This window comes from Vulcanococcus limneticus LL (genome assembly GCF_943369875.1).
Classification (GTDB): Bacteria; Cyanobacteriota; Cyanobacteriia; order PCC-6307; family Cyanobiaceae; genus Vulcanococcus; species Vulcanococcus limneticus_A.
In genome coordinates, this window is the sequence record NZ_CALROT020000001.1 from 496021 (window position 1) to 538620 (window position 42600).

Annotated in this window: 51 protein-coding genes (1 of these 51 only partly in view); 27 read left to right on the forward strand and 24 right to left on the reverse strand. The window is 68.7% G+C overall.

All coding sequences use genetic code 11. From position 1 onward, the window contains the following. Positions 1–411 carry the beginning of a CheR family methyltransferase gene (locus ACLV7J_RS02395; protein ID WP_411867513.1) on the reverse strand. Its footprint begins 2139 nt before the window's first position, so 411 of the gene's 2550 nt are visible here — the first part of the coding sequence; it begins with the start codon at positions 409–411; its stop codon lies beyond the left edge, outside the window. A gap of 203 nt (positions 412–614) precedes the next feature. Here ACLV7J_RS02395 and ACLV7J_RS02400 point away from each other — a divergent pair, with 203 nt between their 5' ends. Further along, positions 615–1676 (forward strand): helix-turn-helix transcriptional regulator, encoded by a 1062-nt coding sequence (locus tag ACLV7J_RS02400; protein WP_411867514.1) that lies wholly within the window; start codon positions 615–617, stop codon positions 1674–1676. A gap of 31 nt (positions 1677–1707) precedes the next feature. On the opposite strand, the gene ACLV7J_RS02405 is transcribed toward ACLV7J_RS02400, so the two are convergent. Then, positions 1708–2121, reverse strand: coding sequence for a hypothetical protein (locus tag ACLV7J_RS02405; protein WP_411867515.1), 414 nt, complete (start codon positions 2119–2121; stop codon positions 1708–1710). 26 nt (positions 2122–2147) lie between these two features. Beyond that, positions 2148–2624 carry a PilZ domain-containing protein gene (locus tag ACLV7J_RS02410; RefSeq protein ID WP_411867516.1) on the reverse strand — a complete coding sequence of 159 codons (477 nt, stop codon included), beginning with the start codon at positions 2622–2624 and terminating at the stop codon, positions 2148–2150. A gap of 202 nt (positions 2625–2826) precedes the next feature. Here ACLV7J_RS02410 and ACLV7J_RS02415 point away from each other — a divergent pair, with 202 nt between their 5' ends. Together ACLV7J_RS02415 and ACLV7J_RS02420 are read left to right on the forward strand one after the other, a co-directional pair. Continuing rightward, a complete protein-coding gene (locus ACLV7J_RS02415) occupies positions 2827–3063 on the forward strand; it encodes a hypothetical protein (RefSeq protein ID WP_411867517.1) in 237 nt (78 codons plus the stop codon). Between the two features lie 85 nt (positions 3064–3148). Next, entirely contained in the window at positions 3149–3856 is a 708-nt protein-coding gene (locus ACLV7J_RS02420; protein ID WP_411867518.1) for a DUF4079 domain-containing protein, read from the forward strand. A 6-nt stretch (positions 3857–3862) separates the two neighbouring features. Here ACLV7J_RS02420 and ACLV7J_RS02425 read toward each other — a convergent pair whose 3' ends face one another. Next, positions 3863–5029: a YeeE/YedE family protein gene (locus ACLV7J_RS02425; RefSeq protein WP_411867519.1), complete on the reverse strand. Its 1167-nt coding sequence runs from the start codon at positions 5027–5029 to the stop codon at positions 3863–3865. A gap of 320 nt (positions 5030–5349) precedes the next feature. Here ACLV7J_RS02425 and ACLV7J_RS02430 point away from each other — a divergent pair, with 320 nt between their 5' ends. Continuing rightward, positions 5350–5730, forward strand: coding sequence for a FluC/FEX family fluoride channel (locus tag ACLV7J_RS02430; protein ID WP_411867587.1), 381 nt, complete (start codon positions 5350–5352; stop codon positions 5728–5730). Beyond that, positions 5727–6152, forward strand: coding sequence for a FluC/FEX family fluoride channel (locus ACLV7J_RS02435; RefSeq protein WP_411867520.1), 426 nt, complete (start codon positions 5727–5729; stop codon positions 6150–6152). The genes ACLV7J_RS02430 and ACLV7J_RS02435 overlap by 4 nt, the downstream gene beginning before the upstream one ends. Here the strand turns inward: ACLV7J_RS02435 and ACLV7J_RS02440 are convergent. Next, the gene (locus ACLV7J_RS02440; protein WP_411867521.1) at positions 6129–7442 is read right to left on the reverse strand and encodes a glycoside hydrolase family 10 protein; all 1314 of its coding nucleotides are present in this window, start codon (positions 7440–7442) and stop codon (positions 6129–6131) included. The genes ACLV7J_RS02435 and ACLV7J_RS02440 overlap by 24 nt on opposite strands. 264 nt (positions 7443–7706) lie before the next feature. On the opposite strand from ACLV7J_RS02440, the gene ACLV7J_RS02445 reads away from it, so the two are divergent. Further along, positions 7707–9050, forward strand: a complete 1344-nt coding sequence (locus tag ACLV7J_RS02445; protein ID WP_411867588.1) for a TIGR04283 family arsenosugar biosynthesis glycosyltransferase — start codon at positions 7707–7709, stop codon at positions 9048–9050. 7 nt (positions 9051–9057) lie between these two features. Here the strand turns inward: ACLV7J_RS02445 and ACLV7J_RS02450 are convergent, their stop codons facing one another. Beyond that, a complete protein-coding gene (locus tag ACLV7J_RS02450; protein ID WP_411867522.1) occupies positions 9058–10110 on the reverse strand; it encodes a methyltransferase domain-containing protein in 1053 nt (350 codons plus the stop codon). Positions 10111–10179: 69 nt separating this feature from the next. Here ACLV7J_RS02450 and ACLV7J_RS02455 point away from each other — a divergent pair, with 69 nt between their 5' ends. After that, positions 10180–10845, forward strand: coding sequence for a TIGR04282 family arsenosugar biosynthesis glycosyltransferase (locus ACLV7J_RS02455; RefSeq protein WP_411867523.1), 666 nt, complete (start codon positions 10180–10182; stop codon positions 10843–10845). 60 nt (positions 10846–10905) lie between these two features. On the opposite strand, the gene arsS is transcribed toward ACLV7J_RS02455, so the two are convergent. From arsS to ACLV7J_RS02470, 3 genes are all read right to left on the reverse strand, one after another. Beyond that, positions 10906–11889 (reverse strand): arsenosugar biosynthesis radical SAM (seleno)protein ArsS, encoded by a 984-nt coding sequence (arsS, locus tag ACLV7J_RS02460; protein ID WP_411867524.1) that lies wholly within the window; start codon positions 11887–11889, stop codon positions 10906–10908. 90 nt (positions 11890–11979) lie between these two features. Further along, positions 11980–13275 (reverse strand): organoarsenical effux MFS transporter ArsJ, encoded by a 1296-nt coding sequence (arsJ, locus tag ACLV7J_RS02465; RefSeq protein ID WP_411867525.1) that lies wholly within the window; start codon positions 13273–13275, stop codon positions 11980–11982. Positions 13276–13278: 3 nt separating this feature from the next. Beyond that, a complete protein-coding gene (locus ACLV7J_RS02470) occupies positions 13279–14337 on the reverse strand; it encodes an ArsJ-associated glyceraldehyde-3-phosphate dehydrogenase (RefSeq protein ID WP_411867526.1) in 1059 nt (352 codons plus the stop codon). 87 nt (positions 14338–14424) lie between these two features. Between ACLV7J_RS02470 and ACLV7J_RS02475 the strand changes: the two genes are divergently transcribed. The 3 genes from ACLV7J_RS02475 (at position 14425) to ACLV7J_RS02485 (ending at position 16654) form a co-directional block, all read left to right on the forward strand. Further along, positions 14425–14745, forward strand: a complete 321-nt coding sequence (locus ACLV7J_RS02475) for an ArsR/SmtB family transcription factor (protein WP_411867527.1) — start codon at positions 14425–14427, stop codon at positions 14743–14745. Positions 14746–14833: 88 nt separating this feature from the next. Further along, a complete protein-coding gene (gene pstS / locus ACLV7J_RS02480) occupies positions 14834–15814 on the forward strand; it encodes a phosphate ABC transporter substrate-binding protein PstS (RefSeq protein WP_411867528.1) in 981 nt (326 codons plus the stop codon). A gap of 219 nt (positions 15815–16033) precedes the next feature. After that, positions 16034–16654 (forward strand): Crp/Fnr family transcriptional regulator, encoded by a 621-nt coding sequence (locus ACLV7J_RS02485; protein WP_411867529.1) that lies wholly within the window; start codon positions 16034–16036, stop codon positions 16652–16654. On the opposite strand, the gene ACLV7J_RS02490 is transcribed toward ACLV7J_RS02485, so the two are convergent. The 3 genes from ACLV7J_RS02490 to ACLV7J_RS02500 form a co-directional block, all read right to left on the reverse strand. Continuing rightward, the gene (locus tag ACLV7J_RS02490) at positions 16651–17805 is read right to left on the reverse strand and encodes an ATP-binding protein (RefSeq protein WP_411867530.1); all 1155 of its coding nucleotides are present in this window, start codon (positions 17803–17805) and stop codon (positions 16651–16653) included. The two genes, ACLV7J_RS02485 and ACLV7J_RS02490, sit on opposite strands and share 4 nt — an antisense overlap. A gap of 4 nt (positions 17806–17809) precedes the next feature. Then, on the reverse strand, positions 17810–18532 hold the full coding sequence (locus ACLV7J_RS02495; RefSeq protein ID WP_411867531.1) for a response regulator transcription factor: 723 nt from the start codon (positions 18530–18532) through the stop codon (positions 17810–17812). A 62-nt stretch (positions 18533–18594) separates the two neighbouring features. Further along, the gene (locus ACLV7J_RS02500) at positions 18595–18990 is read right to left on the reverse strand and encodes a MerR family transcriptional regulator (protein ID WP_411867532.1); all 396 of its coding nucleotides are present in this window, start codon (positions 18988–18990) and stop codon (positions 18595–18597) included. Between the two features lie 132 nt (positions 18991–19122). Between ACLV7J_RS02500 and ACLV7J_RS02505 the strand changes: the two genes are divergently transcribed. Further along, positions 19123–19830, forward strand: coding sequence for a MauE/DoxX family redox-associated membrane protein (locus ACLV7J_RS02505; protein WP_411867533.1), 708 nt, complete (start codon positions 19123–19125; stop codon positions 19828–19830). 32 nt (positions 19831–19862) lie between these two features. On the opposite strand, the gene ACLV7J_RS02510 is transcribed toward ACLV7J_RS02505, so the two are convergent. From ACLV7J_RS02510 to ACLV7J_RS02530, 5 genes are all read right to left on the reverse strand, one after another. Next, positions 19863–21080, reverse strand: coding sequence for an MFS transporter (locus tag ACLV7J_RS02510; RefSeq protein ID WP_411867534.1), 1218 nt, complete (start codon positions 21078–21080; stop codon positions 19863–19865). Next, entirely contained in the window at positions 21067–21822 is a 756-nt protein-coding gene (locus tag ACLV7J_RS02515) for a Coq4 family protein (protein WP_411867535.1), read from the reverse strand. Before ACLV7J_RS02515 ends, ACLV7J_RS02510 begins: the two co-directional genes overlap by 14 nt. 2 nt (positions 21823–21824) lie before the next feature. Continuing rightward, positions 21825–22424, reverse strand: a complete 600-nt coding sequence (locus ACLV7J_RS02520) for an EF-hand domain-containing protein (protein WP_411867536.1) — start codon at positions 22422–22424, stop codon at positions 21825–21827. Positions 22425–22613: 189 nt separating this feature from the next. Continuing rightward, positions 22614–23138: a PilZ domain-containing protein gene (locus ACLV7J_RS02525; RefSeq protein WP_411867537.1), complete on the reverse strand. Its 525-nt coding sequence runs from the start codon at positions 23136–23138 to the stop codon at positions 22614–22616. Between the two features lie 144 nt (positions 23139–23282). Then, positions 23283–23699: a cupin domain-containing protein gene (locus tag ACLV7J_RS02530; RefSeq protein WP_411867538.1), complete on the reverse strand. Its 417-nt coding sequence runs from the start codon at positions 23697–23699 to the stop codon at positions 23283–23285. Positions 23700–24006: 307 nt separating this feature from the next. Here ACLV7J_RS02530 and ACLV7J_RS02535 point away from each other — a divergent pair, with 307 nt between their 5' ends. After that, entirely contained in the window at positions 24007–24834 is an 828-nt protein-coding gene (locus ACLV7J_RS02535; protein WP_411867539.1) for a shikimate dehydrogenase family protein, read from the forward strand. A 46-nt stretch (positions 24835–24880) separates the two neighbouring features. On the opposite strand, the gene ACLV7J_RS02540 is transcribed toward ACLV7J_RS02535, so the two are convergent. Further along, entirely contained in the window at positions 24881–25360 is a 480-nt protein-coding gene (locus ACLV7J_RS02540) for a YbhB/YbcL family Raf kinase inhibitor-like protein (protein WP_411867540.1), read from the reverse strand. Between the two features lie 573 nt (positions 25361–25933). On the opposite strand from ACLV7J_RS02540, the gene ACLV7J_RS02545 reads away from it, so the two are divergent. The 3 genes from ACLV7J_RS02545 to ACLV7J_RS02555 all read left to right on the forward strand — a co-directional run bounded on the left by ACLV7J_RS02545 (position 25934) and on the right by ACLV7J_RS02555 (position 27451). Continuing rightward, complete coding sequence (locus tag ACLV7J_RS02545) at positions 25934–26407, forward strand: PilZ domain-containing protein (RefSeq protein ID WP_411867541.1); 474 nt, start codon at positions 25934–25936, stop codon at positions 26405–26407. 318 nt (positions 26408–26725) lie between these two features. After that, positions 26726–26932, forward strand: a complete 207-nt coding sequence (locus tag ACLV7J_RS02550; protein ID WP_411867542.1) for a YqaE/Pmp3 family membrane protein — start codon at positions 26726–26728, stop codon at positions 26930–26932. A gap of 174 nt (positions 26933–27106) precedes the next feature. Further along, entirely contained in the window at positions 27107–27451 is a 345-nt protein-coding gene (locus tag ACLV7J_RS02555) for a hypothetical protein (protein ID WP_411867543.1), read from the forward strand. A 151-nt stretch (positions 27452–27602) separates the two neighbouring features. Here ACLV7J_RS02555 and ACLV7J_RS02560 read toward each other — a convergent pair whose 3' ends face one another. Then, positions 27603–28166: a hypothetical protein gene (locus ACLV7J_RS02560; protein WP_411867544.1), complete on the reverse strand. Its 564-nt coding sequence runs from the start codon at positions 28164–28166 to the stop codon at positions 27603–27605. Positions 28167–28301: 135 nt separating this feature from the next. Here ACLV7J_RS02560 and ACLV7J_RS02565 point away from each other — a divergent pair, with 135 nt between their 5' ends. Next, entirely contained in the window at positions 28302–28658 is a 357-nt protein-coding gene (locus tag ACLV7J_RS02565; protein WP_411867545.1) for a hypothetical protein, read from the forward strand. Positions 28659–28975: 317 nt separating this feature from the next. After that, complete coding sequence (gene arsB, locus ACLV7J_RS02570; RefSeq protein ID WP_411867589.1) at positions 28976–30067, forward strand: ACR3 family arsenite efflux transporter; 1092 nt, start codon at positions 28976–28978, stop codon at positions 30065–30067. A 48-nt stretch (positions 30068–30115) separates the two neighbouring features. Here the strand turns inward: arsB and ACLV7J_RS02575 are convergent, their stop codons facing one another. Further along, a complete protein-coding gene (locus tag ACLV7J_RS02575) occupies positions 30116–30385 on the reverse strand; it encodes a hypothetical protein (protein ID WP_411867546.1) in 270 nt (89 codons plus the stop codon). Between the two features lie 21 nt (positions 30386–30406). Between ACLV7J_RS02575 and ACLV7J_RS02580 the strand changes: the two genes are divergently transcribed. The 3 genes from ACLV7J_RS02580 to ACLV7J_RS02590 all read left to right on the forward strand — a co-directional run bounded on the left by ACLV7J_RS02580 (position 30407) and on the right by ACLV7J_RS02590 (position 31291). Continuing rightward, positions 30407–30649, forward strand: coding sequence for a hypothetical protein (locus ACLV7J_RS02580; protein WP_411867547.1), 243 nt, complete (start codon positions 30407–30409; stop codon positions 30647–30649). Between the two features lie 69 nt (positions 30650–30718). Beyond that, positions 30719–30976 (forward strand): hypothetical protein, encoded by a 258-nt coding sequence (locus ACLV7J_RS02585; protein WP_411867548.1) that lies wholly within the window; start codon positions 30719–30721, stop codon positions 30974–30976. 141 nt (positions 30977–31117) lie between these two features. After that, entirely contained in the window at positions 31118–31291 is a 174-nt protein-coding gene (locus tag ACLV7J_RS02590) for a hypothetical protein (protein WP_411867549.1), read from the forward strand. Between the two features lie 23 nt (positions 31292–31314). Here the strand turns inward: ACLV7J_RS02590 and ACLV7J_RS02595 are convergent, their stop codons facing one another. The 3 genes from ACLV7J_RS02595 to ACLV7J_RS02605 form a co-directional block, all read right to left on the reverse strand. Further along, the gene (locus ACLV7J_RS02595) at positions 31315–32619 is read right to left on the reverse strand and encodes a diacylglycerol kinase family protein (protein ID WP_411867550.1); all 1305 of its coding nucleotides are present in this window, start codon (positions 32617–32619) and stop codon (positions 31315–31317) included. 143 nt (positions 32620–32762) lie between these two features. After that, on the reverse strand, positions 32763–33686 hold the full coding sequence (locus ACLV7J_RS02600; RefSeq protein WP_411867551.1) for a hypothetical protein: 924 nt from the start codon (positions 33684–33686) through the stop codon (positions 32763–32765). Positions 33687–33832: 146 nt separating this feature from the next. Then, the gene (locus ACLV7J_RS02605) at positions 33833–33955 is read right to left on the reverse strand and encodes a hypothetical protein (protein WP_411867552.1); all 123 of its coding nucleotides are present in this window, start codon (positions 33953–33955) and stop codon (positions 33833–33835) included. A 110-nt stretch (positions 33956–34065) separates the two neighbouring features. On the opposite strand from ACLV7J_RS02605, the gene ACLV7J_RS02610 reads away from it, so the two are divergent. From ACLV7J_RS02610 to ACLV7J_RS02640, 7 genes are all read left to right on the forward strand, one after another. After that, a complete protein-coding gene (locus ACLV7J_RS02610; protein ID WP_411867553.1) occupies positions 34066–34332 on the forward strand; it encodes a galactose oxidase in 267 nt (88 codons plus the stop codon). Continuing rightward, a complete protein-coding gene (locus ACLV7J_RS02615) occupies positions 34329–34604 on the forward strand; it encodes a DUF1651 domain-containing protein (protein WP_411867554.1) in 276 nt (91 codons plus the stop codon). The genes ACLV7J_RS02610 and ACLV7J_RS02615 overlap by 4 nt, the downstream gene beginning before the upstream one ends. A 219-nt stretch (positions 34605–34823) precedes the next feature. Continuing rightward, on the forward strand, positions 34824–35816 hold the full coding sequence (locus ACLV7J_RS02620; protein ID WP_411867555.1) for an FUSC family protein: 993 nt from the start codon (positions 34824–34826) through the stop codon (positions 35814–35816). Positions 35817–36099: 283 nt separating this feature from the next. Next, entirely contained in the window at positions 36100–37080 is a 981-nt protein-coding gene (locus tag ACLV7J_RS02625) for an SDR family NAD(P)-dependent oxidoreductase (RefSeq protein WP_411867556.1), read from the forward strand. 1400 nt (positions 37081–38480) lie between these two features. After that, the gene (locus ACLV7J_RS02630; RefSeq protein ID WP_411867557.1) at positions 38481–39410 is read left to right on the forward strand and encodes a GAF domain-containing protein; all 930 of its coding nucleotides are present in this window, start codon (positions 38481–38483) and stop codon (positions 39408–39410) included. 9 nt (positions 39411–39419) lie between these two features. Next, complete coding sequence (locus ACLV7J_RS02635) at positions 39420–41429, forward strand: diguanylate cyclase domain-containing protein (protein ID WP_411867558.1); 2010 nt, start codon at positions 39420–39422, stop codon at positions 41427–41429. A 105-nt stretch (positions 41430–41534) separates the two neighbouring features. Further along, complete coding sequence (locus ACLV7J_RS02640) at positions 41535–41822, forward strand: hypothetical protein (RefSeq protein WP_411867559.1); 288 nt, start codon at positions 41535–41537, stop codon at positions 41820–41822. Between the two features lie 164 nt (positions 41823–41986). Here ACLV7J_RS02640 and ACLV7J_RS02645 read toward each other — a convergent pair whose 3' ends face one another. After that, positions 41987–42427, reverse strand: coding sequence for a lysozyme inhibitor LprI family protein (locus tag ACLV7J_RS02645; RefSeq protein WP_411867560.1), 441 nt, complete (start codon positions 42425–42427; stop codon positions 41987–41989). Positions 42428–42600 lie beyond the last annotated feature (173 nt).

Sequence of the window (42600 nt, forward strand, 5' to 3'; positions counted from 1 at the left end):
GTCCTCCGCCAGGGCATGGCGCGCGAACACCACGCAGCGGCGCAGGGGATCGCCGATCACCAGCTGCTGCTCCTCCTCGCTGCCGTAGCGCCGTCGCCCCTCGGCCGGCAGCGCGGCGGCCTCGGCCGCTGGGTAGGTGGCGCGGCGGCAGCGCACCAGGTTGGCCTCCAGCGGATCGGTGGCGAAGATCCGCAGCCGCTCCACCAGATCGGTGGGATGGCCCAGCAGTTCGGCGAGCTGCATCGCCAGGCCATACACCGCCACGCCACCGCCACAGCCGGGCATCCACACCCGCAGGCGCGCGTCCGCCAGGCCCAGGTCCACCCCCGGGGAGAGGAGGTGCCGCAGGGCGGCGGCGATGGCCGGTGGCCCGTCGGCCGTCCCACGGCTCCGGGTCGATCGTCGTGTCACGCGCCCCTCGATCGCCGTCCCAAACCACGCTAGTGAGCTTGTGGGGCTCCTCTCCATCCCCGCTCCATCACCGCTTGGCCCCATGGGCCGTCATCGGCCCGCCTCTGCGGCGGCGCTGCCCCTGGGCCGTGGCTGCCACCGGCAGCTGTTCCTAGGGTTCCAGGGCCGGCGGCCGCATCCTGCCCTGCCCGCTCGCCCCGGTGATGCCAGAGGCCAGCTCCGCCGCTTTTGAGGCCCATCCCCAGGCGTCGGAGCTCGACAACCCCTTCCGCTGCCACCTGCAGCTGATCGAAGACCCGCAGCAGAGCACGGAGCTGATCAGCCAGGTGCTGCCGCTGCGCAGGCTGGTGCCCGCCTGTCACCAGGAACCCTGGTGGCACTACGGCCACCACAGCCGCCTGGGCAGCATCGCCGTGAGCGCCGGCATCCTGCCGCCCGCCCGCCTCTGGATCGCCGAGCACCATGCCCTCACCCTGATCCTCGGCTACGCCGGCGAGCAGACCTTCCGGCAGCCCGCCGGCGACGTGGCCTGTCTGGCCAATGGCTGCCTGATGCTCTCGGGGGATGCCGCCAGCAGCGAGAACACCCTGCTGAGCACGGTGGCGCTGCAGCTGGAGCCGGAGCGGTTGATGCACACGGCCCTGCAGATGGGCGGGCTGGTCCAGAGTCCGCCCGGCTGGGCCGACCGGGTGGAGCACAGCCAGGCCTGGCCGCCGGCGGACCCCGCCGTGGCGCCGCTGCAGGAGATGCTGCGGCAGGTGGTGGAGCGGGCCGAGCGACTCAGCGTCTACAGCCAGCTGCTGGTGGAGCGCCTGCAGCTCGATGAGCAGATCTACCGGGTGATGGCGGCGATGCTGCTGCCGGAGCTGCGGCTCGATGGCCCCCTGGATCGGCTCAGGCGCCGCTCCGACCAGGGACTCGATGCCTTCGATGAGCTGTTGGCCTTCATCAACGCCAACCTGGATCAGCCCCTCGATCTGGCGAGCCTGCAGGCCCACAGCTTCTACTCCCGGCGGGCCCTGCAGTACGCCTTCCAGAAGCGGCTGGGCTGCACCGCCGGCCAGTGGATCCGCAACCAGCGGCTGGATCTGGCCCGCCAGCGCCTGCAGCAGCCCCAGCCCGGCGACAGCGTGGCAAGCATCGCCGCCTCCTGCGGCTACCGCTCGATGAGCCTGTTCAGCGTGGATTTCCAGCAGCGCTTCCACGTCAAGCCGTCCCACCTGCTGCGGGAGGCCCGCGCCGGCCTGCCCCCGGAAACCTGGTGATCGCGGTCAGGAACCGACCGGCACCGCGCGGTCAGGGGGTCTGGGGCGGGCCGGGTTGTTCCGGCAGGTAGTCGTCGAGGAAGGTGCCGCGGGGCAACACCGCGGGCGTCACGAAGCGGAAGCCACAGAAGCTGTTCTTGATCGTGTCGTCGCACCACTCGAGCAGGGCCACGGCCTCGAGGGTGGAGCCTGAAGCGGGATCCTTGAGCCTCAGCCCGCAGGTGCTGTCGACCAGCTCGTCGGCCAGGCCGTCCACCACCACGCAGCAGCCGTCATGGGTCAGGTCCCAGAGGTTGCCGTGCAGAACGGCGTCGCCGTTGGGAGGCGTGATCTCCACCCGGATCGCGCCGGAGGGAAAGGGCATCACGGTGCGCAGCTCGTGGCGCGGGATCCGTCCTGCCCCTGGCGTGGGCCGGGGATCGGCAGCGCGTTTCCCGTCAGCCATCAATCCGGTGGGGGGGTGAGCTGAGCCTAGGAGTTCCCACGGGGCAGGTAACGGTGCAGGAAGCTGCTGCGGATCGGCGCCGAGCCCTTGCGCAGCTTGAGGCCCAGATAGAGGTCCTGGCCCTCGATCTTGGTCCACATCAGCTCCATGCGGAAGCGCCCCGTGATCGCCGTCACCGGGTCGTGCAGCCGCAGGCTCATCGCCGCTCCACGCCGCAGGTCGGGCTGGCGCCCGCGGATCGCCACGCAGATCCCCGACTCACTTACGTCCCAGAGCACCACCCGCCAGAGGCCCCCCTGGAGGTCGGTGAGCTCCCCCGCCGGCGGATTCACCATCACGGTGCCCCGGGCCTTGCGCTGGGCGCGGCCCGAGGTCCCCACCCGGGCCGTGGCCTGGCGGGCCGGTGCGCCCCAGCCGATCAGGCCGGCGAGCCAGCGGCCCAGGGCTGCGATGGCCCGCCCGAGGGCTCCGAAGGCGTCGCCAATCCGCCCGATCCAATCCACCCGTGTCTCGCCGATGCCTGGAGGGTTGTCGAAGCTGCGGGCCCAGTCAAGCCCGGGCAGGCCAGTCGAGCGTTGGGTTCAGCGGCGTCTCTCGTGCGCGCTGCACCGGATCGGCCCCGTGGGCGCCATTCTGGGGCGCAGTGCACGGCCGCTGCCCTCGACACGGCCGGTGTCGTCCCGTCTTCTCGTTGGTTTCGCCCCCATGCCCTCCCTGTCCGACCGGCTCGCCCGCGGCCTGGCCGCCGCCGTGATCAGCAGCGCCGCCGTGGCGGCTCCAGCCCTGGCCCAGAGCTCCGCCAGTGGCAAGGCCACCACGCCGGCCGCCAAGGGCAGCAAGCCCAAGGCCGCCCCGGCCAAGCCCACCGCCTCTGCAGCGGAGGCCGGCGGTTGCGGCGCCTCCAGCCAGGCCGGCGGCTGCGGTGCCCACAGCGGCCACTGATTGCTCGGCGCCGCTGATGGCCCGGCGCCACTAAGCGCCCGGCGCCGCTGGCGCCCGCTGCGTTGTCCTGATCGCGTCCCTCCCCATGCAGACCGTCGACTGGCTCTGGCTGCTGCACCCGGTTCTGGCCGTGGTGGTGATCTATCCCCTGCTGGGCCAGGTGCTGCGCCTGGCGCTCCAGACCCGCCGGCGCCGGCTGGAGCACAGCAAGGATCCGGCCAGCGTGGGCCGCCACCATGCCGACCTGGGCCGTCTGCTCAGCGGCGCCGTGGTGCTCGGCGTGCTGGTGGCCCTGGTGGTGGTGATCGGCACCAGCAAGCCCCTGGCTGAGTTCGCCGGCGGCTCCAGCCGGCTCGGACTGCTGAGCCTGGTGGTGGTGGGCACGGCTGCCGCCTTCGCTGCCCTGTGGCGGGCCCGCGATGCGGCCTACCGTGCCAGCTTCGCCCTGCTCACCTGGGCGGGCCTGATCGGCCTGGGCCTGCAGGGCGAGGTCTACCGCCTCAGCGACAACCCCCTCCAGCTCACCTTCTGGCAGTCGCACTTCTGGGGCGGCATCGGCCTCTGTGGCCTGCTGCTGCTCTCGCTGGCTTCGAAGCCGGAGATCCACCGCAGCCTGCGCTGGCGCCGCCTGCATGTGAGCGCCAACGTGCTCGCCGCCGTGGTGTTCCTGGCCCAGGGCATCAGCGGCCCACGGGACCTGCTGGAGATTCCGCTGAACTGGCAGAAGCCGGCCGTCTACAGCTGCAACTTCGAGACGCAGCAGTGCCCGGCGCCCCAGCCGCCCCAATCCTGAGGCCCCTCAGCTGGGCAGGCCGAACCAGGGGCGCAGCCGCACCCCCACCGCCGTGCCCAGCAGCGCAAAGCCGATCCACAGCCAGCCGTGCAGGCTCGTGGAGGCGATGCCGCTGAAGTAGGCGCCCACGTTGCAGCCGAAGGCCAGCCAGGCGCCGTAGCCCATCATCAGCCCGCCCAGCAGCGCCGCCAGCCAGGCCGCCGCCGAGGGCGGCGTGCGCACGCTCAGCCGCCCCGCCAGGGCCGCCGCAGTGGCGGCGCCCAGCACGATGCCCAGGTTCATCACCGAGGTCACGTCGGCGAACAGGCTGGCCCGCAGGGAGGCGGCGAGGGGGCCCTGGCTCCAGAGCGGACTGGTGTCGGGGTTCCAGCCCAGCAGGGTGGCCAGCTTGGCGGCCCAGAGGGTGAAGCCCCGGGTGACGCCCCAGGGTCGCCCCGCCAGCACCACGGTGAGGCTGTTGAGCAGGGCCAGCGACACCGCTCCCCCCACCAGCGACCAGGGGCCCACCGCCAGGCTGCGCCAGCCCGTGGCCCTGGGCCAGAAGCCGTCCTCCGCCAGCCGGGGCCGCTGCCAGCGCCAGAGCGCCAGGGCCACGGCAGCGAGTACCAGCAGCTGCAGGCCCGCGCCGCCCCAGCCCCACAGCTGCACCAGCGACACGGGCTCGAGCCGCGGCAGCACCGACCAGGGCTGGCTGCTGAGGCTGGCGGCGAAGGAGCCGCCCGAGAAACTCACCAGGGTGAGCAGCATCATGGCGCTGCCCCCACCGATCGTGTAGAGGGTGCCGCAGGCGCAGCCGCTGCCCAGCTGCATGCCGATCCCGAACACGAAGGCGCCGATCACGGCCTGCAGGGCCAGCGGCGCCACGGCGCCGCGTCCCACCCCGGAGATCAGCAGCGGGGCGAACAGCAGGGTGGCCAGGCTGAGCATCAGCACCTGGGCCAGCACCCCGCGGCCGTCCCCGCGCAGCAGCAGCTGCCGGTAGGAGGAGGCAAAGCCGAAACTGGCGTGGTAGAGGCTGATCCCGAACAGCACACCCACCAGGGCCAGGGCGCTCTGGCGCCAGCCGTAGCCCGCCACGCCCACCACCAGGGCGGCCACCAGGGCCAGCAGCACCGTGAGCGTTCGGTTCTGGGGAGCTGGACGGATCGCGGCCAGGGGCTGGGCTGGGGCCATTGGAGCGGCGTGTTTGCAGCAAGTTAGGCCAGGTCGTGACCAGCTTTGGGCTCCAATGACCCGCCTCAGCGTTGCACCGATGAGGACATGTGCGCTGTGTCCGAGTGAGCTGAAGCGTCGCAATCAGGGGCTTTGTCCCTTGTTGCCGGCGGCGGACTGAGAGCCCCTCAGGGTCATGCTGGACGGCGTCAGGGGTGGTGGCGGAGCCGTCCGGGTCTGGCTCGCCGGGGCGAGTCAGCCCTGACCGCCGTGAGGTCATCGCTGGAGGTCCTGGGGGCCTCAGCGGCGGGCGTCGAAACTACCGGGGTTCATCCGTGCGGATGCCGATGGCCAGTTCCGATCCGCTGCTGGTGGCGCTGGGGGCCGTGCCCGGGGCCTGGCTGCGCTTCCGGGTGGTGAACCACTTCGAGCCGATGCTGCCCCGCAAGCACTGGGGCACCTTCGGGGTGAACGTGATCGCCTGCTTTGCCCTGGGTCTGCTGGTGGGCCTCGAGCGCAGCTGCGGCCCGGGTCAGCGGGTGATGCTGCTGCTCGGCACGGGCTTTCTGGGCAGCTTCAGCACCTTCTCCACCTTCATGGCCGAACTGCGCGCGGTCCTGGCGGCTCGCCACTGGCGCGAGGCGGGTCTGCTGGCGGGGGGCTCGGTGGCCGGGGGGCTGGCGGCGATGGCGGCCGGCCTGGCCCTGGGGGAGCAGCCATGAGCGCGGGTCCCTGGAAGCCGCTGCTGCGGGGCGAGGTGCGCGACCTGGTACTCGTAGCCGCCGGCGCCATCCCCGGCGCCCTGCTGCGCTGGCAGCTGGAGCACATCGGCCACCACGCCGTGGGCGGCCTGCGGGGCCTCACCGCCGCAGATCTGCTCGCCAACCTGATCGGCTGCCTGTTGATCGGCGTGCTCACGGCCCAGCCGCCCGGATCCCAGCGGCTCTACCTGTGGGCCGGCATCGGCTTCTGCGGCTCGCTCACCACCTTCTCCTCCTGGATGCTGCAGCTGGCCGAGGCGCTGCGGCGCGGCTCCACCCCGGCCGCCCTGGCGGTGCTGCTGGTGAGCCTGGGGGTGGGCCTGGCCCTGGTGGTGCTGGGCTTGGCCCTCGGCCGGCGCCTAGGGGCCCGGCGGGGGCGGTAACGGCGGAGGGGCGGCAGGTGGGGCCGGGGGTGGAGCGAGGCTCTCCGGAGCTTGGGATCCGGGCGCTGCGGCGGCAGTCGGGCGCTCGCGCCGGGCCGGCGTGGCGAACAGCTGGGCCAACCCCGCCAGACGGGCCTCGCGGGGCTCGCTGCCGAGGTTCCAGAGACTTTCCAGGTAAAAGAACGCCACCCCGAGCTGGCGCTCGCGGGCGGCCTGCACCTGGGCCTGGACCAGCGCCAGCGGCGCCGGCCGGGTGCGCTGGCCGCTCATGATGCCGATCGCCGTGGGGATTCGCCGCTGGCTCTCCTGCACCTCGGGCCGGCTGAGCTGGGGCAGGAAGCTCTCCAGATCCGGGCGGTAGATCTGGATCAGCAGCTCATCCACCAGGCCGCGCCGCACCCAGGTCAGCCAGTCCTGCAGCTGCAGCTTGAGGGCGAAGTCGTAGTAGTTCGGCGACACGGAGACGATCGCTCCGGGCTTGCGCGCCTTCACTGCCTGGCTCAGCTGGGCCATGAAGGCGGTGATCCGCTCGGTGCGCCAGCGCATCCAGGCGGCATCGGCGGGGTTGGCCGGTGGCGGCTTGCCCGTCTCCTTGGTGTAGAGCGCCACGGTGAACGGGTCGTAGCCGAAGTCCCGCGGCAGGCTCATGTGGTCGTCGAACTGGATGCCATCGCCGTCCGATGTGCCCACCATCTCCAGCACCAGGTCGGTGATCAGCTGCTGCACCTCCGGCCGGAAGGGGTTGAGCCAGGCCACTTCCCCGGCGGCGCTGATCGAGGTCAGGCCGCCGTCCTGCTTGCGGGTGAGCCAGTCGGGATGGCGCCGGGCCAGGTCGCCGTCGGGGGGCGTCATGAAGCCGAACTCGAACCAGGGAATCAGCAGCAGGCCGCGCTGGTGGGCCGCGTCCGCGAGTTCGGCCAGCACGTCCTGGCCCTGCAGGCCGCGGTAGCTGAAGCTCTGCAGCCCGCGCCCCTCGCTCACGGGGCTGGGGTAGTAGGCGTGCCCCCCGTTCCAGGCCACCGCATAGAGGGTGTTGAAGTTCAGGGCGGCCAGCTGGGCCACGGACGCCTGCATGCGCTCGCGGTCCCGCAGGGTGGGCATGTCGTTGGCGGTGAGCCACACGCCGCGCAGTTCGGTGCGCTCGATCGCCTGGGCGGCCTGGGCCGGCACCGCGGCCGCGGGAGCTGGCCCAGGCTGGGCGTGGACGCCACTGGGCACCTGCACAAGCAATGCCAGCAGCCAGCCCACCACGAGCATCAGCACCGCGATCCGGCGAGCCCTGCGGGCCATGGCTGCCTCGGCTGAAGGCTGGGCCGGAACGCTAACGCTGGGGAGCGGAATCCTGGCCTCGAGCCCCCGAGCGCCCAGTCCTTGAGGTGCCGTGCGGCGGCCGATAGCCTGGCCCCCTGATGCTCAAGGGCGCTGACCGGCTCTGGCCTCGATCCACGGGCGCTGCAGCGCTACCGGGCGGCCTGCCGAAGCCTGCGGCTCTGGCTGCGGCTCACCGAGTGCCATGGCTCCGTCGTCGTCGCGCTCACGGGTGGCGCGCCGATCCTGGCCCAGCGCCACTACCCCGAGGGCGATGGGCGCGATCCCGCTTCCGGCGCGCAGTTCTACTACCACTGCCACCGCGATGGCGGCGAACACGGCCACCTGCACCTGTTCCTGCCGGCCACCCCAGGGGCAGAGCTCACCCACCTGATCGGCATCAGCCTGGATGCCAGGGGCCTGCCGATCGGCCTCTTCACCCTCAACCGCTGGGTGGCGGCGGATGCCTGGATGCCGGCCGCCGAGACGATCCCGCTCCTGGAGCGGTTCACCTTTCTGGTGCCGGATCGCCATGGGTCGCTGGGCACCCCGTTGGCTGGAGCTGCTGAATCGACGGGGTCTCCGGGAGCTGGATCGTCTGGTCCGGACTCCACTGCTTCGGCTGCCGCCGACGTCTCCGGTACCCCGTCACGGCAACAGGCCCCGAGCCAGCCCGATCCCCTGCTGGGCCGCTGGCTCACCCACTTCCTGATCGTCTACCGGGAGGAGATCGCCGTCCTGCTGCACGAGCGCGACGCCTGCCTGGAGCGCCACGCCCCAGCGGGCGACCGCGAGGCGGCCCTGGAGGACCGTGCCTTGGAGATCCCCAGCTCCCGCCCCATCGACTGGTCGGCGGACCTGGCCGTGATCCAGGCCGCGGTCCAGGGCCAGATCCAGGCGGAACGGCGGCGGCGCCAGCCACGCCTCAGCGTGATCATCCCGGTGCTGAATGAGGCCGAGGCGGTGCGGCGGTTCAGCCCCCGCTGGCAGGCGCTGCAGGCCAGCGGCGCCGAGGTGCTGCTGGTGGATGGCGGCAGCACTGACGACACCGTGGATCGGCTGGAGCGGGCCGGGTTGCGGGTGATCACCGCGCCGCGGGGGCGCGGCGGCCAGTTGCGGTGCGGGGCCGAGCGGGCGACGGGCGAGATCCTGCTGTTCCTCCACGCCGACACCCGCCTGCCCGACGGCGCCCTGGAGCTGGTGCGCCAGGGTCTGCGGGGTCCCCGCTGCTGGGGCCGCTTTGACGTGCGCATCGACAGTGAGCGGCGTCTGCTGGCGGTGGTGAGCCGGGCCATCAACCTGCGCTCCCGCCTCAGCGGCATCGCCACCGGCGATCAGGCCCTGTTCATGACCCGCGAGGCCTATCAAACAGCGGGCGGCTTCGCCGATCAGCCGCTGATGGAGGACATCGCCCTCTCCGCCCGCCTCAAACGCCTCGGTCCCCCGGTCTGCCTTCGGCCGCCGGTGCTGACCTCCGGGCGCCGCTGGGAACGCCACGGCGTCTGGCGCACCATCCTGCTGATGTGGGGGTTGCGGCTCGCCTACTGGCTCGGCGTGCCCGCCACCACCCTGGTGCGCCTCTACCGCTGAGGGCCGCTCAGCAGCAGGAGCCGCCTGCGGCGGCCTCGGCCGTGGTGGTGTCGAACGGCAGGGAGCCGCCGCAGCCGGGGAACAGGCCGTAGTGCTGGCTGAAGTCGCCGATGAAGCTGAAATGGCTCGCGAAGCGGCTCTCGGCGAGCATGCGGTAGGTGTTGCCGCACACCGGAAACACCCGGCCGGTGTCAATCAGGTGGTGCTTGTCGAAGGGCAGCTGGTGGGGGTGCTCGGCAATCGTGCCGCGGTAGATCACCGCCTGGCCGTGGTCCTCGCAGGCGTCCTCCAGGGCGTCGATGTGGAACAGGCGATAGGTGGCGGAATGGAAGCCGATCGTGCCGGTGCGGGCAGCCAGCTCCGGATCGGTCACCTGCAGGGGGCGATCACTCACCAGCCGCGGATCGGCGAAGCCGGCCTGCCGCGCCAGCCGCAGGAAGTCGTTCCAGTAGAGGGCGCCGCTCAGGCATTCGCCGTAGAGCACCGGATCGTCGCGCAGCTCCTGGGGAATGCGGCGATCGGCGTAGACATCGGCGAAGTAGAACTCACCGCCCGGCTTGAGCAGGCGCCGCACACCCTGCAGCACGGCGAGCTTGTCGACCGACAGGTTGATAACGCAGTTGGAGATCACCAGATCGAAGCTGGCGGGTTCGAGAGCGAGCTCCTCCAGCCGCTCGATGGCACCGTCCAGGAAGCGCACGTTGGCATAGCCGAACTGCTCGGCATGGAAGGCGCGGTGCCGCTCGGCCACCGCCAGCTGCTCGGCGGTCATGTCGACGCCCACCACCTCGCCGCCTTCGCCCACGAGCTGGGCGAGCAGGTAGACATCCCGGCCGCTGCCGCAGCCCAGATCCAGCACCCGGGCCCCCTGCAGCAACGGCGGTGCCACCAGGCCGCAGCCGTAGTAGCGCGACAGCACCTCGGGGTGGATGCGGGCCAGCAGGGGCCGGAGGGCCTCGGGCACGCTGGTGGCATCGCAGCAGGCGCTGGTGCGCAGGTCCGCGGTGCCCGTGAGGGTGGAGCCGTAGTACTCCTGAACGGCGCTGGTGAGGCTGGTCATGGCGGTGGCGGGAGCGCAGGGCGGAAGGATCCCCATGCCAGCCTGGCGGGTCGTGGGTCTGGATCGCCCTTGGATTGCCGCACGATCCTGATGGCCAAGGCGCCGCTGCTCGGCCAGGTGAAGACGCGCCTGATGCCCGCCCTGGGGGCGGAGGGGGCGGCAGCCCTGGCGGCCGCGATGCTCGAGCGGGCGGCGGCCACGGCGGTGGCGGCCGGTCTGGGGCCGGTGGAGCTGTGTGTGGCTCCCGCCCTGCAGCTGCCCATCTGGGAGCAGCTGCAGTTGCCGCCGGGCCTGCGCTGGAGCGCCCAGGGGGAGGGGGATCTGGGCGCCCGCATGGCGCGGGCCGCTGGCCACGCCCTGCAGCACTGTGACGCCGTGCTGCTGATCGGCATGGACTGCCCCAGCTTGGGAGTGCACCAGCTGCAGACCGCCGCCGCCCAGCTGCGCAGCCGCGAGGCGGCCCTGGTGCCGACGCGGGATGGGGGCTACGCCCTGCTGGGGCTGCGGCGCTGCGAGCCCAGCCTGTTCACCGCTATGCCCTGGAGCACGCCGGCGGTGCTGGCCGAGACGCGCCGGCGTCTGGCCGCTGCCGGTTGCTCCTGGCAGGAGCAACCGCCCCTGGTGGACATCGACACGCCGGACGACCTCGCCAGCCTGGAGGGTGAGCTGCGGCAGCTCGCCGACCACTGGCGCCGGGTAGCGGCAGAGCGCGGGCCAGGCGGTCCGCCGGGCTGAGCCCCCGATCCACCCTGTACCCCGGACACCCCGCCCGCCGCCTCGGCCGCGGGTCCAGCCTCAGCCCAGGGCACCGCCGCAGCTGGAGCCGCTGCCCGCCGTGCAGCCGAAGCAGTGGTCCGCCACCCGGATCGCTTCGCCCGCCGGATCGCGCTGCAGCAGATCCCGCAGGTGGGCAGGCCCAGCGGCCAGGGGCAGCTGCAGCTGCTGGTTGAAGTCGCAGTCGAACAGCTGCCCCTGCCAGTCGACGCTGATCAGCGAGCGGCACATCACCCGCTCCAGATTCGCCGGGCGGTGGCTGGCCCGCAGCAGCGCCTGGTAGCCCTCCAGCTGGCCGCTGGCCCGGAGCACGGCGCTGAAGCGCTGGATCGGCATGTTGGCCAGGGCGAAGAGCTGGTTGAAGACGATGCCGAACTCGGCGGCGAGCACCCGCTTGTAGTCGGCCTCCAGCTGGGCCTGGGCTGGGGGCAGCACCGGCCCCTGGGGGTTGTAGACGAGGTGCAGCGCCAGCCCCGAATCCGGCTGGCCGTAGCCGAGGGCGTTGAGCCGTTGCAGCCCGGCGATGCTGCGGGCAAACACGCCATCGCCGCGCTGGCGATCGACGTTGGCCTCCAGATAACAGGGCAGCGAGGCCACCACCGTGACGCCCTGGTCCGCCAGAAAGGCCGCCAGGTCCTCCTGGCCGGGTTCGCTCAGGATCGTGAGGTTGCAGCGATCGATCACCTCCACGCCCAGGCCGCGGGCGGCACGCACCAGCCCACGGAAGCCGGTGTGCAGTTCGGGGGCACCGCCGGTGAGATCCAGGGTGCCGATCTGGCGCGCCTCCAGCACCGCCGGGATCAGCGCGAGGGTGGCCTCGTCCATCCGCTCGGTGCGGCTGGGGCTGGCGTTCACATGGCAGTGGCTGCAGGCCTGGTTGCACTGGTAGCCCAGGTTCACCTGCAGGGTGGTGAGGGCGGTGCGCTGAATCGCCGGAAACCCGCCCCGCTCTCCCGACGCTCCAGGCTCATCCAGGGAGACGGGCTGGGGAGGGGAAGACACCATCGCGGGGGCGGATCGCAGCTGCAGACGCCGGCCCAGCCGGCGGACCGTCACCGGCCGGGGCCATCATGGCGATCAGCGGCTGGGCCCCGCTCAGGCCGGGCTCGCGGCCTCCCGTCCCGGAGCCGGCAGGCGCCGGCTGCTCAGGTACGACAGGCCCACCAGCAGGGCGGAGCACCACAGGCAGGCCTGCATCCCCCCGAGCAGATACACGCCCCCGGAGAGAAGCGTGCCCAGCAGGCGTCCGGCGGCATTGGCCATGTAATAGAAGCCCACGTTCAGGCTCACCGATTCGCTGTCGGCGTAGGCGAGCACGAGATAGCTGTGGATCGAGGAATTCATGGCGAACACCACCCCGAAGGCCGCCAGACCCACCACGATCGCCACCCCTGGATGGGCCACCTCGCGCCAGAGGGCCACGGCGATCAGGGCCGGGATGGCCGTGAGCAGCGCGCTCCAGAACTGCACGGCCGCAGGCCCCGGCGGTGCCGTCTGACCCCAGGCGCGGCGCAGGGCCGGGGCGGATCCCTGCACGATTCCGTAGCCGATCACCCACAGGCCCAGGAAGCCGCCCACTTCCCAGAACCGCCAGCCCAGGGTGGCCTCCAGAAACACCGGCAGCGCCACCACGAACCACACATCCCGGGCGCCGAACAGGAAGAAGCGCGCCAGGGAGAGCACGTTGATCCCTTCGCTCTTGGAGAACACAGAGGCGAATCCGGGTTTCTGCTTCATCCGGCCGATCTCCCCCGGCAGCACCAGGGTGGCGAGCAGGGCGATGGCCAGTCCTGCCGCCAGGGCCGCCACGGAGCCCGCGAAGCCGAGGCTGGCCAGCAGCACGCCGCCGAGGAAGAAGCCCACCCCCTTGAGCGCGTTCTTGGAGCCGGTGAGGATCGCCACCCAGCGGAACAGCCGCTGCTCGCTTTGCTGCTCCTCACCCGGCACCTGGGGCACCACCGTCTTGATGGCGCTCTTGGCGCTCATCTTGTTGAGGTCCTTGGCGATGCCACTGAGGGCCTGGGCCGCCATCACATACGCCACCGACGCCAGCCTGGGCCAGCTGGCCGAGACGGGCACCAGCATCAGCAGGGCCACGATCTGCAGCACCATCCCGGCCCAGAGGGTGAGCCGCAGGCCGAAGCGGGCCCCCAGCCAGCCGCCGGTGAGGTTGGTGAGGATGCCGAAGAACTCGTAGAACAGAAACAGGGCGGCGATCTCCAGGGTGGAGTAGCCGAGCTGGTGGAAGTGGAACACCACCAGCATGCGCAGGGCGCCATCGGTGAGCGTGAAGGCCCAGTAGGCGCCGGTCACCACCATGTACTGCTGCAGCGCCGACAGCGGCAGGCGCCGGCTGCCGCGCGGTTCGCGGCGAGGTGTGCTCTGATCCATGGCTCAGCCGAGCTCCTTGGCGGGCGCGTGGCCAGGCTCGCTGGCCACCACGTGGCTCACCAGATCGGCCAGGCGGCAGCTGTAGCCCCACTCGTTGTCATACCAGGCGTAGACCTTGAGCTGGGTGCCGTTCACCACCAACGTCGAGGGGCCGTCGACGATGGCGCTGCGGGGATCGTTCACGTAGTCGATCGACACCAGCGGGCGGGTTTCGTAGCCGAGGATTCCGGCCAGGGGACCGGCGGCGGCGGCCGCGAAGGCGCCGTTCACCTCCTCCACGCTCACGGGGCGCTCCACTTCGAACACCGCATCGGTGAGGGAGCCATTGAGCAGCGGCACCCGCACCGCGTGGCCGTTGAGGCGCCCCTGCAGCTCGGGGAAGATCAGGCCGATCGCCCGGGCCGACCCGGTGGTGGTGGGGATCAGGCTCTGGCTGGAGGAGCGGGCCCGGCGCAGGTCGCCCTTGAAGCCATCCACCACGACCTGGGTGTTGGTGATGTTGTGCAGGGTGGTGATCGAGCCGTGGCGGATGCCGAAGTGTTCGTGCACCACCTTCACCACGGGCGCCAGGCAGTTGGTGGTGCAGGAGGCGCCGGTCACCAGGCGATGGACGGCGGGGTCGTAGAGGTCGTGGTTGATGCCGTACACCACGTTGAGGGCCTCGGCGCCGGCGATCACGCCCTTCACCGGGCAGGCCACCACCACCCGCCCCAGGCCGGCCTGATCGAAATAGGGCGCCAGGGTCTCCGGCGTCTTGAACTGGCCACTGCACTCGAGCACCAGCTCCACGCCGGCCGCGCGCCAGGGCACCGCGATCGGATCGGTGTGGCGGCTGGTGCCGATGCCCTGGCCGTCCACGCTGAAGCGATCCGGCTGGTCAGGGCTGGCCTGCACGGTTCGGTCCCAGCGGCCGTGCACCGAGTCGAAGGCGAGCAGGTGGGCGGCGGCCTCGGCCGTGGCGGCGGGATCGTTGATGTGCACGATCTCGATGCCGGGGCGACCCCAGAGGGCGCGGAACACCAGGCGGCCGATGCGGCCGAAGCCGTTGATGCCGAGTTTCATGGGGTGGACGGGCTGCGGATCCCGGACGCCGCCGGACCCCGCGGGCCCTGATCAAATCCGGTTGATGGATCAATTAAACTTGATGGCATGCGTGTTCTGGATCACCCCCTCGCCCCCGAGTTGGCCCGCCAGCGGCTCAAGGCCCTCGCCGATCCCCTGCGCCTGCAGGTGCTGGAGGTGCTGGCGGGCGGCGAACGCTGCGTCTGCGACCTCACGGCCGAGCTGGGCCTGGCCCAGTCGAAGCTGTCGTTCCATCTCAAGGTGCTGAAGGAGGCGGGCCTGCTCGCCGACCGCCAGGAGGGCCGCTGGATCTACTACCGGCTCCAGCCCGACGCCATCGAGCAGCTGCAGCAGTGGCTGGGCGGCCTGGTCAGCCACTGCCGGACCCCCGCGCCCCGCTGCAGCTAACCGGGCCTTTACGCCTCCTTAACGAAGGCATAACGACGGGGGGTTCCTCTGGTGAGTAGAGAACCTCTGCACCCAGATTTCTGGCTCCATGACCTTCGTGACGAAGGCCCTGACCGGTTCCGCCCTGGCCGTCCTGGGCCTGGGCACGGTCGCTTCCGCCGGTCCTGCCCTGAACGGCGCCGGCGCCACCTTCCCCGCCCCCATCTACCAGCGCTGGTTCCAGGATCTGGCTGCCAGCGGTGGGGCCAAGGTCAACTACCAGTCCGTGGGTTCCGGTGCCGGTGTGCGCCAGTACATCGCCGGCACCGTGGATTTCGGCGCCACCGATGAGCCGATCAAGGATTCCGAAGCCGCCAAGGTGAGCCGTGGTGTGGTGCAGTTCCCCGCCGTGGGCGGCACCATCGCCATCGCCTACAACAAGCCCGGCTGTGACCTGAAGCTGACCCAGAAGCAGGCCGCCGAGGTCTTCCTGGGCACCATCAACGACTGGAGCCAGCTCAAGTGCGGCAAGGGCAAGATCTCCGTTGCCCACCGTTCTGACGGTTCCGGCACCACCTTCGCCTTCACCAACTCCCTCTCGGCGTTCTCCCCGGCCTGGAAGAGCAAGGTGGGCGAGGGCAAGAGCGTCAAGTGGCCCGTGGGCGTTGGCGGCAAGGGCAATGAGGGCGTCTCCGGCATCCTCACCAACACCCCTGGCTCGATCGGCTACGTCAACCAGGCCTTCGTGAAGGGTCCCCTCAAGGCGGCGGCCCTGCAGAACAAGTCCGGCAAGTTCGTGAAGCCCGGCTTCAAGAGCGGCTCGGCTGCCCTGAACAACATCCGCCTGGATGCGCGCCTGGCCGGTGAGGATGCCAACCCCGCCGGTCCCGACAGCTACCCCATCACCACCCTCACCTGGGTGCTCGCCTACCAGAAGGGCAACGGCGCCAAGGCCGGTGAACTGCGCGAGGCCTTCAGCTACATGCTGAGCAACAAGGCCCAGGGCCTGGCCGACAACCTCGGCTACGTGCCCCTGCGTGGCGACATCCTCAAGAAGGCCAAGGCCGCCGTGGGCCGCATCGGCTCCTGAGCCATCGCCGATTGCTGCGGCTGGTTTCCAGCCATTCACCTGGGGGGCTTCGGCCCCCTTTTGTTGTGGATCAACGGCCCCGCAATCGATGCGCTCCGCTGGTCAAAACGACAACATCGGCAAGGGCTAATCCACCCTTAACCAGGCCATTACCCCGGCTTTGCTCAGGCAGCCGTGATGCTCCATACAGTTGCGTGAACTCCACCGCACAGTGGGTCCATGGTCTACGCCTCCAGTGGTCAGCAGGGTTTTCGCAGTGCCTTGGAAGACACCTACCAACGCCGTGATCTTGTGCACCTCAGCGCCGGCAGCCGGGTGCCCCTGCTGCGCAACAGCCTCTGGCTGGTGACCCGCGGCATGGTGAAGCTGAGCTGCATCACCGAACAGGGCGATGACCTGGTGCTGGGGCTGGCCGGACCCAACGAACCCTTCGGGGCACCCCTCACCAACCTCGACCTCTACGAGGCGACCACCCTCTGCGACAGCGACCTGCTCTGCATTCCCCTCGACGAGGTGGATGAGACCCCCCACATCGCCCGCAGCCTGGTCACGGCGATGGCCAGCCGCATGCGTCAGTCGGAAGCGCTGATCGCCCTGCTGGGTCTGCGTCGGGTGGAGGAGCGGGTGCGGGGCTTCCTGGAGCTGCTGGCCCAGGAGTACGGCCAGCCCTGTGAGCAGGGCCTGCGCCTCAACCTGCGCCTCACCCACCAGGACATCGCCGCCGCCCTCAGCACCACCCGGGTGACGGTGACCCGGGTGCTGGGCATGCTGCGGGAGGAGGGCTGGCTGCAGCTCGACGGCCAGCGCCAGCTGGTGGTGAGCCACCTGCCCCGCGACTAGGGCCTACCGGCCCGCGGCAGCAGCAGTTCCAGAACGGCGCCCCCCTCGGGGTGGTTCTCAGCCCGCACCAGCCCGCCGTGGGAGAGGGCGATCTGCTGCACGATCGACAGGCCCAGGCCGCTGCCGGTGCTGGGCCCCTTGAAGCGGGAGGGATCACCTCTGTAGAAGCGCTGGAACAGGCGCTCCAGGTCCTCCTCGCTCAGGCCCGGCCCCTGGTCGTGGACGCTGATCACGCACCAGCGCTCCCGCCGGCGGATCTCCACGGCGATGCTGCCGCCATCGGGGCTGTAGCGCAGGGCGTTGTCGAGCAGGTTCACCAGGGCCTGGTGCAGCCGCGCCGGTTCCACGGCCGCCAGGCACGGGGCCTCGGCGCCGTGGATCACCTGGAGGTGGATGCCCCGGCTGCTGGCCAGGGGCTGCAGCGTGGACCAGACGGCGGCCAGCACCGCGTGGGGATCCACGCCGCCAGGACTGCCTTCGGCCAGGGGAGTGTTCTCCAGGCGCGAGAGATCCAGCAGATCGCTCACCAGCTGCTGCAGCCGGCGCAGCTCCTTCTGCAGGCGTCCCACCAGCACCGTCTGGTGCCCGTCCACCCGTTCCGCCAGGCTGTCGGTCACGAGCATCAGGGCCGTGATCGGCGTCTTGAGTTCGTGGGCCACGTCGCTTACCCAGCCCTCCTGGTGCTCGAGCTGGGCCTGGAGGGGATTGCGGCCCTGCATCAGCAGTCCCACCCAGCCATCCAGGCCCGGCAGCACGAGGAAGTTGAGGGTGTCGCTGAGCACCGGCCAGCTGCCGCGCTGGGGGGTGCCCTTCTCCCGCGCCAGCTGGATCAGATGCAGCACCTCATCGCTCGGCTCCAGGGCGGTGATCGGTTGCCCCAGCATCGCCGTGCCCCGCACGCAGCCCAGCAGTTTCTCGGCGCGCGGATTGAGGCTGGCGATGCTCTGGTCGGGGGCGATGGCGAGCCAGCCCTGGGGCATGGCCTCGATCCAGTCGCGCAGCTGCTGATCGGACACCTCCCGTGGCGCGCCGGGCTGGGGGCGTCGCCGCCGCCAGGCCTTGAGGCGTTCACGGCGGCCCCGGGCCTGCCAGCCGATCGAGAGACCCACGGCCAGAGGCAGCACCAGGCTGAGGGCGGAACGGCTGTCCATGGCGTCAGCCGAAGCGGTAGCCGAAGCCCCGCACGGTCACCAGCCGCGTGGGGCTGGAGGGTTCGTCCTCGATCTTTTCGCGCAGCCAGCGGATGTGGACGTCCACCGTCTTGCTGTCGCCGATGTAGTCGACCCCCCAGACCCGCTCGATCAGCTGCTCCCGGCTCCAGACGCGCCGGGGGTGCAGCATGAACAGCTCCAGCAGCTTGAACTCCTTGGGGGAGAGCCTCAGCTCCTGACCCCCGCGGCTGGCGCGGCATTCGCCGGGAAACAGCTCCAGGTTGCCGCTGCGGATCCGCTCCGGCCGCCGCGGTGAATCCTGTGGGGGCAGCTCCTGCTGGCGGCTGCGCCGCAGCAGGGCCCGGCAGCGGGCCACCAGCTCCCGCATGCCGAAGGGCTTGACCAGGTAGTCGTCGGCACCCACCTCCAGGCCCAGGACCCGGTCGGTTTCGGTGTCCCGCGCGCTCACCACCAGGATCATCGGGCCACCCGGGTTCTGGCGCAGGCGACGACAGAGGTCGAGGCCATGCAGGCCGGGCAGCATCAGGTCGAGCAGCAACAGGTCAAAGGACTCACGGCTGAGCAGCTCCCAGGCGCTCTGGCCATTGGCGGCGGCGCTCACCGCAAAGCCCTCCAGCTCCATGGCCTCACTCACCGTCTCGCGGATCGTGTCGTCGTCCTCCACCACCAGCAGGCGGGCAAGGGGCTCCGGTGGGGTCTGGCTCATGGAGCCATTCTGCTGACCACCCCCTGTAGCCCAGGATGCCTGCGGAGCCGGGATTCGTTCTCTTAAGGGGTGGTTCCACGGGAGGCCGCCGCAGGGGCCGACTTGATCCCCCCGCAGTCCTGCCAGCGCTCCAGCAGGGTGTGCAGTTCCACCTGCAGGCTGCGCAGGGCCACGATCTTCTGCTCGATCTCTCCAGCCTTGGCGGTGATCGTGCCCTTGATCGAGTCACAGGTGCAGACGCCTGAGCGGCGGGCCTCCAGGATCTGCGCGATCTCCTGGAGCGGGATCTCCATGGCCTTGAGGGTGCGGATCAGATGCAGCTCCTCAAACACTGATGCGTCAAACAGGCGATAGCCCCCGTCGCTGCGCTCGATCGGGTGGATCAGGCCTTCATCGCAGTAGAAGCGGATCGTCTTGACGGACAGCCCGGAGCGCGCCGCGACCTCGCCGATCTTCATGGCCACGGCCGTCAACCCCACGACACTCCACTTACAGGAGAGTCGATCCTAGGACGGCTGGCCCCCTTGACTCTCCACCTAGGGGGAGACCATACGGTCAAGGTCGTTGCCACGACGCCCATGGCCAAGCCCTTGCCCCCAGGTCCGCTCGCCCTCTACCGGATGGCCACCCCGGACCATCTCTGCCCCTATGGCCAGCTGGCGGAGCAGCTGCTCCGCGAGCAGGGCCTCCCCTTTGACGACCACCTGCTGAGCAGCCAGGCCGACGTGGAGCGCTTCAAGGCCGCCCATGGCGTCGCCACCACCCCCCAGATCTTTGCGGGCCGTCAGCGCATCGGCGGCTACACCGATCTGGCGCTGCATCTGGGCGTCAAGCCCCGTCAGCCCGGAGGACGCAGCTATCGCCCCGTGGTCGTGGTGTTCAGCACCACCGCCCTGGTGGCCTGGGCGATCGGCGGTTCCTGGGAGCAGGCCATGGGTCTGGCCCTGGTCCTGCTGGCCTGCCTGAAGCTGATGGATCCGGGCGCCTTCCGCCGCGCGTTCCGCCAGTACGACCTGCTCAGCCAGCGCCCGGGTTGGTATGGAACCCTCTATCCCTACCTGGAGTTCGCCATGGGCCTGGGGATCCTGGCGATGCGGGCCCCGGCACCACTCGGGGTGCTGGCGATCGCCATGGGACTGGAGGGCGCCCTGTCGGTGGTCAAGGCGGTCTATATCGACAAGCTGGATCTGAACTGCGCCTGCGTCGGCGGCAGCAGCCGCACACCGCTTGGTGTGGTGAGTGTGCTGGAGAACCTGGCGATGGTGGTGATGGGTCTGGGCATGGTGGTCACCCGCTGAGGATGGGCGGGGCCTCTGTGCAGCGTCTCCGCTCAGCCACTGCGCCTGAACGGCCACCAGGTGGCCCGCTCCAGCCCAAGCGCGACCGCGGCGAGCACCAGGGCAAAGCCGCAGGTGCCCGGCCACTGCCAGCCGCTCCAGAGCATCGCGATCACCGCCGAGCAGAGGGCTGCCCCCAGGTAGGCCGTGAGAAACAGCTGGCCGCTCATGCGGCTGCGGGCGGCAGGGTCGAGGGCATAGATGCGGGCCTGGTTGGCCACGAAGCTGCCCTGCACGCCCAGATCCACGGCCATCAGGCCCACGGCCAGACCCACCAGGGAGCTGGGCCACAGGCCGAGCAGCAGCACCCCCAGGGCGGTGCAGGCCGCACCCGCCGCCACGATCCGATCCGGACCCAGGCGATCCACCAGCCGGCCGATGCCAGGGGCCGCCAGGATGCTCACCAGCCCCACAAGGCCGAAGCTGCCGATCAGGGCCGGGCCGAAGCGCCAGGGCGGGGCGGCCAGGTGCAGGGCCACGGCACTCCAGAGGGCCATGAAGCTGCCGAAGAGCAGGGCCTGGGTGAGGCAGGAGCGGCGCAGCCGCGGGTGCTGACGCCAGAGCTGCAGCTGGGAGGCCAGCAACCGCCCATAGGACCGCGCCTCCACGGGAACCAGGGGCGGCAGCCGGCTGCGAAAGAGCAGGGCCACCGCCAGCATCGCCGCGGCGGAGAGGGCGTAGATCGATCGCCAGCCCCACAGCTCGGCCGCCAGACCGCTGACACTGCGCGAGAGCAGGATGCCGCTGAACTGGCCGCTCAGCACGATCCCCAGCATGCGGCCGTGCTGGGCCGGTGGCACGAAGGCCGTGAGAAACGGGGGTAGCAGGGAGGGGATCAGGGCGACGACCCCGAGCAGGAACCAGCTGCCCAGCACCACGGGGAAGGATGGCGCCAGAACCACCGCCGTGCAGGCCAGCGCCATGCCGAGCGCCAGCAGGACAAGCAGACGACGCCGTTCCCGGATGTCGCCGAGGGGCAGCAGGAACAGGAACCCCAGCGCCATCCCCAGCTGGGTGGCCATCGGGCCGAGCAGCACGGTGCCCGCTGTCACCGCAAAGGCCCGCTCCACCGCCGGCAGCAGGGCCTGGGCATAGAAGGGATTGGCCACACTCAGCCCCACCACCAGGGCCATCAGGCCGAGGGAGGGCAGAGCGGCCTGGGAGTCCTCGGCGCCGGCTGGCGGCCGGGCGATGCGCTCAGGACGCGACAAAGGGGCTCAGGCGAAGGTCCTCGGCAATGCCCAGCTGCTGGCGCCAGTCGCTGAGGGGACGGGTCCAGCCCTCTTCCCAGCGCTGCGCCAGCAGCGGCGCGCAGACGCCACCGAGCCGCAGCCCGAAGGACACCGCATCGGCGAGATCCGGCACGGTGTCGGGCGCATGGGAGCGGGCCATCAGATCAGCGGCGAGCAGCAGCACCGGCCCCGGCTGGCGCAGCTGGCGTGCCCCGAAGCCATTGAGGGCCACCTCGCCGGGCAGGGTGTTGGGAAAGCCGGTGACCAGGTGCCAGAGGTCGTGGCAGGCGCGGGCCCGCAGCTGCAGGTACTGGTCATCGTCGGCGAGGGCCTCCAGGCCCTCCGGGCGGTCGATCAGCTGCAGCCCCTCCTGCTGCAGCAGAACGGCGAAGGCCTGCCCGAGGCTGCCCGGTGGCATGGCGGCCAGGGCCTCCACCCCCGGCCAGCTCCCCCAGTAGCGCTCCCTGGCCAGGGCGGCGATGGCCGGGTCCTGACGGAGGCGATCGCGGGCCATTGCCGCCAGGGGACTGGCGTAGCTGCTGTTGAGGATCGCCAGGGCGCTGGGAACGCGGTCGGGCTTTTCGATCAGCTGCAGCCACGCCGGCAGGGCGGCCTCCAGGTGGGGGCGCTGGGCCTCCGCGAAGGGCGTGGCCGGCTCAGTCGTGGAGGGGTCCGAGCGCTGGGCCTCGGCGAACAGGTGGGGCTGCAACGGCAGGGCCATGGTCAGGCGGGATCCAGGTGAAACAGCCAGCGCCCGGGGGCGTCGGGTGAGGGGTCGAACCAGTACTGGGAAACCAAGGTGAGAAACACCTCGCGGGGCAGCTGGTCGCGGGGTTGCTCCGGCGGCAGCTTGAGCCCATCGAGCATGCGCCGCAGGTTGGCGGCAATGCCGGCGGTGGGCTTGGCGTAGGCCAGGGCATAGGCCTCCAGATCCGCCAGCTGCAGGCAGCCGTCGCCATCGAGATCCAGCACATCGAAGAAGCCGCCCGCCGCCCGCTCGATGAAGATCCGGGCCTGGTCTGGGACGCGCTGAAAGGCATCCAGCACACGCCCATGGGAGGCCACGAACTCCTGCTCATCCACGCCGCCGCTGCCATCGGCATCGCGGCGCTGCTGCTCGTGGCGGTAGGTGTCCATCAGCAGCCCGAACAGATCCGGGAAGGGGGCTGTGCGCCCCTGCCAGCGGGCCGCCAGGCTGGTGGCGGCAGGCTGGAAATCGCCCTCCAGGCTCAGTTCGCCGTCGCCCTGGCGGTCGTAGAAGCGGAACAGCTGGCGGTAGCGCTGCACCAAGGCCGGCGGCAGGGGGGCTGGGGACTCAGTCATCCGGGAATCTTGCCGGGCGGCGCCCCGGTCCCGGCGGGGCGACCAGCGGAGAGACCTGCCTCAGGGGCTGGTGCGGACCCTTGTCGATCACGTGATGGAGCGACATCACGCGTGATCTCTGCTCATCTCCCACAGCATCCCGTCCGTCGAGATGCGCTTGATCCAGGCCTCTTCGACCCCTGCGCCCCCTTACAGGATGGGTTCTGACTCGGCCCAGTGGCGTTCCAGGTAGAAGGTCAGGAAGCTCCCCTCGGGCAGTTCCCCGTCGTCGGCCAGCTTCACGCCCAGGAAGGTGGTGTAGCCCTGGCAGTTCTGCTGCCAGCACAGCTCCACGCTGAGCTCCTCGCTGGTCAGATGCACGTTTTCATGGAGCGTGAGCAGGAGCAGGCTGCCCTGCTCCAGGGCGGACTCGCCAACCACCACCAGGCAGCAGCCACGCTTGCTGATGTCCCACAGCGACGCCTGCCAGAGGGTGCCGTCGTCGGTGCGGAGGTAGCCACTCACCCCGCAGGGGCCGAAGGGAACCTGATGGCGCGGGTCCTGGCGTCGGCTGCCGCTGCCTAGACGGCGGTCCTGACGGCGGCGACCCGCATCGGGGCGATTGGGGTCACTCCGCTCAGGGTTGCGGCGATCGGCATTGCGGCGATCCGCCGTACGGCGCTCACTGCCGCCTCTCCTGTCAGCGATGGGGCGCCCTGGTGCACGTGCGTCCATAGCCCATCCAGACGACCTGAAAACAAGCTACCCCAGGTGGCGGTTGCTACTGCAGGCAGGGTCGAATAAGTTCACCACTTGAGAGTCGGATCAACCCTTGAACTGGGTGTCGACGGCTCAAGCGGCCCCAGACGCGTGGCGTCCTCAGAGGTTCCGCAGCACCTCCAGGTCCTCCGCGTCGAGGGGGGCCGGCAAGCCGTGGCGCAGCACGTCTGCAAAGCCCTGATCACAGCTCAGCACCGTGAGCAGATACAGCCGTCCCGGACCTGGGTTCTCCAGGTCGTGGATGGCGTCCTCCGGTACCACCACAAAGTCGCCGCCGCGGGCCCGAATGCTCTTCTCGCCCACGTGAAAGTGCACCTCACCCCGCAGCACGAAGAACAGTTCGGCAGCCTGGTGATGGGCATGGGGCGGCACGCGGTCGCTGGGGTCGTGAATCTCCAGGAAGATCGTCGCCGCCGATGGCTGCTCGGGATCGTGCAGCAACGCCAGCCGGCAGTGGTCGTGGTCGCTGAGACGAAAACCCTGCAGGAGTTCGGGGTGAATGAGGCGTGGCAGCAAGGGGGAACCCAGGGCAGGGGTGGGAGATCCCAATCCTGTGTTCAGCGGACCTCCACGGCAATGGCGCTGGATGTGGACCTCGGGACCTGAGCCAGCTCCCCTGAGAGTGTCCCCAGCAGTCCGGCCTGCCCCTGATTCCCGCGGGTTGCGCGTGCCTCCGGCCTGTTCCAGCCAGGGTCATCGCCTCCGGTGAGGTCTGTTCGCCGCCCGGTTGTGACACAACCCAGGCGTTGGGGCTCCAGTTCAGCCCTGCGTTGCCAGCTTGGGGCCTGCCGTAGCCGCTGCCTTGATTCCTCCCCAGAAACAGATGACCGGGATGCTCGGCCACCCGGTGGCGGAGAACCCGATTGATCGCATGTTCGATGCGGTGTATGCCCACTACGGCCTGCCCTGGCAGTTCTGGAAGAACGACATCGCCAATACCGACGATCTGGCCAAGGCGGTCGCAGCCCTCAGGCCCCTCGGCTACCAGGGCATGGCGGTCACCGTGCCCTACAAGGTGGCGGTGATCCCCCTGCTCGATGCGGTGGACGACGATGTGCGCGCCATCGGCGCCGCCAACTACATCACCATCGAGCAGGGCCGCCTGATCGGCCACAACAACGACGGCAAGGGCGTCGTGAAGGCGATCGAGAAGGTGGCGCCGCTGGCGGGCCAGCGGGTGGTGATGCTGGGGGCCGGTGGGGCCGGCCGGGCGATGGCGGTGGAACTGGCCTGGGCCGGTGCCGCCCATCTCACCCTGGTGACCCGGCGCCAGGAGCAGGGCGAGGAGGTGGCGGCCACCGTGACGCGCGCGTCCGGGGTGCCGGCGGTGTGGCAGCCCTGGCAGGGGGAGGTGACGGTGCCGGCGGGCACCACGCTGCTGATGAATGCCACCCACCTGGGGTGCGCCCCGGAGCTGGAGCCGGTGCCCGTGCGCTGGGACACGGTGGATCCGGCCTGCGTGGTAGTGGATGTGATCACCAACCCACGCCTCACACCCTTCCTCACCACCGCGCGGGAACGGGGCTGCCCGATCGTGGATGGCGTGGAGATGCTGGTGCAGCTGGCCATGCAGATCTTCGAGCTCTGGACCGGCGTGAACCCCGACGAGGCGGTGTTCCAGCGGGCCGTGGCGGAGGCGCTGGGCGAGTGAGGGAGGCCGCCCGGCATGGCTGCGCAATGCCTGGGAGCAGGCCCCATCAGGCGCTGCGGCCGTCCTGATAGAGGCCGATCAGCTCGGCCTGGCGGAGCACATGGCCCTCCATGGCCTGGCGCACCTCCGCCGCCGTGGATCCGGCCGGCAACCCCAGCCGGCAATCCAGGGCGCTGAGCTGGAAGCGGTAGTGATGCACCGGCCCCGGGGGCGGCTGCGGGCCGTAGTACCCCCGCCGGCTGAACTGATCCACCCCCCAGCAGGAGCCATGGCGGGCCCCGTTGTCCAGTTCGGCGCTGCGCTCCAGACCCTCCGGCAGGCAGGTGAGCGTGGCTGGCAGATCAAACAGCACCCAGTGAATCCACAGGCCCGGCGGGGCGTCCGGGTCATCGAGGATCAGGGCCAGGGAGACCGTCTCGGCCGGTGCGCCCTGCCACTGCAGCGGCGGTGACAGGTCTGCTCCTTCGCTGGTGTGGAGGCGGGGGATCCAGCCGCCGCTGGGAAAAGCCGTGCTGATCAGCTGCATCGCTTGAGGACATTCCTCCCCTCAGGCTGGACATGGTCCGCTCGATCCGCAGGAACGATCGAGGCCGGAACGGCTCTGGATGTCGATGCAGTCGGCCGGAGGCCATGCTTCTCCGCCTTGCCATGGTTTCTGGCGTGTCCAGGCCCGGTGGGGATGTTCCGCAACCCCAGAACGCTGCTTGCCTTGGTCAACAGCGCGGAGACGGACGCTGGGCCGTTGCCTGTCATCACCCGCCGGCAGTCGAACACCTGGCTGTTGAACCTGGCCACGGCACCGTTGAGGAGGCCGATGGTGTTGAGCTGAACACGAACGGCAGGGCCAGGGGATCTGGATGGGGAACGGTTTGAGGCATCGGTTGGTTTTACCCCCTCTCCCTGTGCAGCAGATCCCTTTCCAGCGCAGGCACTCACACAGCAGAGCACTTGGCACGGCGAAGGCGATCACTCAGATCCCGTCCCCGGTTTGTCCTGCAAGCGACCATCCGATCATCGCCAGCGTCAGGAAACCGGCCCACCGTTGTTGCGGCACAGCTCCCCCAGGATGGGTAGGGTTGAGAAACAATGCAGAAACTGCATGGACGTCCAGGCGCCAGGCCGCAGCGTCGGCGACAGGAGAGGTGATTCCGATCGCCGCGAAGCCAAACGCAGCCATCCCGAGACGCGCCGCAGCCCGGACAACCGGCGCCAGCAACCGCGCCATCAGGTGCCCTTCGGCGCCTGGGCCGTCTCGGGCTTCATCCGCTGCCAGGACGGGAGTAACTGGCCTGTCACCCTCTGGGACGTCAGCCGCCGCGGCGCCTGTGTGGTGGTGATCGGCGAACCGGGCCTCGAGTCCGGCGAATCGGCGCTGTTGACCCTTCACGACATCCTGCGTCCCGAGAGCCTGGAGCTGGATGTGGAACTGTGCTGGCAGTTCCGCCAGGTGAGCCAGACCTTCCTGGGCTTTGAACTGAGCGGCGGTGCTGAACTGCTCGACGACTGCTTCCTGGCCCCCTACTTCGAGCAGAACTGGGCCGAGGGCGATGTCTCCGACGCCGATCTCCCGTAACGCGGACTCTGGCCACAGCAGCGTGCTTGCGCTTCCTTGGTCCACTCCCCTGGCGCCTCAGCCCGCCCCGCGGGGGCGGCAATGCCGTGGAGGCCAGGGGCTGACCCGGCCGGGCCGCAATCATGGCTGGCAGCAGCAGCAGATCGCCCAGGGTGCCATTGGCAATCTGGACTCCGCATCCATTGCCGTCAACGGCGTCGTGAATTGCTGCGATCGGATGCCCTGTGTCCCTGATGGTGACCGTGAGCTGCTGCTGAAACCCACGGTCTGACAGACCGCCGTGCTGTGTCTACGGTTCCGGTGTTGCGTTCCCTGCCCATGACGTTCGGCGACATCCTGCGCATCGTCCTGGCCTTCATTCTGCCGCCGGCGGCTGTGGCCACCCAGGTGGGATTCACGGGTCCATTCTGGTTGAACCTGGTGATCTGGCTGTTCACCTTTGGAGCCCTCGGCCTGCCGCTGCTGGCGATTGCCTGGCCGATCTGCGTGGTTCATGCCATCTGGATCATCGTCACCCGCAAGTAGGGCTTTGGTGCTCAGCTCGCACCGAGATGTAAGGAAAACGCAAGTTGGCTGGGATGATGGCTTCGTGGGGGTTTGCCATTGCAACAACCCCTGTTTGTGGCCTGCCGTTCTCTCCTTCCGGTTATAGGGTGTGGGTTGGTTCCTGCATCAGGACCCTCCTCTCCGAACGCCTCCATGCGAAAGCTTTCTCTCGTCGCCGCAGCAGCCCTGAGCCTGACGGCCATGGCCCCCACGATGGCCCGCGCGGATGATGACGCCAAGATCAACGCCTCGATTGAGCGCCTGGGCAAGATCTGCAAAACCGAGGCTTCGGCTCGCAATGGTGTGCCGATGTCCGACGTGCGGGTTGAACTGGCTGCCACGCTGAAGGAATCCATCGATTCCGGCGAAACCACCCTGAAGGACATCAAGAAATACGGTCTGATGTACAACTACAAGCTGAAGCGCAACGGTGTGGTGCTGCACGGCAGCTGTGATGTGGAGGCCAACGGCACCATCGACCGCATCGAAGAGAACTGAGCAGCGCTCAGCTCCGGGAGATGGCCACTCGTCCCGCTTCAACCCCCGCCGCGGCGGGGGTTTTTTCTGGCATCACCACAGGCCGCGAATGATCTGCACCAGAGCGGCAGCAGGCCAGTTCAGCCTCGTGATGGCACCGGTGGCGCTGCCTTCATCGGACGGTGGTGTCGCCCACCGGCTTGAACAGGAAGCCCGCCTCGCCGGCCACCAGCTTGTAGCTGATCTGGCGGGTGCCGCCGGTGGCTTTGGCATTGGTGTCGCCGGGGCGATAGATCGGGAAGCGCCGCATCAGCGTGGTTTCCACCACGGCGAACTGGTCGTGCCCCATGTAGCCCTGGGCCAGCTTGCCGCTCAGCTCCGGCATGGTGATCGGCAGCAGGGTGTGGCCCTTGCTGGCGCTCCAGGCCATCACCGAGCCGTAGCTGCCGCTGCCGGCACTGGTCACAAACAGGATCAGCTCCGGTCGGCCATCGCTGTTGAGGTCTTCGACCTCACGGCCGCTGAGGGAGCCGAGCAGTTCATCCTTCACCACCGGGTAGGCGTGGCCCTGTTCACTGGCTTTCACCACCAGCTGCTGCACCGAGCCTCCCCCTGTTGTGGTCACCTGAAAGGTGACCCCCTGGAGGCTGAGGCTGGCGGCGGGTGTGGCAGCGACAGCGGCGCCAGTCAGCCCTCCCAGCAGCACCAGCGGGAACAGGCGGGATGCAGAGGCCATGGCAGGTGGAGCCGACCCCTGCAGCATCGCGGCAGAGGACCGCCGCCGCAGCCCCGCTCGGGGCCTTCGCCACAACCGTGCAGCTGAGCCACGCGCGTTGCTCGTGGCTACAACGCTGATAGACGCGATCATCCGATGCTCCGCCAGCTTTTCGGTGCCGCCGCCGGTGCCGCCCTTGCCGCCGGGCTGATGGCCGTGCCTGCCCAGGCGGAGATGGCGACCAGTCAGATCAAGGCCGCCAACCTGGCGCGCATGGAGGCTGAGCGGATCAACGGCGGCCTCACGCGCTACTTCACGGCCAACTGCATGCACCAGAAAGGAGGCGGCAACTGCATGGTGAATGCCGGCCCCGACGGCTACCTGTTCGATTTCCTCGGCGGCGCCCCCGGCTGGGAGGTGACCAAACAGGCCGCCACGGTGCAGACCCGCATCCTGATCTCGCCCAATGGCGCCAGCGTGGTGAACGTGGAGTACAACGGCGCTCCGCGCTGAGCTGGCCGAGCAGATGGAGCGGATCCAGCCCCGTCTGAGCTGCTGACCATCCTCACCTCGCAGATTCATCCACCCCACACACCAGCAGGTCAGCCATCAACGTCTCCCACGGCGGAGGGCAACGGGCATGGCATGGCTGAAGTCCGCGCCTGGTTGCGATCGGGGATCCGCTGATGGAGCCAATTCGAAATTATGAACTGGTATGCCGATCTGCACTGGCCGGTGGTGTTTGGAACGCTCTCCCTGGACTGGCTTTCCCCGCCGATAGTGGGGGTAGAGCCGCGAAGGCTCGATCGCCTCGCCGGCACGGTGGCCTGATGCAGCATCACCACACTCCAACAGCGTCGGCGCCACCGGGTTCGAAGGCCGCCGTGCTCGCCAACTTCTCCTGGCTGGATCGGCTTCTGCCGTTGTGGATCCTGCTGGCGATGGCCGCTGGGCTGCTGCTGGGGCGCCTGGTTCCGGGTCTGCAGGCGCTGCTCGGTGCGGTGCAGGTGGATCACACGTCTCTGCCCATCGCGCTGGGCTTGCTGTTGATGATGTATCCCGTGCTGGCCAAGGTCCGCTATGGCGAACTCGGCCGCATGGCCCGTGATCGGCGCCTGTTGACGCTGACCCTGGGGCTGACGTGGGGACTCGGGCCGCTGCTGATGTTCACGCTGGCCTGGTTGTTCCTGCCGGATCAACCCGCCTTTCGAACGGGGCTGATCCTGATCGGCATCGCCCCGTGCATCGCCATGGTGCTGATCTGGATCGATCTGGCCCAGGGGAATCGGGAGGCCGCAGCCCTGCTGGTGGCGATCAATTCGATCCTGCAGGTGCTGGTCTATGCCGTGCTGGGCACGTTCTACCTGCAGATTCTCCCGGCCTGGCTGGGGCTCGACAGTCAGGTTGTGCGCTTCTCCTTCTGGGAGATCGCCCGGGCCGTTCTGATCTTTCTGGGACTCCCACTGATTGCGGGGTTTCTCACCCGCCTGGTCGGTGTGCGTCTCAAAGGGCGTCGCTGGTATGAGCAGGTCTTCCTACCGAGGATCGGTCCCTGGGCGCTCTATGGCCTGCTGTTCACGATCGTGGTGATGTTCGCCCTGCAGGGTCAGGCCATCACCAATGATCCGGCCCAGGTGATCAGGGTGGCCATTCCTCTGCTGCTGTATTTCGTGCTGATGTGGAGCATCGCCTTCGGGGTCGGCAAGAGCAGCGGCCTTGACTATCCGCGCACCTCGGCACTGGCCTTCACGGCCGCCGGGAACAATTTCGAGCTCGCGATTGCCGTCTGCATCAGCCTCTGGGGTGTCACCTCCCAGCAGGCCCTGGCCGGGGTGATCGGACCCCTGATCGAGGTGCCGGTGCTGATCTCGCTGGTGTATGTGTCGTTGTGGCTGAAAGGTCGCTTCCGCAACCCGGGTTGAAGCTGGATCAGACCCCTGTTGTCATCCGTGCGGTGCTGGTGATCGGCATCACTGAGATCCACAGATCTGGGTGCTGGCGTTGGCAAGAACTAGCGGATCAAAAAGCGCCGCCGAAGCGACGCCTGGAACCCCTAAACCGCCCGACAGGAGCTGCGGGCGGGCACTCCCATCGTGATGCCCCTGGGGAGCGATGCAGGCCATCCACTGGATCAATTCAGCTTTACGGGCTGCGTCTTGATTCGACACATCCGATGGCGAGGAAACGCGATACAAACCGTCGCCCTGTCTGGGCAGACGTTGGGTGCCGGCTGCCAGCATGGGCACACCAGTGACATCACCATGCTTCTGAACCCCTTCTGCCCGATCAGCACCGCCAAGGTGCTGGCCCTGAAGGCCACCGTGCTGCTGCTGCTCACCCTGTTGATCAAGGCGAGGGTTCAGATCCTGACCGGTTCGGCCCTTGGGATTCTTCTCCTGCTGTTGCAGACGCTGGTGTTCCTGGCCATCAGCGGTGGTCTGGTGCTGGCGGCGGGTGGGGCCGCGGTCTACGCCAGCCAGCAGCGCCGATCGTCGCCGGCCTGATCGCCACGGCGATCGCCTTGGTTCAACGGCAGGATCACCAGGCATCCTTAGGGCAAGCGACGCACAGCCATGGGTGATCACAGCAGCCACCAGCTCACGCCCCGCGAGATGGTGCGGGCCCACGCCTACCCGGTGTTGGCGGCCCTCAGCAGCCTGAGCCTGGTGGCCATCGCCCTGTTGCAGATCCCTGGAGCCGTGAAAGCCCACCGCTACAACCTCTGCATCGATGAGCAGGTGAAGCTCAGGCAGGCCGGCAACCTCTCAGGGCAGGACGGCCCTGGCAAGTTGATCTATCTGAAGGCTGTCCAGCACTGCGAAGGCCTCTGATCCGGAGCGGATCACCCTCCGCTCCAGAGCCTGGGCGTGAGGCGCTGGCCGAGCGGGACACCGCTTCAGTTGATCGGTTGCATCAGAATGGGATGGATGCAGACCCCGCGCCGGCCCACGCCCCGAGAGACCACGGAGGCGATGGTCCGCAACATCGGTCGCGAGCTGGGCGAAATCGAGCAGGCGATGGCCCGGTGCCGTGGCGATGCGCTGGCGGAGGCCCGGTTGACCGGGACCTGGATGGCCCACCTGCTGATCAGCAGCAGGGAACTGCTCCACAACCTGCTGATCGATACGGCGCGGAGGCCAGGCTGACTGGCGGCGTCCCTTGCCGCGAGTCACAGCGCCGGCAGCGGCGCGAACACGGTCAGGGCACCCGGCAGACAGGTGAAGGTCACGGGATCGGCCTCCAGGATCTCGCCGTCGATCACCAGCTTCTGGGGGGGATCGGTGCTGATCGTGAGAGTCCGGGCCCGCAGGCAATACAGATCGGGATGGTTCGTGGCCGACTGCACCACGGCTGACGCCATCAGGGAGGCGAGGGCATTGATCCCCTGCAGGCGGGTGGCGGGCGAGGCGATGGTGACCTCCAGCAGGCCGTCGTCGTGGATCACCTGGCCAAAGCCCTGGGCCAGCACGGAGGTGGCCGGCGCCGCGTTGGCCACGGTGATGGCGGCGGCCTGCAGCTCGGTGATGGCGCCGTCGATCTCGATGCGGGCCTGGAAGGGCTGCTGGGCCACCAGCTGCCGGGTGCCGGCGAGCACATAGGCCAGCGGCCCGAGCATGGTCTTGAGCTCCCGGGTGGCCCGGTCCACCATCCCCGCCTCAAAGCCGAGGCCGGCCAGCAGGATCATCGGCACGTCGTTGCAGCGCGCGGCGTCCACCACGTGGGTGTGGCCGGCCAGGATCGTGTCGCAGGCGGCCACCAGATCGGTGGGAATGCCGAGGGCGGCGGCAAAGGCGTTGGCGGTGCCGCGGGGAAGGATGCCGAGGGGAATGCCGGTGCCCGCCAACGCCCCCGCCACGGCCGACACGGTGCCGTCGCCGCCACAGGCCAGGATCATCGTGTTACCTGGCTCGCCGGCCGGGCGGTCCTGCAGCAGATCGACGATCTCCTGGGTCTGCTCGGCCGGATCGCGGTCGGGCTGGGTCAGCAGCACGGTGACCAGCAGCTGCGGTTCGAGGATCGAGCGGATCAGGGCCAGATCGGCATTGGGATCCCCCTGGCCGGCCACGGGGTTGAACAGCAGGTAGGCCGAGCGGCCATGGGCCAGGCCGCGCAGGGCCAGATCGGCGCTGGAGGGGTTGAGCGCCAGGGGGACGTCGGCCAGATCGCAGGCGCGGATCAGCACCCGTGCATCGGGGGGTGTGCCCGCTGGGTCCTGTGGATCGAGGAAGGCCACCACGGCCGCCACGTCGCCGCCGAGCACCTCGGCCGCCACCTGGATGTCGCCGCCAGCGGCCAGGGAGGGCAGCACCCGCAGCGGCATTGCCCGGGTGCGCGGATCGGCCTGCAGGCGCTGGGCCAGGTCAGCGGTGGTCACCAGGGGGAAGCCGGCCACGAAGGCCATCTGCCGATCGAGCCACTGCCGCAGAACCTCGGTGCGCGACGGGCTCGCCAGCAGGACCAGGGCATGGGTCATAGCTGATCACGCTAGTCAGCGGGTCCCGACCGGCGTCGCCGCAGCCCCAGCGCCACACTGCCAAGGCTGCCCCAGAGGGCTACAGCGAGGCCGATGGGATCGCCCTTGGGGAGCGATGCCGCCAGGCCCAGGCCCTGCACCCATCAAAGGGTTTTCGGGAGCCCTTCAGACAGCAAGCGGCGCAGACCCAGCACCGCAAACACCGAGATCGCTGCTGTGGCGCCGAGGTCGCCCCCGATCCCCGCCAGGCTCGGCTCGAATCCCAGGCTGAACAAGCCAAACAGCATCCCCATGGCGAGCAACTGCAGGGTCGGATGCGGGGCCAACCGGGTGGGGGCGGTCATGCCAATGAAGCTCGCCCCCATCCAGGCGGCGGCCAGCGGGGCCGGCAACAGCAATCCGGCCAGCAGCGATGGCAGCGCTGAGCCCAGAACCGCCCCGATGCCGCGTTCGTAGCTGAGCCAATGGCTGAGCTGTGAGGAGACCAGCGCCACCACCAGCAACGCAACCCGTTCTGAAGCCGTGTAGGTGTGCAGCTGGGCTCCCGGGCCCTGCACGCCAAAGGCGAACGTGAGGCCGACGATGCCGAACACCGACAGGAACGCTGTACTGCCGAGCTTGCCGCCGATACCAGCCCAGCTGCTCTGCAGCAGTTCCAGCAGGACCCCCGCCAGCGCACCGGCCAGCAACACCCAGCCGGGGTGAGCGAGCACCCGCTCCGAGGTCATCCCGGCGAACGCACCGCAGTAGATCGCAGCGCCCAGCCCTGTCCAGCGAGGACCGCGACGACGGCCGACCAGCTCGGCCAGACCGCCGGCACTTCCCACGGCAGCGGCGCTGAACACCAGCGGCCAGGACAGGCCGCGACTCAGGGTCAGGACCGCCAGGGCCGCCAGGGCTGCGACGAGCGGTGGGGTGACACCGATCCGGCCCACGCTGCCGTGGTCGGCGTGATGGCGAAATCCCATCAGCACCACCAGGCCCAGCAGCGTGAAGCCCAGCGCCAGGGGAAGAGGAGCGCCGAGCACGAAGGCATCGACATAGAACACCAGCACCAGGCCGGCCATCAGAAGGGTCAGTGGCCTGATCACAGGGAACAGCCGATGGGGTCTCCAGGCTGATGGATCCCATCGCCGACGGTCTCCCGGAGCACGGGTGTTCTCAAGGGCATGCCGCCCAGACTCCTCCACCCCGCACACCAGCAGGTCGGCCATCAACGGCTCCCATGGCTGATGGCACCGGGACTGGCCTGGCTGATGTCCAGTGCATGGGTGGGATCGGGGTCGCGGTCAAGATCCAGCTCCTCGGCCCACACCAGCGGGGAGCAGCGGACCATGGCGAACCACTGCTGGTCGCCCGCGCACCCCTGCGACCTGCGGCCGTGATCCCAGAGGCGACAGGGCGCGACATTCCTGCTAGTACAGGTGTATGCCTGTCGGTGTCGCGATGACCGTCCCGCTCCCCCTTTCCGCCGAGCCCTGCCCGGAGGCCTGGCCCTACCTCGACCAGGCCGTGCTGCAGCCCAGCCGCAGCCGCCAGGTCTGCCTGACCTGTCACTGGTTCCGGCACCACGCAGCAGCCAGCTGCATTCCGCTGCTCACCTGCCGCCTGCACCACGGCCTGATCGCCCATGGCGAGCACCTCACCCGCCGCTGCCAGGGCTGGACCGACGACATGGTGCGGCGGAAGGGCTGGGCGCCGGAAGGGGCATGACCAGCACCAGGGGGCAGGCCGCTGGGGCCAGCAAGCACCCGCCCCTGTCCCCCAAGGAGGGCTGGCTCAGCGACGGCCGCCGCGTGCTCCACTTCCGCCCGACCCACTGGGACCGCTGGAGCCAGCGGCTGGAAGTGACCAGCGGCGAACTGCTGCCGGATCAGCCGGTGCCGCTGCTCAAGAACCGCAGGGAGCTCACCCGTGAACAGGCGATCACGCTGTGGAGCCAGAAGCGCCAGGAGGGTTGGAAGCCCTGCGGACCGCAGTGGTGAACCCGCCGGCTTGCCGTACTGACACCACAAGAGGGCAGGGTTAAACCATAGGTAGACACCCGACCGGGGGTTCACCAACAGCTCCCGCAACCGGTCGCTAGACGCAGTCTTCCGCGCAGCGGTAGGGCCCTCAGCACAGGGGGCCCTTCTTCATCGAGCAGGCAAGCCCACCACGGTGGGGCGGTTGACTGGGTCACCCGTCCAACGAGGCCACCTGGAATGACGTCACGCACTCGGCCGGTGCTGCTGGTGCTTGTGGTGGTGATCTGCCTGGTTCTGGCGGAGCAGATGGCCCGCGGGCTTGGGATCGAGCGCGCCGGGGGCCTGCTCTGCCTGGCGAACCTGGCCACCCTGGTGATCGGCATCAAGCTGGGCTGGCGTCAGGCCCTGCTGGGCGTTGGCAGCCTGGCGTTGCTCACCATCCCGGCGGTGCTCAGCCAGAGCGATCCAGCCGCGGGCACCGTCGTGATGACGCTCACAGCCCTCGCTCTGGGCCTGAGCGCCCGCTGGCAGCTGCAGCCGGTCTTCTGGCTGATGGTGGTGAGCCTCTGCCTGCTGATCACCAACAGTCCACTGACAGCCACCGCCACAACCAGCCAACTCACGAGGCTCGTCATCGGCGTACTCGCCTCAGGCAGTCTCACCACCCTGCTGCTCAGCAAGCTGTTGCCCCGCCAGGACGGGTCAGGCACCCCAGGACCTTTTGCGGTGGCGCACAGCTGGCGCCGCGCCCTGGCCTATGGCGCGCTGCTGGCCGCCACCACACTGATCACCACCCCGATCGCCCTGCAGCACCACTGGCACATCAATGGGCTTTGGATGATCCTCACGCCATTCCTGGTGCTGCGGCCGTTCGTGCGGGATGCCTGGAGGGTTGCCCTGCACCGCTCCCTGGGAACCCTGGCGGGCGTTGGGCTGGTGATCCTGCTGGCCCCGCTCCTCCCCCCCACCCTGCCCCTGCAGGTGCCGGCCATCGCCATGGCGGCGATCACCGCTGCGATCGCCGCACGCCAAGGCCATCCAGCGCTGATGGTCACCGCTCTCACAGCCACCATCGTGCTGTTCAACAGCAACGCCGCCGACCTGCCGCTGATGGCGGACAAACGTCTGCTGGCCTGTGCCATCGGCATCGCCATCAGCCTGGGCGTGATGGCCCTCGCCCATCCGATCGAGCAGCGCTTCCGGGCAGTCCGGACAGGACAGGAGCTTTGATCACCTCAGAGTGACTCCTCCAGACTCGTCACGGGTGGCTGTCTACGGAGGTGCCCTGAAGGCAGCCAGCGATTCCGTTGAGCGTTCCAGACGTCCCTGGCATGGGGGATGCAGCAGTTGGCGCCAGCTGCTTCAACAGCTGGGCCTGGTGCGGGAGCCTGGTCAACTCCTGACGATCAGGGCCACCTCAGCCCTTCCTCGAAGGTCGCTCAGCACGTGGGGCCGCCCCTCCGCCGAGTGACCAGCAGGGTCAAGAGAATGGCTCTTCCCTGCACGTGGGGTCATGGCGGTTGAGGAGCGCAGTGCCGGACCGACCCGGCGCATCCTGCTCACGGGTGGGAGCTCGGGGATCGGTTTTCAGGCGGCGACCCTGCTGCTCCAGGCTCGTCACCGGCTCACCCTGCCCTGCCGGGATGCCACCACTGCCGCGGTCCTGCGCGAGCGCCTGGACGGCCGGATTACAACCCCGATCTGCGATCTGGCCGATCTGAGCAGCATCCAGGGCTGCGCTGAATCCCTGCTGGCAGCGGGCGAGCCCATCGACACCTTGGTGCTCAACGCCGGCTTGCAGTACAGCGGCGCGGCCGAGCCTCGCTGGTCGGCCCAGGGGTTTGAACTCACCGTGGCGGTGAACCACCTGGGCCACCAGGCACTGCTGCAGCAGCTGTTGCCCCTGCTGATGCGGGGCACGGCTCCGCGGTTGGTGGTCACGAGCTCAGAAGTGCATGACCCAACCACCGCCGGAGGCAAGGTGGGCCTCCCGGCCGGGCTTGGTGATCTTGCAGGGCTTCGCCAGGGTCCAGGGGCGCCGATGCTGGATGGCAGCGGTCGCTTCAATGCCGAGAAGGCCTACAAGGACAGCAAACTCTGCAACCTGCTGATGGCCAGGGAGGTGGAGCGGCGGCTGAGGGAGCAAGGCACGCCGCTGCCGGTTCTCGCCTGGAGCCCAGGGCTGGTGATCCCGCGCAGCAAGGGCGGCTTCTTCCGCTACAGCCGCCGCCATAACCCGCTGGGCCAGGCGCTGTTCTCCCTGATGGCCCGCGATCTGCTGCGGCTCACCGAAACGCCCGAGGGAGCTGGCACCCTGCTGGCCAGCCTGGCCAGCACCCCACCGCCGCAACCCAGCGGTTTCCAGTACTGGAGCAACCGGGTGCTGGGCCCAGGTCGGCTGCGTTTTGAGGTCAGCCAGCCCAGTGCAGAAGCTTGCTCAGACACCCTGGCGCGGCAGCTCTGGGATCTCAGTGCCCAGATCGGCAGCCGCTGAAGCCGGCCCAGATCGGGAGCCGCTGAACCCGATCTGGCCGAAAGCAGGAGCCAACCCACGTTTCATATTTCTTCACACTAGAGTTCAGAAAAGAGGAGCTGCCAATGAATGACCTTCTGGCCGTGGTTTACCTGGTGTGCTTTGCGGCCATCGCTGGCGGTGCCTTTGCTCTGATGACCCAGAACCTGCGCAGCGCCGCAGGGCGGAACTCTTCTCCATCGCCTCGCCAGCGCGGCAGGACCCATCCAGAGGCTCCCCAGCCCGGAGATGAGGTTCTGTATGCCGACTTCAGTCGGGAACGCCTCGAGCAGCTGTATCAGCAGACCCCTTGAGGCCTCAGGGCTTTGAGGTGGCCCCCCATTAACACAACAAAGCCCGGAGCATTGGCCCCGGGCATTTGTCTGCTCAGCCGTGGTGCCGTCCCAAGGGGGTCGGGCGCAGCTGCGCGATGGTTTTTGCTTGGCAATAGCCGTGATCGTCAGATCAGGGAGTTTTCGGTTGTGGTCGGAGCTGCCGGCGCTGGCACCTGGGGCCAGGTGTCAATCGGGACGTTCCGTTAGGTCCGGGGCACCTCAGGCGGTGCAGTGGACGGCGACAGGGCTGTTCAGTCAGACCAGCGACACGCCAGGGACGTCAGAGATCCGTCGAGAGTGTTGGAGCAGGGGCCGGATCGTCAGCGCGCTCCTGGTGCCTGGCGGGGTGGCGTGTCGTCCATTGCGGGCGCCTCCTGGGGTGATGGGCTCAGCCTCTCGCTGCTGGCAGCCCTGGGCAATCCGTCATTCCACGCATTGCTCCAGGGGCCGAGCCGGAGCACGGTGGATTGTTTGGGGCTCGGCCCCCGGCCGGGGCGAATAGACCTATCGGCTCCGGGCCGCTGTCTCTCCGCTCCATGCCAGAGCGGTGGTTTCAGTCCAAGCTGCGGGAGTGGCACCGGGCGAGCCAGCGGTAGGCGTAGCGGGGCTGATGCCGTTCCCGGCGGCCAGCTCGGCGAGGCTCCGGCCGTGCTCCATGGGCTGGGTCACCAGCCGGAGACGCCCTCTCTGGTTCCGACGAGCATGGGGTTGGCTATCGGTGGGTGTGGGAGATCGGGATGGGTGGGTTGCGCCTCAGTACGTAGCGGCCTCACACCCCCATGTCAGCTGAAAAATATCCAGCGACAGTCATGGATACTGACCGAACCTGCTCACTAGAGCACCAAGAATGCGGCCAGACTACTTTTTGATCAGCTAACAGTCAAGAAGCCAAAAAGCTTTGGTGATGCGTTCTCGATTGGTCAAGTCTCGAGGGAGTTGGGGGCGGTGCAGGCACGATGATCGCCAGCCTCAGTTCACATCTGCCGGAATGACTGCGCCAATCGGTTGGCTGACCTATGTTGTGGTGAACGTGTTGGTCGTGGCTGTTTGAACGCTAACCCCGGCAGCCAGGCCTTCAGTGATCTGGGCGAGGAGCGCCGTCTCACGGAGCTCCATGACCATGGCGTCCTGGATCAACCCAGCAATGCCCAGCTGGATCGGATCGTGTCCCTGGCGGCCGAGATCCTCGGCACGCCGATCGCCCTGATCTCCCTGGTGGACCGTGATCGCCAGTGGTTTCTCAGCCGCCGGGGCCTGGAGGCCCAGGAAACCCCGAGGGACATTGCCTTCTGCGACCACGCCATCCGCTCCGACCGGGTGTTCGTGGTGGCCGATGCCCTCAACGACTCCCGCTTCCAGGGCAACCCCCTGGTGCAGGGCGATCCCAAGATCCGCTTCTATGCCGGCGCTCCGCTGATCACCGACTCCGGCCAGCGGCTGGGCACCCTGTGCGCGATCGACCGCCAGCCCCATCTGCTCACCCCCTACCAGGAGGACCTGCTGGCCCAGCTCAGCGCCATGGCCATGCACGAGATCGCCAACCTGCGACGGAGCCGCCTCTGCGGCCTGACTGAGGTCCTGACGCGCGTCGCTCTGATGGAGCAGGGGGAACAGCGGTTTCAGCAGTTCCGGCAGGAGGGAAGGTGCCCGGTGCTGGTCACCGTTGTCCTCACGGGCCTGCGCCCGCTCAATGCCCAACCGGCTGGTGTCACCACTGCAGACCGCTGCCTGCAGCAGGTCGCCGCTGTGTGTCGGGCCCACCAGGGAGCCACCGGAGTGCTCGGCCGCAGCGGACACGGCGAATTCAGCCTGCTCTGGCCGGACGCGACCGAGGTTGAGCAGCACCTCAGCGCTCTGAAGGGGGCCGTGGAGGCGGCCGCCCAACCGCTGCGCACCAGGGTGGTGATCACATCGGCACAGCCGGAGTCCTCCAGCTTCGACTCCCTGCTGCAGCAGGCGGCCGGCACCCTCAGCTGAATCACAGCCATGGGTCAGTCACCACTGCAAGGGTCATCACCATCGGGACCGCCACAGTACCGGCGCCGCATCCAGACGTTGCCTGTTGTCGTCCTGGCGGCAGGCCTGCTCATCAGCACTGGATTCGCCATCCAGAACGTGGTGTTCAACCGTCGCTTGCACGAACAGGCTGAGATCGCCCTGCTCAATGATGTGACCGACTCGCTTCGGATGCATACGTCAGCGGCCACCGCAGCGGTGGTGAGCATCAGCGCCATGGCCGAGGCCAGCGGTGGGCTCATGCCCGAAGGCTTCATCCACTACGCCCAGACCCTGAGCCAGACGTATCAACTTCCTGAGGGTGCCCTGGGTCTGGGGTATGCCCGCTACGTGACGCCGGCCACCAAGGCCAGCTTCGAGCGCGACCTGTCGGTCTTCCACGGCGATGCCCTTGTGATCCGGCCCGCGGGACTTCGGCCGGCCTATGCCCCGGTCACGGTGCTGGAGCCGATGAATCCAGGCAACCGCAGGGCGATCGGATTCGACCTGCTGAGTGAGCCCGTCCGCCGGCAGGCCCTGCTGCAGGCGGCGCAGAGAGGAGCCCCAGTCGTGACCGGGAAACTGCAGCTACAGCAGACGCGATCTGGGGAGCGATTGCCGGCCGTCATTCTCTACTCCCTGATCCGCCGGACCTCTCCAGCCATCCCGTCGCCCTCTCCGTTGAATCCGTCAGCCGAGCCGTGGGGCTGGGCCAGCTGTCCGATCCTCATCCAGGAGCTGATGCAGGAGAGCCTCAGGAAAATCAACAACCCCAACCTCCAGGGCTCGACAATCCTGGTGTTCGACGGGGTTCGTCCCAGCGGTGAGGGGCTTCTGTATGACCCCATGGAGATGTATGGAACCCCGAGGCTGAGCGATCCCAACTACCAACGCCTTTCCTTTGGTGAGCGCCAATGGCTGGTGGGAGTTCAGCTCACGAGAGCCCTGCCGGGGCCGGACGGTCTGCACCCGAGCCAGGGCCTGATCCTGCTGGTGGGTGGACTGCTCTCCATTGTGGCCAGTCTCGTGAGCCGTGAACTGGTCACGAGCCATCGACAGACGCTGGAGGCTCTGCAGCAGGTCTCCGAGGCGGCCGAAGAGCAGGCCATCTCAGCGGCCGTCTTCGAGGGAACCGTGGAAGGGGTCGTGATCACCAATCCGGAAGGACAGGTGATCTCCGTGAACCAGAGCTTCACCCAGCTCACCGGCTACACCAATCTCGACCTACGGGGCAAATCCCTGCGGATTCTGCGCTCAGGCAATCACGATTCCAGTTTCTATCAGGACCTCTGGCAACAGTTGCTGCGCGATGGCAGCTGGCGCCATCAGATCTGGAACCGCTGCAAGGATGGGAAAATCCAACTCCATGACCTGAGCATCACCACCATTACCGACAGGCATCTGCGCACCCTGTACTACTTGGCGATGTATCAGGATGTCACGGCCAAACACGAGGAACAGCAGACCATTCTCCACCAGGCCACCCATGATGCCCTGACCGGCCTGGCCAATCGAACGCTGTTGGTCGATCGCCTGGAGCAGGCCCTGGCCATGGCCCAGCGCTACGGGTACATGGTTGGTGTGATGTTCATGGACCTTGATGGATTCAAGGCAGTGAACGATAACTTCGGCCATGCCATCGGCGATGATCTTCTCATTGCCGTCAGCAAGCGCCTTCAGGACTTTCTGCGCAAGACGGACACCCTCTGCCGCCAGGGGGGCGACGAATTCGTGCTGCTGCTACCCCAGGCTCCTGATCTCGACAGCCTGATGAGCCTGGCTGAACGCATCCGTGCGGCCGTGAGCCAGCCTTACCACGGTATTCATCCCACCGTGGATCTTCGCATCTCGGTGAGCATCGGTATCTCGCGCTGGCCGGAGCACGGGGCCGATGCGGATGCCCTGATGCTGGCCGCCGACCGGGCGATGTACCAGAGCAAGCATGGTGGGGATAGCCTTCCCATCGTGGCAGCTCCGCTCCAAGGTGCCACATCAGCCTGACCTCGGTGTTGTGTCTCTGACGTGGACCCTGGCCCAGTACGGTGATAACGCCTTGATTCGCCACCTTGAATGGGGACAACCATGAAATGCCCTGCACGCGTGGTTGTGACCGCCGCCCTGGCCCTGGCTGCCGCGGCGTCGCTGACTCCTGTCCGTGCCGAGTCCGTGGCGGCTGACGCACTCATCAAGGCAAGAAGCAACTGCCTTGCGTCTGTGGCCAAGGTGGTTGGTCTTCCCAGTAATCGCTTGAAGGTGATCCGGCAGACGAGCGATGCCTCAGGCATCAGCGTTGATCTGAAGGTTCCCAACGCGACAGCCCCCTGGGGCTGCCTGACGGATCGAAAGGGCAAGGTGGAGGACGTGCAGTTCAAGGGATCGGAAGGCGCCCTTTGACATCGGCTGACTGTTCTGCAACGACCATGGCCAAGGCCCGGGAGGTGGGGACTCAACAGGGCGGTGCCTCGGTCGGCGAGGCCATGGCGGCTCCTGCAGGGAGCTGACCTGATCCCGTTGGGTGGAGCCCGGTCCTTCAGGCTCCTGCCCGTCCTGTTAGCGAATCACACCACGGCTGATCTGTCTCCGGCTGAGGGCTTGAGCTCATCGAGCAGCGTGCGGGTGAGAGCCAATTCGCATCGGGTTGTGGTGATGCCATAGCCGGTGCCCTGGAAACCCACGGACTTGGCATAGGCACACACCGCCCTGCGAGTGGCGCGGAATCCCTCGGCCTGCTTGGCCGGGTCGCTGCTGGTGCGGTAGAAGCCGGTGAGATTCTCCCGCCAGAGAGCCTGGAAGGTCGGTCCAGGCACCTGTTGCGCTTCCTTGGAGACCCCCAACAGGGCCTGTTGCAGGCGGCGATCGCTGGCTTCAAGGGCCTTGATCAGACAGCGGGTCTGCTCCCCCGTGGCGAGGGAGTCGGGGCATGGAGGTGCAGCGGAGGACGGGAGCGGAAGCAGGGGGACCAGGGCTCCCAGGAACGACAGAAGAAGGACCTGACGCATCGGCAGCTCACGGATGACATCCCATCTAGCTGTTCTGTCTCAGCAGGTTGTTCAGCTGACAAGGGGGTGTGAGGCCGCTACGGGTTGAGGTGCGACCCACCAACCCCGACCTCACGCCTCCATGCATAGCCACCCCAATGCCCGCCTGACACAGCGAGGCCGGCTCCGGCTTG

Coding starts and splice junctions, on each gene's coding strand:
- ACLV7J_RS02605 (WP_411867552.1), bottom strand. CDS start 33,955: ATGGTCCGCTGCTCCCCGCTGGTGTGGGCCGAGGAGCTGGATCTTGAC.
- ACLV7J_RS02620 (WP_411867555.1), top strand. CDS start 34,824: ATGACGTCACGCACTCGGCCGGTGCTGCTGGTGCTTGTGGTGGTGATC.
- ACLV7J_RS02415 (WP_411867517.1), top strand. CDS start 2,827: ATGCCCTCCCTGTCCGACCGGCTCGCCCGCGGCCTGGCCGCCGCCGTG.
- ACLV7J_RS02420 (WP_411867518.1), top strand. CDS start 3,149: ATGCAGACCGTCGACTGGCTCTGGCTGCTGCACCCGGTTCTGGCCGTG.
- ACLV7J_RS02515 (WP_411867535.1), bottom strand. CDS start 21,822: ATGGCCCTGCCGTTGCAGCCCCACCTGTTCGCCGAGGCCCAGCGCTCG.
- ACLV7J_RS02405 (WP_411867515.1), bottom strand. CDS start 2,121: ATGGCTGACGGGAAACGCGCTGCCGATCCCCGGCCCACGCCAGGGGCA.
- ACLV7J_RS02495 (WP_411867531.1), bottom strand. CDS start 18,532: ATGAGCCAGACCCCACCGGAGCCCCTTGCCCGCCTGCTGGTGGTGGAG.
- ACLV7J_RS02490 (WP_411867530.1), bottom strand. CDS start 17,805: ATGGACAGCCGTTCCGCCCTCAGCCTGGTGCTGCCTCTGGCCGTGGGT.
- ACLV7J_RS02625 (WP_411867556.1), top strand. CDS start 36,100: ATGGCGGTTGAGGAGCGCAGTGCCGGACCGACCCGGCGCATCCTGCTC.
- ACLV7J_RS02485 (WP_411867529.1), top strand. CDS start 16,034: ATGGTCTACGCCTCCAGTGGTCAGCAGGGTTTTCGCAGTGCCTTGGAA.
- ACLV7J_RS02550 (WP_411867542.1), top strand. CDS start 26,726: ATGACGTTCGGCGACATCCTGCGCATCGTCCTGGCCTTCATTCTGCCG.
- ACLV7J_RS02575 (WP_411867546.1), bottom strand. CDS start 30,385: ATGCTGGCAGCCGGCACCCAACGTCTGCCCAGACAGGGCGACGGTTTG.
- ACLV7J_RS02425 (WP_411867519.1), bottom strand. CDS start 5,029: ATGGCCCCAGCCCAGCCCCTGGCCGCGATCCGTCCAGCTCCCCAGAAC.
- ACLV7J_RS02435 (WP_411867520.1), top strand. CDS start 5,727: ATGAGCGCGGGTCCCTGGAAGCCGCTGCTGCGGGGCGAGGTGCGCGAC.
- ACLV7J_RS02440 (WP_411867521.1), bottom strand. CDS start 7,442: ATGGCCCGCAGGGCTCGCCGGATCGCGGTGCTGATGCTCGTGGTGGGC.
- ACLV7J_RS02610 (WP_411867553.1), top strand. CDS start 34,066: ATGACCGTCCCGCTCCCCCTTTCCGCCGAGCCCTGCCCGGAGGCCTGG.
- ACLV7J_RS02535 (WP_411867539.1), top strand. CDS start 24,007: ATGACCGGGATGCTCGGCCACCCGGTGGCGGAGAACCCGATTGATCGC.
- arsB (WP_411867589.1), top strand. CDS start 28,976: ATGCAGCATCACCACACTCCAACAGCGTCGGCGCCACCGGGTTCGAAG.
- ACLV7J_RS02470 (WP_411867526.1), bottom strand. CDS start 14,337: ATGAAACTCGGCATCAACGGCTTCGGCCGCATCGGCCGCCTGGTGTTC.
- ACLV7J_RS02585 (WP_411867548.1), top strand. CDS start 30,719: ATGGGTGATCACAGCAGCCACCAGCTCACGCCCCGCGAGATGGTGCGG.
- ACLV7J_RS02565 (WP_411867545.1), top strand. CDS start 28,302: ATGCTCCGCCAGCTTTTCGGTGCCGCCGCCGGTGCCGCCCTTGCCGCC.
- ACLV7J_RS02600 (WP_411867551.1), bottom strand. CDS start 33,686: ATGGCCGGCCTGGTGCTGGTGTTCTATGTCGATGCCTTCGTGCTCGGC.
- ACLV7J_RS02540 (WP_411867540.1), bottom strand. CDS start 25,360: ATGCAGCTGATCAGCACGGCTTTTCCCAGCGGCGGCTGGATCCCCCGC.
- ACLV7J_RS02475 (WP_411867527.1), top strand. CDS start 14,425: ATGCGTGTTCTGGATCACCCCCTCGCCCCCGAGTTGGCCCGCCAGCGG.
- ACLV7J_RS02450 (WP_411867522.1), bottom strand. CDS start 10,110: ATGACCAGCCTCACCAGCGCCGTTCAGGAGTACTACGGCTCCACCCTC.
- ACLV7J_RS02525 (WP_411867537.1), bottom strand. CDS start 23,138: ATGGACGCACGTGCACCAGGGCGCCCCATCGCTGACAGGAGAGGCGGC.
- ACLV7J_RS02545 (WP_411867541.1), top strand. CDS start 25,934: ATGGACGTCCAGGCGCCAGGCCGCAGCGTCGGCGACAGGAGAGGTGAT.
- arsJ (WP_411867525.1), bottom strand. CDS start 13,275: ATGGATCAGAGCACACCTCGCCGCGAACCGCGCGGCAGCCGGCGCCTG.
- ACLV7J_RS02645 (WP_411867560.1), bottom strand. CDS start 42,427: ATGCGTCAGGTCCTTCTTCTGTCGTTCCTGGGAGCCCTGGTCCCCCTG.
- ACLV7J_RS02555 (WP_411867543.1), top strand. CDS start 27,107: ATGCGAAAGCTTTCTCTCGTCGCCGCAGCAGCCCTGAGCCTGACGGCC.
- ACLV7J_RS02635 (WP_411867558.1), top strand. CDS start 39,420: ATGGGTCAGTCACCACTGCAAGGGTCATCACCATCGGGACCGCCACAG.
- ACLV7J_RS02560 (WP_411867544.1), bottom strand. CDS start 28,166: ATGGCCTCTGCATCCCGCCTGTTCCCGCTGGTGCTGCTGGGAGGGCTG.
- pstS (WP_411867528.1), top strand. CDS start 14,834: ATGACCTTCGTGACGAAGGCCCTGACCGGTTCCGCCCTGGCCGTCCTG.
- ACLV7J_RS02430 (WP_411867587.1), top strand. CDS start 5,350: ATGCCGATGGCCAGTTCCGATCCGCTGCTGGTGGCGCTGGGGGCCGTG.
- ACLV7J_RS02590 (WP_411867549.1), top strand. CDS start 31,118: ATGGTCCGCAACATCGGTCGCGAGCTGGGCGAAATCGAGCAGGCGATG.
- ACLV7J_RS02520 (WP_411867536.1), bottom strand. CDS start 22,424: ATGACTGAGTCCCCAGCCCCCCTGCCGCCGGCCTTGGTGCAGCGCTAC.
- ACLV7J_RS02595 (WP_411867550.1), bottom strand. CDS start 32,619: ATGACCCATGCCCTGGTCCTGCTGGCGAGCCCGTCGCGCACCGAGGTT.
- ACLV7J_RS02400 (WP_411867514.1), top strand. CDS start 615: ATGCCAGAGGCCAGCTCCGCCGCTTTTGAGGCCCATCCCCAGGCGTCG.
- ACLV7J_RS02615 (WP_411867554.1), top strand. CDS start 34,329: ATGACCAGCACCAGGGGGCAGGCCGCTGGGGCCAGCAAGCACCCGCCC.
- ACLV7J_RS02580 (WP_411867547.1), top strand. CDS start 30,407: ATGCTTCTGAACCCCTTCTGCCCGATCAGCACCGCCAAGGTGCTGGCC.
- ACLV7J_RS02500 (WP_411867532.1), bottom strand. CDS start 18,990: ATGAAGATCGGCGAGGTCGCGGCGCGCTCCGGGCTGTCCGTCAAGACG.
- arsS (WP_411867524.1), bottom strand. CDS start 11,889: ATGGTGTCTTCCCCTCCCCAGCCCGTCTCCCTGGATGAGCCTGGAGCG.